The organism is Burkholderia sp. BCC1993 (assembly GCF_905339865.1).
Taxonomy (GTDB): Bacteria; Pseudomonadota; Gammaproteobacteria; order Burkholderiales; family Burkholderiaceae; genus Burkholderia.
Map to the genome: position 1 here is coordinate 565,361 of NZ_CAJPGZ010000001.1, position 41,546 is coordinate 606,906.

Annotated in this window: 39 protein-coding genes; 14 read left to right on the top strand and 25 right to left on the bottom strand. The window is 63.0% G+C overall.

Going from position 1 to position 41,546, the window contains the following annotated elements; translation table 11 throughout:
• Nucleotides 1-373: 373 nt before the first annotated feature.
• A complete protein-coding gene (locus tag U4Y91_RS02610; protein WP_321803080.1) occupies nt 374-2,521 on the top strand; it encodes a TonB-dependent siderophore receptor in 2,148 nt (715 codons plus the stop codon).
• Nucleotides 2,522-2,765: 244 nt separating this feature from the next.
• Here the strand turns inward: U4Y91_RS02610 and U4Y91_RS02615 are convergent, their stop codons facing one another.
• Genes U4Y91_RS02615 through U4Y91_RS02625 form a run of 3 tightly spaced genes read right to left on the bottom strand, consistent with a single transcriptional unit; the run spans nt 2,766 to nt 4,524 of the window.
• A complete protein-coding gene (locus U4Y91_RS02615) occupies nt 2,766-2,942 on the bottom strand; it encodes a DUF1289 domain-containing protein (RefSeq protein ID WP_185500436.1) in 177 nt (58 codons plus the stop codon).
• Between the two features lie 2 nt (nt 2,943-2,944).
• Nucleotides 2,945-4,240, bottom strand: a complete 1,296-nt coding sequence (gene dmeF / locus U4Y91_RS02620; RefSeq protein ID WP_321803081.1) for a CDF family Co(II)/Ni(II) efflux transporter DmeF — start codon at nt 4,238-4,240, stop codon at nt 2,945-2,947.
• 11 nt (nt 4,241-4,251) lie between these two features.
• Complete coding sequence (locus U4Y91_RS02625) at nt 4,252-4,524, bottom strand: metal/formaldehyde-sensitive transcriptional repressor (protein ID WP_124612821.1); 273 nt, start codon at nt 4,522-4,524, stop codon at nt 4,252-4,254.
• Nucleotides 4,525-4,713: 189 nt separating this feature from the next.
• Here U4Y91_RS02625 and U4Y91_RS02630 point away from each other — a divergent pair, with 189 nt between their 5' ends.
• The 5 genes from U4Y91_RS02630 to U4Y91_RS02650 all read left to right on the top strand — a co-directional run bounded on the left by U4Y91_RS02630 (nt 4,714) and on the right by U4Y91_RS02650 (nt 9,791).
• Complete coding sequence (locus U4Y91_RS02630) at nt 4,714-5,691, top strand: chromate resistance protein ChrB domain-containing protein (RefSeq protein ID WP_321803083.1); 978 nt, start codon at nt 4,714-4,716, stop codon at nt 5,689-5,691.
• Entirely contained in the window at nt 5,688-6,866 is a 1,179-nt protein-coding gene (locus tag U4Y91_RS02635) for a chromate transporter (RefSeq protein ID WP_321803085.1), read from the top strand. The genes U4Y91_RS02630 and U4Y91_RS02635 overlap by 4 nt, the downstream gene beginning before the upstream one ends.
• Before the next feature lie 65 nt (nt 6,867-6,931).
• Nucleotides 6,932-7,360, top strand: coding sequence for a chromate resistance protein ChrB domain-containing protein (locus U4Y91_RS02640; RefSeq protein WP_044847518.1), 429 nt, complete (start codon nt 6,932-6,934; stop codon nt 7,358-7,360).
• A complete protein-coding gene (locus U4Y91_RS02645) occupies nt 7,347-8,603 on the top strand; it encodes an MFS transporter (protein ID WP_321803087.1) in 1,257 nt (418 codons plus the stop codon). Before U4Y91_RS02640 ends, U4Y91_RS02645 begins: the two co-directional genes overlap by 14 nt.
• A 99-nt stretch (nt 8,604-8,702) precedes the next feature.
• On the top strand, nt 8,703-9,791 hold the full coding sequence (locus tag U4Y91_RS02650) for a YncE family protein (protein WP_321803089.1): 1,089 nt from the start codon (nt 8,703-8,705) through the stop codon (nt 9,789-9,791).
• Nucleotides 9,792-10,058: 267 nt separating this feature from the next.
• On the opposite strand, the gene U4Y91_RS02660 is transcribed toward U4Y91_RS02650, so the two are convergent.
• Entirely contained in the window at nt 10,059-12,140 is a 2,082-nt protein-coding gene (locus U4Y91_RS02660; RefSeq protein ID WP_321803090.1) for a hypothetical protein, read from the bottom strand.
• Between the two features lie 239 nt (nt 12,141-12,379).
• Here U4Y91_RS02660 and U4Y91_RS02665 point away from each other — a divergent pair, with 239 nt between their 5' ends.
• Nucleotides 12,380-13,498 (top strand): helix-turn-helix transcriptional regulator, encoded by a 1,119-nt coding sequence (locus U4Y91_RS02665; protein WP_321803091.1) that lies wholly within the window; start codon nt 12,380-12,382, stop codon nt 13,496-13,498.
• 572 nt (nt 13,499-14,070) lie between these two features.
• On the opposite strand, the gene U4Y91_RS02670 is transcribed toward U4Y91_RS02665, so the two are convergent.
• The 16 genes from U4Y91_RS02670 to U4Y91_RS02745 form a co-directional block, all read right to left on the bottom strand.
• A complete protein-coding gene (locus U4Y91_RS02670) occupies nt 14,071-14,259 on the bottom strand; it encodes a hypothetical protein (RefSeq protein WP_321803093.1) in 189 nt (62 codons plus the stop codon).
• 61 nt (nt 14,260-14,320) lie between these two features.
• Nucleotides 14,321-15,505, bottom strand: a complete 1,185-nt coding sequence (locus tag U4Y91_RS02675) for an acetyl-CoA C-acyltransferase (protein ID WP_321803095.1) — start codon at nt 15,503-15,505, stop codon at nt 14,321-14,323.
• Between the two features lie 158 nt (nt 15,506-15,663).
• Nucleotides 15,664-15,834: a rubredoxin gene (locus tag U4Y91_RS02680; protein WP_321803167.1), complete on the bottom strand. Its 171-nt coding sequence runs from the start codon at nt 15,832-15,834 to the stop codon at nt 15,664-15,666.
• An 11-nt stretch (nt 15,835-15,845) separates the two neighbouring features.
• On the bottom strand, nt 15,846-16,769 hold the full coding sequence (locus tag U4Y91_RS02685) for an alpha/beta fold hydrolase (protein WP_321803096.1): 924 nt from the start codon (nt 16,767-16,769) through the stop codon (nt 15,846-15,848).
• Nucleotides 16,769-17,866 (bottom strand): fatty acid desaturase, encoded by a 1,098-nt coding sequence (locus tag U4Y91_RS02690; protein ID WP_321803097.1) that lies wholly within the window; start codon nt 17,864-17,866, stop codon nt 16,769-16,771. Before U4Y91_RS02690 ends, U4Y91_RS02685 begins: the two co-directional genes overlap by 1 nt.
• A gap of 13 nt (nt 17,867-17,879) precedes the next feature.
• A complete protein-coding gene (locus U4Y91_RS02695; protein ID WP_124668494.1) occupies nt 17,880-18,200 on the bottom strand; it encodes an acyl carrier protein in 321 nt (106 codons plus the stop codon).
• Nucleotides 18,201-18,252: 52 nt separating this feature from the next.
• Nucleotides 18,253-19,236 (bottom strand): acyl-CoA desaturase, encoded by a 984-nt coding sequence (locus tag U4Y91_RS02700; RefSeq protein ID WP_321803099.1) that lies wholly within the window; start codon nt 19,234-19,236, stop codon nt 18,253-18,255.
• A 25-nt stretch (nt 19,237-19,261) separates the two neighbouring features.
• Entirely contained in the window at nt 19,262-20,203 is a 942-nt protein-coding gene (locus tag U4Y91_RS02705; protein WP_321803100.1) for an acyl-CoA desaturase, read from the bottom strand.
• A 78-nt stretch (nt 20,204-20,281) separates the two neighbouring features.
• Entirely contained in the window at nt 20,282-22,030 is a 1,749-nt protein-coding gene (locus tag U4Y91_RS02710) for a fatty acyl-AMP ligase (RefSeq protein WP_321803101.1), read from the bottom strand.
• A 124-nt stretch (nt 22,031-22,154) separates the two neighbouring features.
• Nucleotides 22,155-22,418, bottom strand: a complete 264-nt coding sequence (locus tag U4Y91_RS02715; protein ID WP_321803102.1) for a hypothetical protein — start codon at nt 22,416-22,418, stop codon at nt 22,155-22,157.
• Between the two features lie 222 nt (nt 22,419-22,640).
• Nucleotides 22,641-23,543 carry a hypothetical protein gene (locus tag U4Y91_RS02720; protein ID WP_321803104.1) on the bottom strand — a complete coding sequence of 301 codons (903 nt, stop codon included), beginning with the start codon at nt 23,541-23,543 and terminating at the stop codon, nt 22,641-22,643.
• Nucleotides 23,540-24,544, bottom strand: a complete 1,005-nt coding sequence (locus tag U4Y91_RS02725) for an aromatic ring-hydroxylating dioxygenase subunit alpha (protein WP_321803105.1) — start codon at nt 24,542-24,544, stop codon at nt 23,540-23,542. The genes U4Y91_RS02720 and U4Y91_RS02725 overlap by 4 nt, the downstream gene beginning before the upstream one ends.
• An 80-nt stretch (nt 24,545-24,624) precedes the next feature.
• On the bottom strand, nt 24,625-25,707 hold the full coding sequence (locus U4Y91_RS02730) for a fatty acid desaturase (RefSeq protein WP_321803107.1): 1,083 nt from the start codon (nt 25,705-25,707) through the stop codon (nt 24,625-24,627).
• A 315-nt stretch (nt 25,708-26,022) separates the two neighbouring features.
• Complete coding sequence (gene fabF / locus U4Y91_RS02735; protein ID WP_321803108.1) at nt 26,023-27,315, bottom strand: beta-ketoacyl-ACP synthase II; 1,293 nt, start codon at nt 27,313-27,315, stop codon at nt 26,023-26,025.
• Nucleotides 27,316-27,492: 177 nt separating this feature from the next.
• The gene (locus U4Y91_RS02740; RefSeq protein ID WP_321803109.1) at nt 27,493-28,134 is read right to left on the bottom strand and encodes an acyl-homoserine-lactone synthase; all 642 of its coding nucleotides are present in this window, start codon (nt 28,132-28,134) and stop codon (nt 27,493-27,495) included.
• A gap of 397 nt (nt 28,135-28,531) precedes the next feature.
• Complete coding sequence (locus U4Y91_RS02745) at nt 28,532-28,915, bottom strand: DUF4902 domain-containing protein (RefSeq protein WP_321803111.1); 384 nt, start codon at nt 28,913-28,915, stop codon at nt 28,532-28,534.
• 481 nt (nt 28,916-29,396) lie between these two features.
• On the opposite strand from U4Y91_RS02745, the gene U4Y91_RS02750 reads away from it, so the two are divergent.
• Complete coding sequence (locus U4Y91_RS02750; RefSeq protein WP_321803113.1) at nt 29,397-30,158, top strand: LuxR family transcriptional regulator; 762 nt, start codon at nt 29,397-29,399, stop codon at nt 30,156-30,158.
• Nucleotides 30,159-30,357: 199 nt separating this feature from the next.
• Nucleotides 30,358-30,585 carry a LysR substrate-binding domain-containing protein gene (locus U4Y91_RS36730; RefSeq protein WP_415750439.1) on the top strand — a complete coding sequence of 76 codons (228 nt, stop codon included), beginning with the start codon at nt 30,358-30,360 and terminating at the stop codon, nt 30,583-30,585.
• 106 nt (nt 30,586-30,691) lie between these two features.
• On the opposite strand, the gene U4Y91_RS02760 is transcribed toward U4Y91_RS36730, so the two are convergent.
• Nucleotides 30,692-31,546 carry a LysR substrate-binding domain-containing protein gene (locus U4Y91_RS02760; RefSeq protein WP_321803115.1) on the bottom strand — a complete coding sequence of 285 codons (855 nt, stop codon included), beginning with the start codon at nt 31,544-31,546 and terminating at the stop codon, nt 30,692-30,694.
• 105 nt (nt 31,547-31,651) lie between these two features.
• Here U4Y91_RS02760 and U4Y91_RS02765 point away from each other — a divergent pair, with 105 nt between their 5' ends.
• Nucleotides 31,652-32,356 (top strand): haloacid dehalogenase type II, encoded by a 705-nt coding sequence (locus tag U4Y91_RS02765; protein ID WP_321803117.1) that lies wholly within the window; start codon nt 31,652-31,654, stop codon nt 32,354-32,356.
• A gap of 98 nt (nt 32,357-32,454) precedes the next feature.
• Here the strand turns inward: U4Y91_RS02765 and U4Y91_RS02770 are convergent, their stop codons facing one another.
• Both U4Y91_RS02770 and U4Y91_RS02775 read right to left on the bottom strand, forming a co-directional pair.
• Complete coding sequence (locus tag U4Y91_RS02770) at nt 32,455-33,591, bottom strand: branched-chain amino acid ABC transporter substrate-binding protein (protein WP_321803119.1); 1,137 nt, start codon at nt 33,589-33,591, stop codon at nt 32,455-32,457.
• A 97-nt stretch (nt 33,592-33,688) separates the two neighbouring features.
• On the bottom strand, nt 33,689-34,462 hold the full coding sequence (locus U4Y91_RS02775; protein WP_321803121.1) for an aldolase: 774 nt from the start codon (nt 34,460-34,462) through the stop codon (nt 33,689-33,691).
• Between the two features lie 161 nt (nt 34,463-34,623).
• Here U4Y91_RS02775 and U4Y91_RS02780 point away from each other — a divergent pair, with 161 nt between their 5' ends.
• The 4 genes from U4Y91_RS02780 to U4Y91_RS02795 all read left to right on the top strand — a co-directional run bounded on the left by U4Y91_RS02780 (nt 34,624) and on the right by U4Y91_RS02795 (nt 40,157).
• Nucleotides 34,624-36,027 carry a PLP-dependent aminotransferase family protein gene (locus tag U4Y91_RS02780; protein WP_321803123.1) on the top strand — a complete coding sequence of 468 codons (1,404 nt, stop codon included), beginning with the start codon at nt 34,624-34,626 and terminating at the stop codon, nt 36,025-36,027.
• Between the two features lie 263 nt (nt 36,028-36,290).
• Nucleotides 36,291-37,700, top strand: a complete 1,410-nt coding sequence (locus tag U4Y91_RS02785) for a glycerate kinase (protein WP_321803124.1) — start codon at nt 36,291-36,293, stop codon at nt 37,698-37,700.
• A 1-nt stretch (nt 37,701) separates the two neighbouring features.
• Nucleotides 37,702-38,976, top strand: a complete 1,275-nt coding sequence (eno, locus tag U4Y91_RS02790; RefSeq protein WP_321803126.1) for a phosphopyruvate hydratase — start codon at nt 37,702-37,704, stop codon at nt 38,974-38,976.
• Nucleotides 38,977-39,038: 62 nt separating this feature from the next.
• Entirely contained in the window at nt 39,039-40,157 is a 1,119-nt protein-coding gene (locus U4Y91_RS02795) for a tyramine oxidase subunit B (protein ID WP_321803127.1), read from the top strand.
• A 102-nt stretch (nt 40,158-40,259) separates the two neighbouring features.
• On the opposite strand, the gene U4Y91_RS02800 is transcribed toward U4Y91_RS02795, so the two are convergent.
• Nucleotides 40,260-41,066: a transglutaminase family protein gene (locus tag U4Y91_RS02800; RefSeq protein WP_321803129.1), complete on the bottom strand. Its 807-nt coding sequence runs from the start codon at nt 41,064-41,066 to the stop codon at nt 40,260-40,262.
• A gap of 8 nt (nt 41,067-41,074) precedes the next feature.
• A partial coding sequence (locus U4Y91_RS02805) for an alpha-E domain-containing protein (protein WP_321803131.1) occupies nt 41,075-41,546 on the bottom strand: 472 nt, incomplete at its 5' end.

A 41,546-nucleotide genomic window follows, 5' to 3' on the forward strand; every position in this document is an offset into this window, starting at 1 on the left:
GAGATGCCACGGCCGCCGGAAGGTCTCAGGATACAGTGCGCCATGCCAGACCGGCACGCGTGCCGCCCCGCCGGTCACCACCTCGTAGCCGGATCGCCAGAGTCGCAATACCGAACGGTTCGATAGCCGTGCCGGATCGATCCTGACGAACCTCCCAGGGCGACGCGCCCGGCTGGCGCTTCACCCGCCCTCATTGCCTGGACGCATGCCGTGCTCGTCCGAATCCGGGACGGACGCATCGTTCGGCAGCAACAAACATCAGACAAAACAAGAATCTCGGTTATCGCGCGACACTTGTTGACCCTCCCTTCCTTTCAAATGATAATGCGTCGCGTTACGCGATTACGAATCATTACACAGGGCAGGTTGGGAAATGAAACACGTGTTGCACCCGGCACGACGGGCCATTCTGGCCGCCATCGCATGCCAGCCGATCATGGTCGGCGCGGCCTTCGCACAGGAAAACGCAAGTGCACCGACCGGCACGGCCACCGACGTGTTGCCGGCGGTATCGGTGAACGCCAGCGCGCTCCGCGATCCGGGGGAAGGCTACAACCCCACGAACGCGGTCAGCGCCACCAGGATCGACGCGTCGCTGCGCGATATCCCGCAGACGGTGAACGTGGTCACGGCCGAAGTGATGCGCGACCAGCATGCGAACTCGCTGCAGGACGTGCTGAAGAACGTCGCGGGCGTCGGGTTCTCGACCGGCGACGGCCAGCGCGACCAGGTGACCATTCGCGGCTTCTCCGCGATTGCCGACCAGTTCGTCGACGGCATTCGCGACGATGCCCTGTATTTCCGCGATCTCTCGAACGTCGACCGGGTGGAAGTGGTCAAGGGCCCGGCGGCCGTTCTTTACGGCCGCGGATCATCAGGTGGACTAATCAATCGCGTGACGAAAAAACCCGGGATCGACGTGACCAACTTCGGGATCAGCTACGGTTCGTGGGCCGATCGCCGAGTGGAGGCCGATGTCGGGCGCGTCCTCGCGAACGGCGCGGCCGCCTTCCGGATCACCGGGGCCCACGAGGAAGCGAAGAGCTATCGCTCGCAACAGTTCCTGAATCGCACGGCGGTCGCGCCGTCGTTCGAGTTTCGCATCGCGCCGAAGACGACCGTCCTGCTGCAGGCGGACTACCTCGAAGATCGTCGCGTGACGGACTTCGGCATTCCGGCCTATCACGGGCGACCGGTCGACGTGCCGGCATCCGCGTATTACGGCGCGGCGAACGCCGGCGACGTGGACTATACGCGATCGCGGGTCTATTCGAGTACCGCGACGATCAAGCACGAGTTCAACGACCAATGGTCGATCCGGAACGCCACCCGCTACTATCACTACTCGCTCGACCGGAACAACACGCTGGTCGGTAGCGTCAACGAGGCGGCCCGGACGTTCACGCTGAATCACGGCAACGTCTATCGCGAGGAACACGGCTGGTTCAACCAGACCGATCTCACGCAGAAGGCCACGCTGTTCGGCATGAAGCACGAATTGCTGTACGGGATGGAATTCGGCCAGCAGAACAAGGATCTCGTCAGCTACTCGGCGCCCGTCACCGGCGCGAACGGCAAGCCGATGAATTTCGACCTGTTCGCGCCCGCCCTTCCGACGCTGCCGCTGCACACGTCGACCACGCCGACGGCCAACAACCTCGGCATCTTCAAGACCCTCGGGTTCTACACGCAGGACCTGATCAGCTTCAACGAGCAGTGGAAGGCGCTGCTCGGCATCCGCTACGATCGCTTCGAGCAGGAGACGCTCGACCGCCGTCCGAAGCAGCCGGGCCTGTCGCGCACCGATACGGCGTGGAGCCCGCGCGTGGGCCTCGTCTGGCAGCCCACCCGAACGCAGTCGTATTACGTGTCGTGGAGCCGCTCGTTCCAGCCTTCCGGCGAAGCGTTTTCGCTGGCGGCCAACAATGCCGAACTCGCTCCGGAAACCACGACCAACACCGAGATCGGCGCGAAATACGACTGGCTCGGCGGCAAGGCCACCGCGACGATCTCGGTGTTCCGGCTGGACCGCAGCAACATCAAGGTCGCCAATGCAAGCAACACGGCGCTGATTCCGATCGGCGAGCAGCGGACCGACGGCGTGGAACTCAGCGGGGCTGCGGAACTCGGCCACGGCTGGCGCGTGCTCGCGGGCTACGCCTACCTGGATGCCACCGTCACCCAGTCGACGGCCGCGTTGCAGGGCAAGCGCGCCACCCTGACCCCGCGCCACTCCGGCAATCTGTGGCTCACCAAGAATCTCGGCAGCGGCTTCGGCATTGGCGGCGGCCTGAACCTCGTCGGCGCGCGCATGGCCGATCCGCAGAACACGGTGACCCTGCCGGGTTACGTGACGGCCGACATGATGGCCTGGTATGCGCACGGGCCGATGTCGCTCCAGTTGAACCTCTACAACCTGTTCAACAAGGGCTATATCGTGTCGGGCCACGGCTCGAACCCGAACCTCAACATGCCGGGGGCGCCGCGCAGCGTCATGGCGACGTTGCGGTACGAGATGTAGAAGCGGCGCAGTCCCGACGAGGCGTGCCGGGCGGATCGACGACCGTCTCCGGCCGCCGCCTCGGCAATACCGGATCACGAGTGTCCTGATCCGCGCGACGGCGCGCGGACGACGCACATTGTCCGGCAAACGCATTCGTCGGGAATGCACCGGCGTGGCGGGACCGGTTGATGCAAGCGACGCGGTCGGCACGCGCAACGACACACACGTACCGCGCACGCGCGACTTCGCGCATACCTCGACGTCAAGCCCGCGTCAGCTTCGCATGCCGCCGCGCGCGGTCGTTCACGATTTGATGGCGCCGGTGATCCGTCATCTTCTTCCAGTCGCGCGCTTCGTCGCGCGTTCGCAGGCATGCCACGCAATAGCCGGTGCGACCGTCGAACGAACACACGTCGACGCAAGGGGACTTGACCGCCATGCTTATCGCCCTCGCGTCGCGGGCACGACTTCGACGGTCACGTGCGACAGGTTCCTGAACCGCTGCAGCACGCCGTGATAGAAGCGCGCATCGCGCCTCGGATCGTCCGTCACCACCGACACGACCGCACTCATGTGTCCCGGCCCGAGCCGCCACACATGCAGGTCGCCAACCCGGTCGCCGGTGCCTTCGATCGCACCGCGCACGTTGTCCGTCAGGCGGCGATCCGAATTCATGTCGAGCAGGATCCCGCCCGTATCGCGCATCAGGCCGTACGACCAGTTCGCGATCACCAGCGCGCCGATGATGCCGGCCAGCGGATCCATCCAGACCCAGCCGAACGCGCGCGCGAGCAGCAGCCCGACGATCGTCAGGACGGAGACGGCCGCGTCGGCAATCACGTGGATGTATGCGGAGCGGATGTTGTGATCGCGCGCCGCCGCCGCGGACGTGCGATGGTCGTGCTCCTCGAACGCCAGTTCGTGCCCGCGGCCGTTCAGCCGGACGATCGCGTTGAATTCATGCGGTTCGGGAATGGCTTCGGTCGACTCCAGATAGCCGCCGCGACTTTGCATCGCGAACACCTGACGGCTGCCGTCCGGGCGGATCGTCGTCACCGACACGGCGCTCGCATCGACGAGCTTCGTCTCGTGCGTCGCAGGCGCGACGCGGAACACCGGCGGGACGCCCTCCTCGAACACCGACACGACGAATACGCCCTGCTGATCGAAGATCTGGTGCGCTTCCTCTTCGTGCTCTTCGTGATCGTGATCGTCATGACCATGCCCGTGATGATGACCGTGATGATGGCCATGACCGTGCCCATGACCATGATGGTCGCCGCTCAGCAGCCAGACGCTCGCGATGTTGACGAGCAAGCCGGCAACCGCGATAGGAATCGCCTCGCCGAAATGAATCGGGACCGGGGCGAGCAGGCGTGCGACCGCCTCGTACCCGATCAGCAGCGCGATCATCGCGAGCACGATCGCGCTCGTGAAACCCGCGAGATCGCCGAGCTTGCCCGTGCCGAACACGAAGCGCGGGTCGCGCGCATGCTTGCGCGCGTAGGTATAAGCGAGCGCGGCGATCAGCATCGCGCCCGCGTGCGTCGACATGTGCAGGCCGTCCGCGATCAGTGCCAGCGAACCGAACAGTGACCCGCCGACGATCTCCACCACCATCATCGCCGCGCACAGCGCGATGACCATCCAGGTCCGGCGTTCGTTCTGCTCGTGCGCGGCGCCGAGAAAGATGTGGTCGTGCCCTGCGCCGAAGGCGTCGTTGCTGAAGCTGTTCATTCCGCCTCCGGTTACTTGAAGTAGCTGTGCACGACTTCGATCAGCTGTTCGGTCGCGCTGCCTTCGTCGTCGTGACCTTCGGCGTCGACCAGATGGCTGCGGATGTGATCCTCGAGCACGACCGCGAGCAAGCCGTTCATTGCACCGCGACCGCTCGTGATGAGGCGGAGGATTTCGTTGCAGCCGCGCTCGTCCTCCAGCGCGCGTTCGATCGCTTCGACCTGCCCTTTGATCCGGCGGACACGGTTCAGCAGCTTCTGCTTTTCCTTGATGGTGTGGCTCATGGTGGTCCCTTCATATACCGGGGGGGACTATATATCAAATCGCGTTTCCATATAGGGGGGAGGGGTATATGCAGGAAAAACCTGACGAATGAGGCTCGCCTCGCAGGCCGCCCGGCCGACCTCCACGTCATCGCAGCCGTCGCCAAAGTTTACTTGTAGAACTCATAACGCATGAGTAGCATTCACCACATGGATTCACTCACGACATGGTCGCTCCTGGTGCTGACCCTTCCCACGCAGAACGCGACGGCTCGCATGCGGTTCTGGCGCGCGCTCAAGGCGAAAGGCTGCGCGGTGCTGCGCGACGGCGTCTACCTGCTGCCCCACTCGGAAGCGCATGAACGGATACTGCGCGAACTCGCGGACGCGATTGCCGACAGCGGCGGCAGCGCTCATCTGTTGCGCGCGCCGAGTCTCGATGCGTCGCAGGAGCGGGAATTCCGCGCGCTCTTCGATCGCGGGGAGGATGACGCCGCCTTTATCCAGGCCCTTGCGGACGCCCGCAAGACCCTCGCCGGACAGTCGGCCACGGAACTGACGCGCTTGCTGCGCCGCGTGCGCAAGGATTTCGACGCCATCCGTGCGATCGACTATTTCCCGGGCGACTCGGCCACCCGCGCCGAAGTCGCGCTGCAGGATTTCGTCGCCCTGGTCGACACCGTGCTGTCGCCGGGTGAACCGCACGCCGCGGACCGCGCGATCCGCCCGCTGGCGATCGGCGAATTTCAGGGCCGTACCTGGGCGACGCGGCAGCGGATGTGGGTCGATCGCGTCGCCAGTGCCTGGCTGATCCGCCGCTTCATCGACGCACGCGCCCGCTTCATCTGGCTCGCATCGCCGGCGGATTGCCCGGCTGGCGCGCTGGGCTTCGATTTCGACGGCGCGACGTTTACGCATGTCGGCGAGCGCGTGACGTTCGAGGTGCTGCTGGCGAGTTTCGGGCTCGACAACGACCCTGCGCTCATGCGGCTCGGCGAAATCGTGCACGCGCTCGACGTGGGCGGCCCCGCGGCGCCCGAAGCGATCGGCTTCGAAGCCGTGATGGCCGGCACGCGCCAGCGTACGGAGAACGACGACCGGTTGCTCGAGCAGATGGGCGCCGTGCTCGACGCCCTGTACGCGCATTTCTCGTCGACCGCGAAGAACGACACCGGAGCCAGGTCATGACCACCGCCATCGCCACGACCGAACCGACCTACTCGCTCCGCGAGCTGGTCGCCTACATGCTGCGTCTCGGCACGTTCGGCTTCGGCGGGCCGGTCGCGCTCGCAGGCTACATGCGTCGCGACCTGGTCGAACGTCGCGGCTGGATCACGGAAGCCGACTACAAGGAAGGGCTCACGCTGGCCCAGCTCGCACCGGGGCCGATGGCGGCCCAGCTCGCGATCTATCTGGGCTTCGTGCACTACCGCCTGCTCGGTGCGACGCTCGTCGGCTTCGCGTTCGTGCTGCCGTCGTTCCTGATGGTGGTTGCGCTCGGCTTCGCGTACTCACATTTCGGCGGGCTGTCCTGGATGCAGGCCGTCTTCTACGGCGTCGGCGCCGCGGTGGTCGGCATCATCGCGATGAGCGCCTACAAGCTCACGACGAAAACCGTCGGCCACGACAAGCTGCTCTGGGCGATCTTCGTGACGCTTGCCGCCGTGACCTTCATCACGGAATCGGAAATCGCGTGGCTGTTCGTGGTCGCGGGCCTGGTCGGCTGGCTGTGGCGTGCCCCGCCCAAGTGGCTGCACCGGGGCGGTCTGAACGCGGTTGCCGCCGCCAACCTGCCGGCAGCCAGCGGGATATTGAGCGGCATCGACCTGCCGCAGCTCGTTCAGATCGGCGCGTTCTTCATGAAGGCCGGCGCATTCGTGTTCGGCTCTGGGCTGGCGATCGTGCCGTTCCTCTACGGCGGCGTCGTCACCGAACATCACTGGCTGAACGACAAGCAGTTCGTGGATGCCGTGGCGGTCGCGATGATCACGCCCGGCCCCGTCGTGATCACGGTCGGCTTCATCGGGTATCTCGTGGCCGGCTTTCCCGGCGCGTGCGTCGCGGCGCTCGGCACGTTCCTGCCTTGCTACCTGTTCACCGTCATTCCCGCGCCGTACGTGAAGAAGTACGGGCACCGTCCGGGCGTCAAGGCGTTCGTGGACGGCATCACCGCCGCAGCCGTCGGGGCGATCACCGGCTCCGTCCTCGTCATCGCGAAACGCTCGATCGTCGACCTGCCGACCGCGCTGCTCGCGGTCGCGACCGTGCTGCTGCTGTGGCGTTTCAAGAAGTTGCAGGAGCCGGTCGTCGTCACGGCTGCCGCGCTCATCGGGCTCGTGGCCTACCCGCTGCTCCATCATTGAGCCGCACTGCGGGCGACGGCCGTGACGCATCGGACGACATTCGTCCGCCATACAGGAGGCGTGCCGTGAAATGGATTACGCGCGAACGGCCGAAGGTCGACCGCATCGCATGCCCGTGGCTGATTGCGCGGTTCATCGACGATGCGCCGGAGTTTCTCTACGTTCCGGGTCCGGACGTCCTGCGACTGGCGGACGAAACGGGCGCGGTGCCCTACGACGTGCCGGGCGTCGAGCTTGGCCACCACGGTGAACGCTGCAGCTTCGATGCGTTTCTCGACCGCTACCGGCTCGACGCCCCGGCGCTGCTCAAGCTCGCCGCGATCGTGCGCGGTGCCGATACCGGACGGCTCGATCTCGCGCCGGAATCGGCCGGGCTGTACGCGATCTCGATCGGCCTTTCCGGACACTTCGCCGACGATCACGAGCAACTGCGGCACGGCATGGTGATGTACGACGCGCTCTACGCGTGGTGCCGGCGTGATGCACGTCCCTAGCAGCCGCTGCGCGTCGACGCTCGCCAGCCGGATGCTGCCGACGGGCGCGGACAAGGCCGCATGGCTCATCCTCGCCAGCCGCGGCATGCGCGGTTTCTGCGATGGATTCATTGCCGTGCTGCTGCCCGCGTATCTGCTGTCGCTCGGGCTGTCGCAACTGGATGTCGGCCTGATCGGCACCACGACGTTGACGGGTTCCGCCATCGCGACGATCGCGGTCGGCATGCTCGCGAGCCGCTTCACGCAGCGCCGCATGCTGACGCTCGCCGCGGCACTGATGGCAGCGACGGGCATCGGCTTCGCGAGCGTCTCCACGTTGTGGCCGCTGTTCGTCATCGCCTTTGCCGGCACGCTCAATCCGAGCTCCGGCGACGTCAGCCTGTTTCTGCCGCTCGAACAGTCGCGCCTGGCGCAAGCCGCCGACGGCGACGCTCGCACGGCGCTGTTCGCCCGCTACAGCCTCGTCGGGGCCGTATCGGCAGCGGTCGGATCCCTCGCGGCAGGCCTGCCGATCTCGGTTGCGTCACATACCGGAATCTCAACGCTGGGCGCGATGCGCGGCATGTTTCTGGTCTATGCGGCCACAGGTGTCGTCGTCTGCATGCTGTATCGGCGGCTGCCGCGCCAGGCAGTTCGCGCGGCACAGGCAGCGCCCCCGCTCGGCCCGTCACGCCCGATCGTCGTGCGGCTGGCGATGCTGTTCAGCGTCGACGCGTTCGCGGGCGGTCTCGTCGTCAACTCGCTGCTGTCGCTGTGGTTGATGCAGCGCTTCGGACTCTCGATCGCCGCCGCCGGCCAGTTCTTCTTCTGGGCGGGCCTGCTCTCGGCCGGCTCGCAGCTCGCGGCCGCGCCGCTGTCGCGCAGGATCGGCCTGCTGAACACGATGGTGTTCACGCATATTCCGTCGAGCGTCTGCCTGATCGGCGCCGCGCTCGCGCCGTCGTTGCCGCTGACGTTGACGCTGTTGCTGATGCGAAGCGCGCTGTCGCAAATGGATGTCCCGACCCGAACCGCCTACGTGATGGCGGTCGTCACGCCGGCGGAGCGACCGGCAGCGGCCAGCTTTACATCCGTCCCGCGCAGCCTCGCGGCCGCTGTCGCGCCGACCTTGGCCGGCGGCCTGTTCGGCCTCGGCTGGCTCGGTGCGCCGCTGGTCGCATGCGGCGCGCTGAAGATCGCGTACGACCTTTCGCTGCTCGCAGCGTTTCGCCACGTCGAACCGGACGACGGCCGGGCACGGTAATCGCGGCCACGGTCGAACAGCAAACGAGCGGGGAACCATGCAAAGCGATGCCGCCGCCGCGCCGTACACATCGGGCGGCAGCCGTCGCGGGAGGCAATCATGAAGAATTCCGGACGCTGGCGCTACGGCCTGCCCCTGCTCGTCGCGCTATGCGGCGTGCTCGGTACGTCGGGCCTGTCGACTCACCAGGTTTTCGCTGCGGGCGAAGAAGGCACCTCGACCGGCACCCTGCCGCTGAAGCATGTCGCGGACATCGCGTTGCCGGGCCGCGCGACACGACTCGACTACGCGAGCCTGGACCCGAGCCGCAACCTGCTGTTTATCGCTCACCTCGGCGACGGGGAAGTGATCGCTTTCGATACGCATGCATCGCGCGTGACCGCCCGGATCGCGGACGTATCGTCGGTACACGGCGTGCTTGCCGTGCCGGCGCTGTCGCGCATCTACGCGTCGGCTACCGGGTCCGACGAGATCGTCGCGATCGACGCCGCGACGCTGAAAATCGTCGCGCGCGTGCCGGGCGGGCATTATCCCGACGGCATGGCCTATGCGGCCGACGTGCACAAGCTGTACGTATCCGACGAATACGGAAAAACGGAGACGGTCATCGATGTCCGGAGCAACCGGCGTGTCGCGACGATCCCGCTCGATGGCGAAGCCGGCAACACGCAGTACGACCCGGTTTCCCGACACATCTTCGTGAACGTTCAGACGCGGCGCCAGCTCGTCGAAATCGATCCGGCGACGGACCGTGTCGTCGACCGTTTCGACTTGCCGGGTGCGAAAGGCAATCACGGATTGCTGATCGAGCCGCGCGCCGGCCTCGCCTTCATCGCGTGCGAGGACAACGACGCGCTCCTCGTCTTCGATATGCGCGCACGGCACGTCGTCCGCGCGTTCGACATCGGCGGCGGCCCGGATGTGCTGGCGTTCGATTCGGCGTCGGACGTGCTCTATGTTGCGGGTGAAGCCGGCATCGTTTCGATGTTCAGCGTCCGGGGCCGGAACGTCGCCAAGATCGGTGAAGGCCGGCTCGGGCCGAATGCGCACGTCGTCGCTGTCGATCCGGGCACGCATCGCTCGTATTTTCCGCTGAAGGACGTCGGCGGCCGGCCGGTGCTGCGCGTGATGGAAGCCGCGAGCGTGGCAAAGCCGGCCGGCACGGTGCCGCCGGGTGCAGGAACGTAACGGGCGAGCATGATCGGCGGCATCCGTCGTCGCGCAGTATCTCGTCCCGTTCGATTTGACATGATCCCGCGGCCTGTCGGTTGTCGGCGCCGCCGCCGCGCGTCACGCCGAACCGATTCTCGCCAGCACGCCGCCCACGATCCGGTCGCAGCGTTCCCCGTCGAACGACAACACGTCGCGCTCGGCCAGGTCGATTGTTGCCCGCCGACGGGACGACGCATCGCCCCGCCGGCCGACGCTCGCCGGACGCATTCGCCCGGCTGCCTGTTACCGGTCGTACTCGAAGGACTCGGTGAAGAGCGTGTCGACCGGGTCGGACCAGCTCAAGTTCACGAACGAGAAGTCCGTGCTGCCCGTCCAGCCGGCCACCGACGGGAACGCGACGCCCTGGTCGCCCGGCACGTCGAGCGTGACCGCGGCGCCCGGCTGGACCGGCGACGCCGATGCCGAACCGCTGACGAACGTCGCCGCTGGCTGCCCGGCCGCGGTTGCGCGAATCTGCACGTTGCCGCGTTTGACGAACGGCAGCCCCGTTTTCGACGTCCAGCCCAGCGGGAAGGTCGCGCCGCCCGCGAACGTGCCGGCAGAGCCCGGCGTCAGCTTGTCGCGCGTGGACTGCGCCAGATCGTGCCACGCGTACTGGCGCAGTGCGTCGGGCGACGGCGACGGCGTGCGCAGCCGGACCGTGTAGTGCCGGGCCGGCGTCGACGTGTTGCCGTTCTGGTAGACGTCGATCGTATAGGCGCTGAACGGCTTGATGTCGGCCAGCTCGGCGCTGCTCAGTTGCGGCTTCGCCCATGCGCTATTGTTGCGCGGCGCGTCGCCGGGCCACGTGAACAGGCCCTGGTTGGCCGCGTCCTGCGCGACGCCGGCCAGACGGAAGTTGTTGCGGCACTGCGGATTCTTCGCCAGTGCGGCGAGCTGCGCCGGCGTCTGCCCGCTTGCGATCTGCGCGCGGATGTTCAGCGTGTCGCAGGTCCCGCTCGACGGCTGGAGAAACACGCCGTTGCGCAAGCCGGGGCCGTTGACGATCGCGAAGTCCACCGCGGTGCCGGCCGCGTCGACGGCACCCACCTGCAGGTTGAGCGAATCGACGAACGCGTTGGTCCCCGTCGACGGATTGGCCGGATTCAGCCAGTCCCACTTCTGTGCGTTCGCATTGACCTTGCTCAGTACCGCGCGCTGATTGCCGACCACGCGCCAGCCGGTGTCGCCGTTCGCGAGACTGCCCGCCTGCACCGCAAGCTGTACATGCTGCTGCATGCCGTCGCGAATCCCGTCGCTGCGCGTCCACGCGAGCTTGACCCACATCGTGTCGCTGGCAACGACGCGGATGACTTCCGGCAAGCTGAAACTCGCGTTGTTCATCGCATCGTCGGCCACGATGCCCGGCGTACCGCCGGCCGGCGCGCCGAACTCCTGGTCGACCGACATCCCGTTGTTGAGGTACGCGGCGGGCACGCCTGCATTCAGCGCGCCGGACGCGACGTCGTCGACGAAGATCCGGCCGCATGCCGATACGCTGCCGCCCGTGCGCGCAGCGCCGGTCGAACCGGCGAAGCATTGGTTGAGCGCGCCCTGCAATGCCGCCAGATCGCTGGCGCTCGGCAGGTTCGACACCACCGCGCCATTGATGGTCGCGGCGGCCGGCAGGCTGGCCTTGTCGCTCGCCTGCGGCGCGATGCCGGGCGCGAGCTGAAGCTGCACCGGCGTATCGCTGGACGCGCCCGCCACCGAGCTGATCTGGACGCCGCCGTCCGGCAGGACGTTGATCTTGATCTGGTCGAGCAGCCGGTCGAGACCCGGCGCGCCCGCCGTCAACGGGCCGGAAATCAGGTCGACGCCCGCATTGCCGGTGGCGGCCAGCAGGTCGGCCAGCGCCGACGAATAGGCCTGCACCGTGCTGGCGACGGCCTGGGCCGTGACCTTGCTTTGCAGCAAACCGGTGTCGGCCAGCAGCTTGGTCGGGTTGTCGCCGACGATCGTGGCGGCGATCGCGTTCGTGATCGGCGTGATGTTGATCGTCTGCGTGCCGGCCGTGGCGCTGAGCGCGATCAGCGTGGCCTGCGAATCGGCGACGTTGCCGTATGCGGACAACGCGAAAGGCGCGCTCAGGCCGGTCACCGTGCAATGAAACGCGCCGGTCGACGCATCGGCCGGGCAGTCGACCGCTTTGCCGGTCGCATCGACCAGTTTCACGGTGGCGGCCTGCATCGCGGCGCCGGCGGCCGCGACCCCGCTGACCGTCTGCGCGGCGGGCGGTGCGGGTGGCGAGGAGGAATCGCTGCCACCACCACAAGCCGACAGGACAAGCACTGCAATACCGGATACGACAGGTGTGAGTTTCATTGCGTTTCCCCCGAGCCCCTTCTGGTTGATGCGTGTCACATACATTGCTCGTGCACGCTGAATGGCGAGGATTCTCGCAAAGACGATTTTCGCGATCATCATTCAGGTGGATGAAAATCGGGAAATAACAGGGCACGAAATGCAAATAACCTGTGTTAGCCTGAAAAAAATTCGGTATTCGAAGCAATATCGTCAGACAAAATCAGAATACGAAGATCGCGAAGCGACGGGGTGAGCACATGCAACGAGACCAACTCATCGGGGACCTCTATGAGGCCGCGCTGCATCCGGACGGTTTTCTCGAAGTTTTTCACCGGGTATCCGAATCGCTCGGCGCAGACGTATTTCACATGTTCAGTTGGGACGCCGCGCGCAATGCCCCGAAATTCTCGATCTATTCGCCGCGCGCGGAATTCGACGAGATCATCGCCCTCTACGATCAGTATTACGGCGCGCTCGATCCGCGCCGCGGCTTCGTCGAGAACGCACCGCTCGGCGAATTCGTTTGTTGTCAGGATCACCTGACCGAGCGCGACGTCGAACGCAGCGAGTTCTTCCAGGACTATCAGATTCCATCGGGATTTCGCTACCTGATGGGGATTCGCTTCGCGCGCCCCGGCAGCGACAACATTCTGCTCGGGTTACTGCGCGCGCACGGCCGCACCCCCTATTCTTCAGAAGAACGCGCGACCCTGACCGGTATGGCCGGGCATCTGCAGCGCTCGATCAACCTGTGGCAAGACGCGAGAGTGCTGCATCGCGACGCCACGCTCGGCGCCGAACTGATGGAGGAGCTGGGCCTCTCCGTCTTTGCGCTGGACCGGCACGCGCGCGTCCTGTTCGTCAACCAGGCGGCCGAGTCGATGCTGCGCGCCACCACCTGCCTCAAGCTCGAGAACGGGCACCTGAGCGCGACGAGCGCGCCCCAGAACGAGGCGCTCAAGGCGGCGTTGGCGCGCGTCGCGAAGACCCGCAAGAGCGAGAGCCTTGCCCTTTCCGGCACGTTGGCCGCGGCGCACGAGATTTTTCTCGGCATCGCGGCATTGTCCGGACAGGCGCTCCATGCCACTTTCGGCGATGCGACGATACTGATCACGGTCAGGCGACGCAGCGCCGCCCCGCTCGTCGTCGCACAACAGCTGCGGCAATCGTTCGGCTTGTCGAGCGCCGAAGCCGCGGTCGCCGAAGCGTTGATCAGCGGCAAGACGCCTGACGAATGTGCAGCGAGCGCCGGCGTGTCGCTTGCGACGGTTCGCACCCAGTTGCGTGCGATCTATGAAAAGACACATTCGCGGAATCAGGCTGAAGCGGTTGGACGGATGCTATGGGTCCTCCCGCAACACCAGCGCATGAATTGATATTTCGAAAACGGCGAGCGGGGCAGCGGTCAAAACGCTTCGGCATTTTTTTAAGACGGGTGCGCTTTGCCGGTCTCGAAAAAAGCGTTCGTTACGAAAATTCCCGGAAAGGCCGTCTTTGGAAGATTCCGATCTCCGCCAGTGCGTCTCGTGCAGAAAGCGGCGAGAGACGGCGCATCAGCTGTGGCGCTTGTCGGTGGAGAACATGCGCGTTCCTTGAACAGGATCTTGGCTGAACCCGATGAGAATTCGTCGGAACTCGGTGGTGCTGCTCGATCATTGGCGGCTATACGATGGACGCGATACTTCCTCGTCCCATGCAGTTTGCATGGTTCGTTAGCCCCGGCAAGTTTCACGGCCATTGTCGGGGCCTTTTTTGATTTCAGTTCCTGTCCCATGCGATCGCCGATGCGGCCATGCCGCCCTCCGATCGGCTGTCGCGGAGCGCGCCGGCGAGACGGCTGGCGCACGACTGGATCGGCCCGCATCCAGCGTACGCTCTGCCGCGCCTCCGCCCTTGCTCCGGCCCGCCACACCAATCGACACGCAATGGAGGCACGAAAAATGGCGAGCTATTCAATCGGAGGGGATATTCCCTTCCCAACATAGCAGGCAATCGCCTCCAGCATGCCGAGGTCGAGGTCTTGCACGCGGTCGACACCGAAATAGGTCAGCCACTTGTGCGAAAGCTCCGTCTGCGTTGTCGTGTGCCCGGTGGCGGCAAGGGCATACAGGTTTTCCAGTGCTGAACGCTGATCCATGTCTTCTCCGTGTATGCCGATGGTCGGAACGTTGCCGGCAGCTATCGGTATCAGGACGCCGTCAGACGGCTTCCAGGGCGAGGGCGATGCCCTGACCGCCGCCAATGCACAAAGTCACGATGCCGCGTTTCACGCCATCACGGCGCATTGAATGCGCAAGACGGGCCGTCAAGACAGCACCGGTCGCACCGATGGCATGACCGTGCGCGATCGCTCCGCCTTCGACATTCACCCTCTCCTCGTCGATGCCGAGCTCCCGAATGACAGCAATCGGCACGGCGGCAAAAGCCTCGTTGATCTCGAAACGCTCCACGTCGTTCAACGACCATCCGGCGCGCGCGAGCGCCATCTTTACTGCCGGCACGGGCCCGAGTCCGAACATGCCTGGCTCGACCGCACCCACGCCGTAGGAAACGAGCGTTGCGATCGGCTCGATTCCACGTGCCTCGGCATACTGTCGCTCCGCCACGACCATCGCCGCCGCACCGCTGTTCAATCCCGGCGCATTGCCGGCAGTGATGGTGCCGTCGGACCGGAACGCGGGTTTCAATTTGGCAAGCGACTCGATCGTCGTGTCCGGTCGCACCTGCTCGTCACGCTCGAATCTGACGGGTTGTTTCCGCCCTTCGATATCGACCGCGACAAGCTCGGCGTCGAACGCTCCGCGCCCTTGAGCCTGCGCGAAGCGCTTCTGCGAACGTTCTGCCCAACGGTCCTGCTGCTCGCGCGTCATTCCCATCCTCGCAACGAGATCTTCCGTATGCCATCCGGAATGCCGGTTGGAAAACGCGTCGACGAGGCCGTCCGCGAGCATGCTGTCGACGATCTCGGCATTCCCCATGCGATGACCCCATCGACCGCTTTCCAGCAGATACGGGGCACGGTCCATGTTTTCCATGCCACCCGCCACCGCGACCTCACCGAATCCAAGCCAGATTTCCTGGGCCGCACTCACGATGGCCTGAGCACCCGAGCCGCACACGCGATTCACCGTCAGCGCAGGCACGTCCACCGGAATGCCGCCCCCGACGGCTGCCTGACGCGCGGGATTCATCTTGTTGCCGGCCTGAATGACGTTGCCCATCACGACCGAAGCCAACGCTGCCGGATCGACCTTGCTGCGGCGTACCGCTTCGCGCACTGCGATTGCGCCCAGAGCCGTCGCGGCAACGTCCTTCAACGCACCGCCAAACGCCCCGATGGGCGTTCTTACAGGACTGCAGATCACTACCTGTCGAGCAACCATTTTCAACACTCCATTCAAAGTTCAGTTCCGCGTGAACGGACGCCACCGCACCGGCGCGACCTGCCTGCCGAAGAGGATGCGACTACGCATGACGTGCCGGCAACCACCTCGCGACCTACGCGCCGCCTGCGTGCGGGGCGACCACCGCAGGGATCGCGTCAGATCGACACCATTTCGAAATCTTCCTTGCCGACGCCGCACTCCGGACACTTCCATTTCGCCGGAATGTCTTCCCAGCGCGTACCCGGCGCAATGCCGTCGTCCGGCGCACCGTTTTCTTCCGAGTAAATCCAGCCGCACACCAGACACATCAATGTGCGCATCTCCATTGCTGTCGTGCTCATCTTGCCAACTCTCCAAAATTCGACATCTGTCGCGTCACAAATTCGCGCACCTGCTCGCGTACCCTCGCATCCGACAGGATCCGCCCATGCCCCGTGCCCGGCGCCGGCCATAGGGTCGCGTCGGGCAGCCCTGCCACGACCCGCTGTGCCTCGCAGTACGGCACCACGGGATCGGCCGGGTCGTGCACGACCAGCACCGGGACATCGAGCGACGCGCCGCGCGCGAGAATGTCCCAGTGGCTGACCGGCACGCCGTTGCGGAGCTGCAGCTCCGCATAGATGCGCTCGACCACCGGACGCGGGAACGCCATGTCGCGGCTCGCCCAGCGCTCCAGCACCTCGGTCAGCGCGCCCGTCGGCGCGATCAGCACGATGCAGCGCAACGACGCCCGGCGCGAGCGCTCCGCCAGCGCCGAGATCGCCGCGATCGACCCGAGCGAATGCGCGATCACCACTTGCGCGCCTTCGATCGCATCCAGCACCGCGCCCGTCGCCCGGGTGAACTGCGTCATCGTCGTGTGCTTGCCCGGCGAGCGGCCGTGCGCCGGTGCGTCGAATGTCGCCACCGAGAAGCCCAGCGCCTGCATCGGCTTCACGAAGCCCAGCATGCTGCTGCTGTCGGTGCCCCAGCCGTGCACGAGCAGCGCCCGCGACGCGCCGCCCTCCCAGTAATACGCGCGGTCGAGGTCCGCATTGCCCTCGATCGGCGTCACCTTCGCGCCGAGCGGTACACGATCGCTGACGGGCAGCCCGTAGCCGCGCGTGAAGCCGAACGCGTCTGCCGCGCGCCGCCCCGCGGCGCGCGGCGCGAAGGTGTTCAGCAACCGGAACGCGCGACGGCCGAGCCGCACGCTCAACGATGGCGCCTTCGCCGTCCGCCGTGTGATCGGCGAGACTTCGGTGTCCTTCACGGTCGCCATCACCGGCCCTCCGTCGCCGCGCGTGCGCCGACGGGCACTGCCTCCCGGGACAGGCTGCGGTAGTAGCCTGACTCGGTGTCGTAGAAGTGGCAGTGACGGATCACGTGCCACAGATCGCCGAACGTGAAGTCCTTTTCGCGGATCATCCCCGGAAACGCTTCCTTGAGCGCCGCCTGCGCCTTCGGCAGGTTGTAGAACGGCACGATCGGCGCGACGTGGTGCGCCGTGTGCACCGAAATGTTGTGAGTCATGAAGTGCAGCCACTTCGGATACCGGTAGTCGGTCGTCACCAGCAGGCGACTCGCGTTCGGCGTCCAGTGCTGCGAGGGCAGGAACGGGATGTCGTCCGACGTGTGGTGCATCAGCGTCGTGGCGCTGAACCACGCATGAATCATGAGCCACGGCGCGACGAAGTACAGGAACAGCCCCGTGATGCCGGTGAAGTAGATCAGCGCCGGGAAATAGAGCGCCGACACGATCAGCACGAAGCCGATCGAGCGCTTCACGTCGCGCCGCATCTCGCGCTTCGGATAGAAGCCGGGACGGAAGCCCGATTCCTTCCAGTAGCTCACCGTGCCCACCCAGAACAGCCACTTGCGGGTACCGGCGTACTCGAGGCGCTTGAACAGCGACATGCGATCGTAAAGCGGCGCGGGAATCGGCCGCCAGTCGGTGTCGAGCTCGAGGTTGTTGGTGTTCGCGTGGTGCAGGTTGTGCGTGTGACGCCAGGCGTGGAACGGATACAGCAGCGGCAGAAGCGACAGGTGCCCGATCACCAGGTTGAACCGCCGGGAGCGGGAGAACGAGTTGTGCCCGCAATCATGCGCGATGCAATGCAAACCCCAGCCGCCCAGACCTGCGACCAGCCACAACGGAATGTAGAGCAGCCAGTGCGGCGCATACGCGATGCCGACGATCGCCCCGATGTACGCCGCATAGCTCACCACGAAGCCGAGAACGCCGCGCCACGCACGCGGCTCGTACAGCGACTTCGGGATCGCGTCGGTCAGGCGCACGCCCTCGAGCGCCTTGGACTTCTGCAGGAATTCGTCGAAACGCGCGGGCGGCGCGCTCGGAACGGTGTAAGTTTTCGCCATGTCGATCTCCCGCTTATGCAGCCTGCAGACCGAGTTCGGTCGAGAGGTGGTGCGCCAACTCGTTGATGCTGTTGTATTCGAACAGCAGCGCCGGGGACAGCCGCTGCTCGACGACCTTCTCCAGATCGCCCGACACCTGCACCGCGACGATCGAATCGAGGCCGTACTCGTCGAAGCGCTTGGCGGGATCGATGGCCGCCCGGTCTACCTTCAACTGCTTGGCGAGCCGGTCGACCAGCCAGCTGCGGATCGACGCTTCCGTCAGCGGGCCGACGTCGGCGGCCACCGCTTTCTTGCGGCCAAACAGGCCGCCCAGGAATCCAGCTTCAGACATGATGAATGATCCTTCTATACAAGGGTGTTGAACGAAATCACGACGGCAACTTTCAATACGGTTTCTTGGCGAGCTTGCGGATCGCCTCCGGCCCCGGCAAGCGCAGGTCCCAGACGACGCCCACCTTGCCGAGCGTCCAGAGCACCCACGCGCTGAGATCCGGCTCGTACCACTTCACCGAGTGGCGATACGACGCGGGGAACGCGTGGTGGTTGTTCTGCAGGCCTTCGCCGAACGTGAGCACGGCGACCGTCCAGTTGTTCGCGCTGTTGTCGTCGGTCTTGAACGGCCGTCCGCCGAACATGTGGCAAATCGAACCCACGCACCAGGCGGCCTGATTGGCCAGGAATATTCGCGCGAAGCCGCCGAACAGCAGGCCGTTCCACGCGCCGTGCCAGGAGCCGCTGACGGCGCCACCGATCGCGGCAGGCAGCACGAGGCCGAGCACGATCCACCAGGCGTAGGTGCGGTGATAGAAAAACAGGCGGCGATCGCGCAACACGTCCGGGGCAAAGAACGTCCAGCCCGATACGTCCGGGGCCAGCATCCACGGCATGTGCGCGTACCAGAGGCCGCGCAACTTCGCGAACAGGCCCGCGCCGGCCTGGTTCGGCGAATGCGGATCGCCTTTCTGGTCGCTGTACAGGTGATGACGGCGATGCGTCGTCACCCAGAACATGATCGGTCCTTGCGCAGCCATCGAACCGCAGATCAGCAGCAGCCCCTCGAACCACTTCGATGTCCGGAACGTCTTGTGCGCAAGATACCGATGGAAACCCATCGTGATCCCGCCCATGTGCAGAAAATAGAACACCACGAACAGCACGAGATCGGTGATGGCGAAGTCACCCAGTGCGAGTTGACGCACCGCCAGCGCGAACCCGGCAAGCGGCACCAGCATCACGGCCAGGGCGGTGTAGCGTTTGACGCGCGCACCACTGCCCTTTAGCGGCGAAACGCCGGGGATCTGCCCGTCGGCGGCCGACAGCCCGCCCGCGGCAGTCACGCCGGGTGCAACCTGAATCGATGAATTCATAGGATTCTCCAAACGCTAATAAGGATTACGGCGAGATTGAGGGAGCCGCCGCGCCGCGCTTCGGGGCATAGCGCACCTCCGTGACGAGACCCAGCGCGTCGAGCAGGCGGATGATCCAGGCGGAGGGATCGAGCTGCCAGAACGCGTGATCGTTGTTGGCGAAGGCCGGCTGCGCGTGATGGTTGTTGTGCCATGCGCCGCCCACCGAAACGATTGCAAGCAGGCCCAGATTGCGGCTGTGGTCGCGCGTCGCGTGCGGGCGGGTGCCGATGGTGTGGCACAGCGAATTGACGGCCCAGGTCGACTGATCGAGCAGGAAGATCCGCGCGAGTCCGCCCCACAGGAAGCCGCCGGCGGCCCCGAGCCAGGCCTGCCCGGCGGGTGCGAGCAACGCGCCCGCGAGCGCGGGAATCGCGAGGCCGAGCAGCACCCACCACCCGTAGCGCAGATTGAGATTGACGATCAGGCGGTCGCGCAGCAGGTCTGCGGCATACGCGCTCCAGTTCTCGCGGCGCACCGTGAACAGCCAGCCCACGTGGCCGTGCCAAAGTCCCGCGAACCGGCTCAGCTTGCCGTGCCGGTTCGCGCGCGGGCGCGGCGAATGCGGATCGCCGTCCTGATCGGTGAACGCGTGATGCATCCGATGGGTGGCCGCCCAGAACAGGATCGGCCCCTGGGCGGCCATGCTGCCGAGTACGCCGAGCATCACGGTGACGGCCGGTCGCCCCTTGAACGAGCGGTGCGAGAAATACCGGTGCATGCCGGTTTCGACGCCGATCGCGGTCGAGAAATACATGACCGCCAGCAGCACGAAGTCGGTTGCGCGTACCCCGTATATCCACGTGTAGGCAATCGCCAGTGCGAAACCGAGCGCGGGTATGCCCACGGTCAGATAAGCGAGCCGGCGTGCGCGCACGTCGGTGTCGGCTTCCGCCGCAGAAGCGGCCGCCGGTGTTCGCGAAGACAAAGAATCCGCTTCAGCCATGACTGACTCCGAAGAAAGACAGCGACAATGAAAATCGAGGATGCAGTTCGTGCGAACCGCTTACGCGCGCGCCTCGAGCATGCTCAAGCTGCCTTGCTGGAACGCTTGCTTGCACGCTTGCCGGCGCACCTTGCCGCTCGTGGTGAGCGGAATTGCGCCGGTCGGCCCAAGGTGCACCACCGTCGGCGCAACCCCGTGGTCGCGCGTGACCGCCAGCGTGATCGCCGCTCGCACCTCGCGCATTTGCTCCGGATTCAGACGGCGCGAGCGCTTGAGTTCCGCAACGATGATGAGCGACTCCCTGGCGCCGCCGTCGATCGAAAACGCCACCACGCCGTTCGTGCGAATCGCCTCGTGCGCCGATTGCACCGATTCCTCGATGTCGGTCGGATAGAGATTGCGTCCGGCGACGATCACGACGTCCTTGATCCGGCCCGTCACGAACAGCTCGCCGCGCTCCAGAAAGCCGAGGTCCCCGGTGCGCAGGTAACGGGCCGAATCGTCCTCGCCGTCTCCGTCGCCGATCGTCGCCGCGAAGATGTCGTCGCTGTCCGCGCGGTTCAGATAGCCGGCTGCGACGTTCGGGCCACTGAACCAGATTTCGCCGATGGCCCGCTCCGGCAGCACGCGCTTCGTCTCGGGATCGACGATCAGCAGTCGATGGCCGACCGCCACCGGCCCGCAGCCGACCAGCGTCGTGCGTCCGCGTACGTCGGATTCCGGGTTGTGCGGCATGCACCGGCCGCGAGCAAGCGCATCCTTGTCGACATCGATCAGCGTGACCGGAGAACGGCCCACTTTGCCGGATACGTAGAGCGTCGCCTCCGCCATTCCGTAGCAGGGCACCACGGCACGGCGCTCGAAGCCATGCCGGCCGAAGCGCGCGAAGAAGCGTTCGAGCGTCGCGTGGTTCACCGGCTCGGCGCCGCAGAATACGTGCTGCAGCGAGCTGAGATCGAGCGCGGCCGCTTCTTCTTCGCTGATGTTGTCGACGCACAGGTCGAACGCGAAATTCGGTGCGACGCTCGTGGTCACGCGGTAGTCGGTGATCGCCTTGAGCCAGCGATACGGACGCTGGACGAAATGCTGCGGCGACAGAATCACGAGCGGAAAGCCGCTAAACACTGCGAGCAGCAGCGCGCCCATCAACCCCATGTCGTGATACGGCGGCAGCCACGTGCAGCCGACGCGGTCCTGATCGATGCCGAGCCGTTCGGCGATCACCGCGCAGTTGCTGACGAGATTCTCATGCGTGACGACCACGCCCTTGGGCTCGCCCGTCGATCCCGACGTGTACTGGAGCAGCGCTGGCCGATCCAGGCCGACACCCTGCTCCGGCAGGTTCCGAACGTCATCTGCCGATGCTTCGATATCGTCGAAGGAGCTTTCGTCGATCGTCAGCAAGGCAGGCGCGGCGCGCTGGCCACCGTAGAGCTCGTCGAGCTGTGGCTGCAGCGAGCGGTGAAGCTTGCCGGCAATGACCACGTCAGGATCGGCGTCGCGACAGATCGATGCGAAGCGTGCAACTGCGCGAGAGCCGACAGGCGGAAACGAAGGCACCGCGGTGGCGCCCGCCAGCAGGATCCCGAACAGCGCAGCGACATAGCTCAGACCGGGTTCGAGCAGCAGCAAAACGCGCCGTTCGTGCAGCGCGTGCTGCAGCACCCTGTTGCGCATCTGGATGGCAGCGGCAGCGAGCTGGCCATATGACCAGCTCACGACATCGTCCTCGCCGTCGCGAAGAAAATGGAATGCGATCCGCTCCGGCGTTTGCTCGGCACGCTCTCGCAGAATATCGAGCAGGGACAAGGTCCTGTGCTCCGCCGGCAGGGCGGAGGGGGAAAGGCTACCGGCCATCATGAGACCCTCGGATTGTCAGTTTTGTTTTGATGAAAATTTCATGCGCGAACAGGCGCCGAACGCCACGCGGCCATCAGTGCGCCGCCGCGGGGGCAAGCGCTCTCGGTCGCGTATCCAACGGCGCACACGAGATTGCGGTGGCCAGGCCGAGCGCAATCCGCAGGTAACAAACGGTATGGAATTCGGCGAGGCGCACTATCGCGTTACCTGTTATCGCGACCGTCAGCGCCACGCCGAACACCGATCCCGTCTGGCGTATCGCCTGGTTCACGGCAGAGCCCATGCCGAATCGCGCCGGCCGCAGATGCACAACGGCGGCCGCCGACAGCGAAGGCATGACCATGCCCACAACCAGCCCGGTGAGCAGTGCCCCCGGAAGCCACGCGTGCACATAGTCAGGATCGACCCCGGGCACCCGCGCGAACCAGATGCCCGCCGCCGTGGATATCAGGCTCCGGTCACCAGCAGACGAGGAACACCGCCCCACTTGCGATACGGAAAACCGGCCACGGCGAGATCGAACTCGACTGCTCCTGCCAAGCGGGTGGGCGGCGTCCGTTCATGTACTTTCGCCAAACTGGAGCGGCGTCACGCCGTCGCCCGATTCGGATTCGAAATACGACGCATCGAGAAACGAGAGCGTTCGCGCCCGCATCCGCGCTTGAAACAGCGCAACGACCGGCCAAGGGCGCATCGCCATTGCCATGACCTTGACATTCCGGGCATCTTCCCAGTGGATGACGTTCGCCACTTCCAATGGCAACCCGCCGACCTCCCCTGTCCAGAGGCTCAGCGTCGTGGCACCGGCCGACAGACGCGGCCCGCTCGCACGGCCCCCGTAGACCGCGATCGAGTGGCCGCAAACGCGTTCGACGTTGGCGCGGCCGCGAATCGGCTTGCAGGCCACCGGACTGGTCATAAACATCTCGTCGGCGAGGCCGAACGGCAACTTGGCGTCCAGCACTTCGTCGTCGGGTATCGGCGGCAACGCGGTATCGATCTCCGGCGGCAGCGTCCACGCGTCGACGTCGACGAGATCCCGACTCGCGTCGTACAGCGCCCGGCGAACCGGCGCGGGAAACGAGCCGAGGAAGATGTCGACCTGTACGCGCTTGCCCGACCGGCGCGCCACCGTCACGCCGCGAATCTGGCGGTCCTTGAAGCGGCCGTGCCATTCGCGCCCGCCGATATCGGCGCCGCTCCACACGTGTTTCGGCTCGACCTCGGAGAAGATGCTCTCGGCCGCAGCCGCGAGGCGCTCGACTCGGCCGCGACCGACGATTTCTCCGAACGTCATCGGATGCCGCAAACCGACCTCGTCCTGCTCCGACGTCTCGAGCTCGCGCAGCAACTCGCCGACATAGAGACCGGCGTGTCCTTGGTGATTCATCGTCGTTTCCTTCTCTGTCATCGTCGTTTCTGCCTCTGCACGCGGCAGGCTTGCCGTCTCGACGTGCGTCATACGGCCGCTCGAATGGATGCGTTCGCGCCCATTCGCTCCAATATCCGCCGCGCGGCAAACGCCGGTCGATCGAGCTGGATGTCGATCATCGGCGCCGTCGGGCTCCAGTTCGCCTGAAGGCTCTCCGCGACGTCCTTGTCCTCCATGACCGTCGCGAACACTTCCTTCGCGGTGAATTCGGTAAACCGATGGTTGTCGACGTCGAAATCGCGGTGCATGCCCACGAAGACATGAGTCGTGGCGTCCGTGGCCGGCGTGAAGATCGTCGTCGTGTAGACGTGGAAGACCTGGCCGCTGGCATCGTCACAGGCGTGGGCCCTCGTTTCGACCCGCGTGTTGCCGATGGGCCAGTAAACGACCTCCTGGAAGCGGTCGATGTAGTCGAGCTTCAGGATATGGGTGTAGAGCGGCGGCGTCTTCTCGCGGCGCAGGTAGCGGCGCACGCGCACTTCGTCGTCGTTGATCACGATTTCGGGCGGCGTCTCGACGATGTCGAGCGAACCCAGCGTCTTCGCGTGCACGAAGGCGGCGTGCGAGATGTCGAGAATGTTGTCGATGCCGAACAGGTAGCTACAAGCGATGGTGCAGTAGCTCATCGTCCCCGCAAGCTCGGGCGCCGAACAGACCCAATGGTTCGGGATCGTCGCCTCGTCGGCCTGGTTCGGCTCGCCGGCCCACAGCCAGATGAAGCCGTATTTCTCGACGGCAGGGAACGTCCGCACGCGTGCGCCCTTCGGGATCGTGTTCTGGCTCGGAATACTGACGCACTCGCCCGAGCAGTTGTACCTGAGCCCGTGGTACCAGCACTGGATCTCGTCGCCGACAACGCGTCCCCGGGACAACGGAACCTGTCGATGCGGGCATCGATCCTCAAGCGCGACGATCTGGTTCGCCGACGTACGGTACATGACGATCTTCTGGTTCAGGATCGTCCGGGCGAAGGGCTCCCTCTGGACTTCCGCGGAAAGTGCTGCTGCGTACCACGCATTCTCGATAAACATTGTTCCTCACTTTGCTACATGGGCGGCGTTGTGGCACACCCGACGCGAGCTCGAGCGGGCGTGTGCCTTCTGGATCGTTTCTACTTGCGCACGACAGCGACCAACGCGTCTTCGTCCCGGGCCTCCGCCGCGGACGCTTCGCGATCGAGACGACCCTCTGCCATCTGCTCGAGGAAGTCGTCGGTCGCGGACTGCAGATTGACGCAGGGATACTGGAAGCGCCCCGTCGTATAACGCAGTGCGCCAAGGAAGGACGGCTCGACCGGCGCGCCTGCCGCCTCGAGCAGCCCATGCGACGCCAGGTACGCGTGGAGCGCGGGCAACCGGTAACACGGCACCGCCGGATACTGGTGGTGTTCAAGGTGGAAGTTGCTGCCGAAGAACAGCGCGGTATAGATCGGCGACGTGTAGCTGCGACTATCGCGATATCGCCCCGGCACGGTATCCGTGTGCTCGATGTACGCGCGGATGGTGCTGAACACGTACACCCCGATATACGGAATCAGCATGACCGTGAAACCGAGCCACAACGAGCGATGCCAGATGAACCCGTAGGCCGTCACCGCGCACAGGCTCAGCACGATGTTGATCCGGGAGATCCAGCGCATTTCGCGCTGGCTGAAGGGCAAACGCGTGTTCTCCGGCCAGGGCAGACCCGCCGCCATCCGCACGGCGTTCTTCGTGTAAATCCGCACGCCCTTGGAGCGCGCGAGAAAGAAGCGCGACCAGAAGGTGCGGTACTGCGAATAGATCTGGACATCCGGGTCGATGTCTTGACCGGTGAAGCGATGGTGCTTCCAGTGGGTCATGCTGAATCCCACGATCAGGAAGCCGGGCACCAGTGACGAGCAGATGAGCGCCAGCGCGGCGCTCACGTACTTGTTACGATGCAGGTTCGTGTGCATCCCCTCATGCCCGACGAAGGTCAGCAGGTGCATGCCGTGCCCGCCGATCACGCCCAGGACGATCGTCATTGCGATACGAGTTGGCGTCGACGCCGGTATATCGACGACGGCGAACGCCACCGCGGCCGGGATCAGGAAGAATGCGAGCGCATGCGCCAGATAGAGGATCGTGGCGACGGAGCTGATCCGATGAAAGTGTCGTGGCAGCTTGAGCCGCGAGAATGCGACGTCGCTGTCCAACGGGGCTTCGATGGTCATAGCCTCTCTCCTCGGTTTACGCGGCGCAGGGCCGGTGATTGGCGGACGCGATCCGCCACGGCTTGAAAGCCAGAACGCGCGTACCTGCGCGCGCCAGATGAATCGCGAGCGCGGCGCTCGCGCAGCTGGCACCTGCGATGAGGGTGTCTAACACGGAAAGATTCCCTTTGGATAACGACTGGAACTCGGATTGCACATGACGCGACTCACCATCGAACCGATGGAGCGCCGGCGGCGCCATGGCATGGCGCCGAACGCCTACGATTCGTGCTACTTATGAAATCAGCAGCGTGTGCGAACCCTGTTGATGTGCAGTCAATGCGACCCTGCTGATCTATCCGGCGGGTAGCGTTTAAACAGCACCGATGCATTGACGCCGCCAAACCCGAACCCGTTGGACAGTGCAATCTCGACGGGAACGCGCCGTGCGGAAGGCCCGATCAGATCAAGGCCGGCAGCGGCTTCGTCGGGGTGCTCGAGATTCAGCGTTCCGGGCAGCACGCCATCCCGGAGCGCGAGAATGGAAAACGCCGCTTCGATGGCGCCCGCCGCCCCGAGCAAATGCCCGGTTGCCGACTTGGTCGAGGAAATCGCCGGGCCGGCGCCCACGCCGAAGACAGTCTTCAGCGCCTCGATTTCGCCGGCGTCGCCGACCGGCGTCGATGTCGCATGCGCATTGACGTAGTCGACCTGCTCCGGGGCGATTTCGCCCATCGCCAAGGCCAGCTTCATCGCACGCATGGCGCCGGATCCGTCGTCGGGACCGGCGGTCATGTGATAGGCGTCCGCCGTGGTTCCGTACCCGATGATTTCCGCGATCGGGCGGGCGCCACGTGCGCGGGCATGGTCCAGAGACTCGACCACCAGCATTGCCGCTCCCTCGCCCATGACAAATCCGTCACGATCGCGGTCGAACGGACGCGAAGCGCGAATCGGCTGATCGCCGAAGCCGGTCGACAACGCTCGCGCCGCCGCGAATCCGCCCAAGCTGACCTTGTCGAATGCCGCTTCGGCGCCGCCCGCCAGCACGACATCAGCCTCACCGGTCCGGATCATGCGCATCGCATCGCCGATCGCCTGCACGCTAGCCGCGCAGGCCGTCACCGGACAGCCGAGGGGCCCACGGAACTGATGCTTGATCGAAATCTGGCCGGCCGCCAGATTCGAGAGAAAGAACGGAATGGTGAACGGCGACAACCGCCGCACGCCGCGCGTCTCGCCGATCCTGACCGCCTCCGCCAGCCCGGGAAACCCACCGATGCCCGACGCTACGACCGTCGCTGTCCGCTCGCGCTGATGCTCGGCTTGCGGAGCCCATCCGGCTTCCGCGAGCGCCTCGTCTGCAGCGACCATCGCCATCTGGATGAAGCGGTCCATCTTCCTCAGCTCCTTGTTCGGCACCGAGAGTTCCGGATCGAAACCACCGTCGGGATCGTCGGTCTTCCCCTGGACGGTCCCGCCGACCTTGGCGGGCAGTTCACCGACGATATCGTCGCCGAGCCGGCGAAGCCCGGAGCCTCCGCCGATCAGGCGCTGCCACACCAATTCCTTACCGCAACCCAGCGGGGACACAATGCCAATACCGGTTACTACCACTCGAAGCGTCATTTCACCTTCCCCTCACGGACCAGGACTTGCTGAGCCACATCGTTAAAGCCGTTCATCTTCAGGCACACCTTTAGTAATGCTGCATTGCGCCGAGCCACTTCAGGAGAGAGCCGGGGCCGCCAGACTCGCGGCGGACCCTGGACCTTCCCGATGCGCGTCTCGAATTCACAGCGCTCGTCAGAATGCGTGCGACACATGCACACTGCGCGACATGCCAAGCGGCACGCCGTACTCCAACGCGTCGATGTTCAGCGCTGCGCGCGTTTGTTGATCTATCTCGATCCAGAACGGCAAGGTCGGCTTGCCTTCGATCATTTGCGGCGGCGCAGCGCGATGCACGTTGACACCCATGCGCTTCAGAAGCCGTTCGTTGCCGAGCACGGAGAATGCAATGAGACGGTCGGCGCCATGTGCGTGCGCGACACGGACGATTTCGGACATCAGGGAGCGCGTGTTTTGCCACGATTCTTCCGCCGTCAACGACTCGCCGCTCGGCATGCTCATCGCGAAGCGGGACAGTTCCCACACATTGCGCGTATTGGGAAGCGAGGCACCGCCCATCAAATCCGGAAAAACCTCACCAAGCAGATAAGGCTCGTCGGTCGGCAACAACCGGCCGCAACCGACGATTTCGCCGTTGCGGTCGAAAGCGACGACATAAAGGGTGTCCGCGTGATCGAAGTCGTCAAATTCGATGCCATCGTCGGTGGGCAACGACCAGCCGAGTTCCTGTATGAAGACCTTATGCCGAAACTTCGCAAGTCGACACATCGTCTCGCGACTCAAATCAGCGCTTTTTCCCGACAATAAAGTCAGCATCGCGAATGCCCTCTCTCTTATCTTCAGAATTGTTAGGCGCGATTGGACCCGAAATTGAAAAGACAAAAAAGCTGCCCGAATGGGCAGGGGGCAGGCGTCTGGACGAGACTCGTCGCGCCGAGTGCGACGGGACACTGCGACGGACAAACGGGGTTCGGAATTCAACCGGCGATCGCTACGCGAGTCGGTCGGAGCGACCGTCCGGAGCGCGCTTGATCAGCGGCGGCTCGAAGCAACCATCCCGAGCCGCGGCGTCACGGTATAAATGATCGTAGCGGTCATCGCGCCATTGCCAGGCCGATCAGGAAGATCAACGGAAATTGGCGGCAGCGCGGCACACGGAATTTGTCACGACGCGCAGGCTTTTTTAATCTAGTTATATTCACTGAACACGAAATCAGTGACCGGCGAAGATGGCCGATTCAAGTTCGCGTTGACGCGTTCCCGAGCACAGCCAGTTCTGGATCAGCTCTTGGCTGTATTGCGCGCCGTAATCGTCACCGTTCATGTTGAGGAGCATGACATTGCTGCTGACGTCGCCCTTCCCGACCTTCACCTCAGACTGGCCCACGGCCACATGCCATGCGCAGCCGACGCTCACGGCCGGCCGCGTTTCGGTGCAGACCAGCTCGTAGTAGCCGGCATTGACGGCGCTAATGCCCTCGCCCCATAAATCATGCAACAAGTTCAGGGCTTGCTGGCACATATGCTGATGGAAGCGCAGCGCGTAGAACGCTGGCAAAGTCAATCGTACGTATCCGTCGTTCAGTTTTTTAGGCATGTCCGTTCTCTCGATGTGGCACCTGTTAAAATTGATACCGCATAGTTTGGCAAGATTCGCGGCGACCGGGTAGGCGCGCGCCCTTCCAACGCTCACGGCGTGCCTGCTTGTGATTTGTGATAGCCGGTAGATCACGCGCCTATTTTTTACGAATATCACAGATCCCCTGGAGAACACCATCGCATTATCAAGATAACGTACGACCCCATAGCGGTGATTTCCTGACGGTGCCCGATCATTGCGCAATTCCAGGATTTTCGAACTCGTCGCAATTTTCGGCATCGAAACTTGGCTGATGTACCAATACGCATGCCTACATGCAAATTCCCCAACTCAATCGATCAATGGCGAGCGCGGACGCCACCTCGAAACCCGCCGCCAGATAACAAATCAGTACCCGACACCATGCTTGCCGCTCGATATCTCAAATATTGACGACGATCCTTGAATAATTTATAAAAAATCGATCAGCGCACCAACCATGCAATACAGCCCCTTTAGGGACAAGATTGACCAAAAAGGTAATGATATGCAAGCCTGGAGAGAGAAGTATCTGAATGGATACGCTGAGGCAAAATCCATGGCTGACGTGTTTCTGGAGTTCACGGCAGACGTGCGAGCACTTGGATTCGAGTACTGTTCGTTCGGTCTGCGCGTTCCGTTGCCGGTTAGTCATCCGCGGTTCATGCTGCAGTCCAACTATCCGGAGACGTGGGTCGAGCGCTATGTGAGCCAGAACTATTTTGCCGTCGATCCGACGGTCCGGCATGGGCTTAGTCAGATGAGACCCCTGATCTGGCGCGCCGATAGCCAGACACAAAACGTCGAATTCTGGGACGAAGCGGAGCACTTCGGCTTGCGCCACGGCTGGTGCATGCCGTCCATCAGCCGCACCGGGGCGATCGGACTCGTGACCATGGTGCGATCAGGCGAGCCGATCGAGGAGCGTGAACTTGCGGAAAAGGGATACCAGATGTCATGGCTCGCGAACACGGCCAACTGCGCGATGAGCATGCATCTGCTTGCGCAGCTTGCGCCCGAATATGCCGTCGAGTTGACTGCACGCGAGCGCGAGACGCTGCAATGGTCCGCCGCGGGGAAAACCTACGCCGAGATTGGCAAGATCATGTCTGTCGACGAGCGGACCGTGAAATTTCACCTCGTCAATGCGATGCGCAAATTGAATTCGGCCAACAAGACCGAAGCCGCGGTCAAGGCGGCAATGCTGGGGCTCTTGTTCTGACGCCATGTCCTTCGTCGCTCACTCGTCGAGGCCCTGCTCGCTGGGGCAGGTCACGTTACAAGCGGTAGCCGACGCCATTACGCACCTGGCGACTCGGCTGGGTGCGCAGTTGCTGCATCGTTCGACTCGACGGTTGAGCTGACTGAGCAAGGCACGCTCTATCTGGAACAATCGCGCGCAGCGTTCTTGTTGATCGACGATGTCGAGCGTGCCATTCAGGGGCAAAGACGGCGCACTGACAGGTCATGTCCGGCTCAGCGTACCGGCGACGTACGGACACTATCGTCTGCCGCCGCTGCTTCGGCAGTTCACGCAGCAACATCCGCAGGTTCGCGTGGAGCTGAAGATCGCCAATCGAAACGGGGATCTGATGGCCGAAGGTTTCGAGTTCGGAAAATTCGTACGGCTCACTGATTGCCACGGTTGAACGAGGCTAACGAATGCAAGTGCAGCAGCGGCTTCATGCAACGCTTCGAAGCACATCGAAATCAGCCTGAAGCCGCCATGTCCCAACGCCCCCTGTATTCGTCCGATTACGCGCGTTTGATTTGCTTGACCAGAAAGTCGACCATATCTCGCTGTGCGTCGCCGAGAATATCGCCGGTGCCGACTAGCGCCAGCTCTGACGGCGGCAATGGAGGCAAACCGGTGCAGACTCGATGCTCCGGCAAGATCGCAGACTTCGGTAGCACCGAGATAGCCAGACCTGCGGCGACCGCTGCCTGAATCGCAGTAAGGCTTTGGCTGCCAAACGCTATGCGCCACGCATGCTGCGCCTTGTCGAGACTGCGGATCGCCCGCTGACGGTAAATACATCCGTGGGGAAAAAGCGCAAGCGCGATCGGCTCATCCGAATCCGGCTTCGGGGGATCAGCATCCCGCCCCCGCACCCAGGCAAGCGACTCTGGCCACGCCGCGAAGCAGTCGCCTCTGCCAGGTTCCCGCTTGACGAGTGCGAGGTCTATTTCCCTCGCGGCAAGCTTGCCTTGCAAATCCGCGCTCATACCCGCCGACGTTTCGAGCCTCACATCCGGTCGGACTTTCAGAAAGCCCGAGAGTATTGCCGACATGCGCCGCGCATCGAAGTCCTCCGGAACCCCGATTCGAACCGGCGAAAGCTTGACGTCGCGCTGGAGCACCTCGCGGGCTTCCTGCGACAACGCCAGCAGCCTCCGCGCGTACTGTGCGAGCAAGACACCGTGTTCGGTGGCAACGACATGATTGCCCGAACGGTCCCTGAGCAGCAGCGGGCGACCTACCGACTCTTCCAACTTTCGCACCTGTTGGCTAACAGTCGACTGCGTGCGATGAACACGTTCGCCCGCACGAGTGAAGCTGCCTTCATCAACGACGCAAATCAGCGTCTTCAGTAGCTCGAGATCAAACATGGTCGGTCATTTGAAATTTAAATAAGCCTGATTTTATTATCTAATTTCTAAATATGAGACCTTCTGCCTATGATGCGAACATCTTCTAGCCAAACAGGAACAATGATGTCACTGAAAGATACGAGCCGGCCGCAATGGCTGACATTCGACTGCTACGGCACGCTCATTCAATGGGACGAAGGTTTGCTGGCAGCGGTACGCGAGATTCTTGGAAACCGGCAGGCAACGGAGGTCGACGCATCCAGGTTCATCGAGGTTTACGATCGGTATGAACATGGGCTTGAGCAGCAATCGCCCCACCGCACCTTCCGTCAAGTTTCCGGTCAGGGCCTTCGACTTGCGCTGGAGGAATTCGGGCTTGCCGGGAGCGAAAGCGACGCCTCAGTGCTGACTTCGAGGATTGCGGCGATGCCTCCGTTTCCCGAGGTCGTCGGCACGCTAAGGAAGTTGAAAGCAATGGGATACCGTCTGTGTATCGTCTCGAATACGGACGACGACATCATTGCAGGCAACGTCGCACAACTCGGCGGCTATATCGACAGGGTCATCACTGCACAACAGGCCGAGGCCTACAAACCAGCGCGGCGGCTGTTCGATTACGCGCACGAACAGCTTGATGTATCGAAGGACGACGTTGTTCACATTTGCGCCAGCCCGCATCTGGACCATGCAGCGGCGCGAGACATCGGATTTCGTTGCGTGTGGATTGATCGAGGCACCGGTCGAAAATTGCTGCCGGACTACACTCCAGACGCGACGTTACAAACGCTGGACGAAGTACCGGAACTCTTTGCTACGCTCGACTGGTAGTCCATTGTCCCGTTACCCCGATCACGGCCTGCCGAAGCGCATGTCATTTTGGAGCGGCAGGCGAGAACGCCGATTCCTCGCCGTTCTCGCTCGAAGTATCACTGCGTCGGACTGAGGTTATCGCCCGACACCTTGTACACGGTCACCGGCGCATCAATCCATTCACCGTTCTTGTCGAACCCGACCTTTCCGACCAGCGTCGAGAACTGGATTTGCTTGAGCATCGGAACAAATTTTTCGGGGTCCGTCGAATTCGCCGCCTTCATCGCCTGCGCGACCACCATCGTGGCCGAATAGAATGCCGGCGAGTAAACATCGTTCTTCACACCGAATTGCTTTTCATACCGCGCCGCGAATTCCGGACCACCCGGCAACGTCGCGAGCGGCGCGCCGCCTTCGGCGCAATACCCCCGCCCATTCAGCGTTCCGGCAGCCAGCTTGGGCATATCGACCGAGCAAATCCCGTCCCCGCCGAGCACAGGAACCGCAAGGCCCAACTGCTTGGACTGTCGCCCGATGGCGGCTGCCTGCGCGTAGTAACCCCCGTAGAAAATGGCGTCCGGGCGTTGAGCCTTGATGTGCGTCAGAATCGCGTTGAAGTCCGTTGCCTTGTCGTTGGAGTATTCCCTGGCGACGACGTCGATACCGTTCTTCTTCGCCGTCGCGGCAAACACGTCAGCTACGCCTGAGCCGTATGCCGTGCGATCGTCGATCACCGCCACGCGTTTTGCATGCAATACCTTTGCCGCATATTCGGCCATGCGTGCGCCCATCACGTTGTCATTGGCCGCGAGCCGGAAGACATACGGAAAGCTCTGCTGCGTGATCGCCGGATTTGAAGCGGCGCCGGTAATCATCGGAACACGCGCATTGTTGTAGATGCGGGACGCGGGAATGGTCACGCCGGAGTTGTAGTGGCCGATGACCGCCTTCACGCCCGAATCGACGAGCTTCTGAGCGACAGCGACGCCCGTTTTGGGATCCGCGGCGTCGTCCTCGGACAGCATTTCGAACTTGATGGATTGACCGTCGACGACGATCGGCTTGCGATTCAGCTCTTCAATCGCCAGCCGCACGCCTCGCTCATCATCCTTGCCGAAATTCGATTGGCCGCCCGTCAACGGGCCCGCGACACCGATCCTGACAGTCTGATCCGCATGCGCGGCAGAAATCAATGCGGGGCTGATTCCCCCGAGCAACAGGGTGGCGATAGTGAGTGTGTGACAGTACTTCATGTGAAACCTCCGTGGCGTGGGCAAATTGGATAATCGACATGGATGCAGCGTCAGAAGCGCGGGCACGAGATGGCCGATTGCGCTTGACGTGGGATAGTCAGTCCCGCCAGTGCGGTTCTGCAGATTCCAGAAGCCGCTTGAGCGAGCGAAAATGAAGTCGTGCATATTCATCTCGATCACGCGCGAATTCACGAGAAGTCCGGCGAGCCAGTTCGTCGCTCACGCGCTTCAGCGGACGCCCGCTCGACATCGCGAGAATTTGGACCTGGGCCGCTCGTTCGAGGTAGTAGAGATCGTCGAGTGCCGCGGCAATCGAAGGGCCCGTGACTATCACACCGTGGTGCTCGAGCATCAGGACACGCCTGGAAGACAACGCGGCGGCAATCCGGTCTCCTTCCTGTTCGCCGAGTGCAAGGCCTCCGTATTCCGAATGATCACGGTCGTACGCAATGCGATCGAAAAAGCGAAGGCTGTTCTGATGGCACATTTCGAGGCGAAATCCGTCGAGAGCCGTCAGTGCCGTGGCATAAGGCATGTGCGTATGAAGTACGCATGCCGCATCAGGCGATGCCCGATGAACTCGGGAATGGATGTTGAGCGCAGTTTTCTCGACTCGTCCGACTCCGTCGATTACCGAGCCGGCGGAATCGACGAGCAGCAAATCAACCGGTCGAATCTCTTCGAAGCTGAGCCCGAACGGATTAATCAGATACGTTTCGCGACTGCCCGGGAGCAAGAGACTGAAATGGTTGCATGTGCCCTCGTGGAAGCCGAGGCGCGCGGCGATGCGAAATGCCGCCGCCAGATCGTCGCGAGCATTCGCGAGCTCATCGGTCTTCGATCCAGGGGAAAGGTCGGTGGCGTGTGCCATGGAGTCGTCCAGTGCAAGTGTGCGTATGCGATTCCCCCTCAATGTAGTGAATCAAACCTGCACGGATACATGTACACTTTAAAACTAGGGTGACTAACTGTATTGGATGCGTCGCCTGCACGGTTATATGGGCCGGTAATTTTGATGTGATAGGTGCGGCGATGAAACCGATACTGACGCTCGATCCCCAGGGGGAGTCGTCCCTGGTTCAACAGATCGTGGCTGGGCTAACGGCAACGGTGAACGAAAAAACCTGGCGATCCGGGGCCAAGGTTCCGAGCATCCGCGTATTCGCCGAGGCACATGGCGTATCGACATTTACGGTCGTCGAAGCATACGATCGCCTGGTGGCGCAAGGCGTCTTGATGGCACGGCGTGGATCCGGCTTTTATGTCGCGGATCGAAGCCGTAGCGAGATACCTCCGACCATCGAGAAACTCAACGAGGAATTCACGAACGGATGGTCGCTGCGTAACGTTCTGGAGGGAACGGAAGGCACGATTCACGCGGGCTCGGGATGGATTCCGGAGGCATGGTTCGACGCGGACGGCCTTGGGCGGGCGCTAAGACAGGTAGCGGCACAGCCGCGATCGCTATTGGGGTACGGGCACGCAAAGGGGTATGAACCGTTGCGTGAGCAAATCGTGCGGCAACTTGCGGAACACGAGATCGAGGCAAGTTCCACGGGCATCGTCACGACGCTGGGCGCAAACCAGGCGCTGGATCTCGCCATCCGTCACCTTACGCGCGAGGGCGATACCGTGCTGGTGGACGAGCCCTGCTACAGCGATCTGCTCGTTGCATTGCGATTGCGCAGGATCAAGGCAGTCGGGATTCCGATGACACCCACTGGTCCGGACGTCGTTTCGATGGAGCAGGCGTTCGAGACTCATCGACCCAAAGTGTTCTTCACCAATACGCGGTTGCATAATCCGACCGGCGCAAGCTACAGCTCGGCATCGGCATTCAAGGTCCTGAAGCTTGCCGAGCGCTACGACTGCATCATCGTCGAGGACGATGTCTCTGCCGGTCTGGTGTCCGGAAATTCAGTCGCGCTCGCGTCCATGGATCAATTGAAACGAGTGGTCTATGTCGGCAGCTTTTCAAAGACCATCGGTGCCGGCCTGCGCGTGGGATTCGTGGCCGCGGAGCCCGCGCTTCTCGAGGGCCTGCTTTACCAGAAGCTGGTGTCCGGAATGTCGACGCCGACGATCACGGAGCAGTTGGCATACGCAGTGCTGTCCGAAGGACACTTCAGAAAGCAGGCCGAGCAATTGCGCGATCGTCTCGCTACTGCGCAGGAACGGACCTGTCGCCGGCTTGAATCGATCGGCTTCGAAGTGTTCTGCGAACCTCGATCCGGAATGTTCGTATGGGCACGGCCTGCGGGCGTCGATTGCGATTCGGCCGAACTCGCTGTACGTGCTGTCGACCACAAGATTCTTCTGGCACCAGGCAATCTTTTCTACGCCACCAATCCAACCAGCGGTTGGCTGCGATTCAATGTTGCGCACTGCAACTTCGACCGTCTTTATGCGTTTCTGACGCATGCCGTTGCACACTGACCCGGTCTCGTCACGAAGCCACCTGGGAATCGGCGTCACGCAACGAACCGGTGATCTCTCGCACCCGCTCGAGTCGGCCTGCTGAAACTTCACGGCTAGCGTCCACGCCGTGCGCGGATCCAACTGTGCAGGCAACAAGGCCTCTACAGTTATCTAACGATCCACCGCAGTGTGCATGTATCTGTTTGGCTCGATTGCATAAATTGACGGACAACACGTCGCCCATGACTTCGATGCGGCGGTAACTCCGATCAATTTTCAGCATGAAAAAGATACGAAATTACGAAGCACTCCTCTCGAATGGCGTCGTTTCGTCACGGCAGATCGTACTCGAGATCGCGGACCGGACACTCGACAGGCTCGACAGCTACCAGCGAATTCGAAGCATCATGCGCATGGAAGGTAGCGTACTGCATATCGGAACGCGCTCGTGGGACCTTTCGCGCAAGCGAAACGTCTATCTGGTCGGCGCCGGCAAGGCTTGCAACCACATGGCAATGGCAGTCGACCATGTGTTGGGTGATCGCCTGACGCACGGTATCGCCATCGTGAAAATCCGGGAAGAATCGGACCGTTTCAACAAGACCGAGGTGTTCGTCGGCGGGCATCCCCTCCCGAACGAAGAAGGCCATCGGGCATCGAAGCAAATCATCGAACTCGTCGATCAGGCCGGACCAGACGACCTGTTCATCGCGGTGATCAGCGGCGGAAGTTCGGCGCTCATGTCCTGTCCGATCGAAGGCATCAGCCTGCAGGACGAGATCGATACCACGGATGTGCTGCTGAAATCCGGTGCAGGCATTTACGAGATCAATGCCGTGCGCCGCCACATTTCGGCCTTGAACGGCGGGATGTTGGCGCAGCGCATCCAGGACACGGGTGCCGAACTGATCGGTTTCGGCATCAGCGACGCGGTCGGATCGCCTGCCACGGGTGACATTTCGGTGCCCTACGCCGCCTACAAAAGCACGCCGATCGGTCCCGACATGACGACCCTGGACGACGCTCGCGCCACGATCATCAATCGCAACGTGGCCGATCGCCTGCCCAAAAGCGTTGTCGACTATCTGATGAACGCAGGCCCCGACGCGGAGACACCGAAGGCCTTTCCGGACAATACCTACTTCTTGCTCAACACGCTGCCCGACTCCTGCATTTACGCCAAGACAGTCTGCGAGGAGATGGGTATCCCCGCAATGATCGTGTCGTCGTTCCTTGAAGGAGAAAGTCGCGACGCCGGCACCTTCTTCGCGTCGATGGCGCGCGAAATCCAGACGTACGGCAACCCGATCAAGCCGCCTTGCGTGCTTCTCAGCTCCGGTGAGGTGACGACGCTTATCGACGATAACAGCGTGATCAAGGGGCACGGCGGGCCTGGCCAGGAAATGGCCGCAAGTTTCGCTATCGCGGCGGCCAAAACCACGGGCGCCTGCCTGCTGTCGATCGATAGCGAAGGCACGGACGGCACGGCGACGGTGGCGGGAGGCATGACGGACTCGACCAGCTTCACCGAGGCTGCCGCAAAGGGAGTCAACCTCTATCAGGCACTGCGCGAGCACAGCTGCTTCGAAGCACTCGAGTCGATCGACTCCGCCATATTCACCGGCAACACCGGTACCAACCTGTGTGACTTGAACATCGTTTATGTTCCTGAACCGAACGGGAGCAAGTGACATGGAAGACAAGATCACTTCCGTCCGGGCACTTCAGATCATCGATTGCAAGTGCCGGCCCGCAGTCGAAGTCGAGGTGCGCACCGAAAGCGGTGCGGTTGGTCGAGGCGCGGCACCCACCGGCACTTCCGTCGGGATGCACGAATCGTTCGTCCTGCGGGACGGCGATCCAGCGACCTACGACGGGCTCAGTGTTCATAACGCCGTCGACAACGCGGTCAATGCAATTGGTCCGGCGCTGATCGGCATGAACGTGTTTGATCAGCGAGCGATCGACGAAAAAATGATCGCGCTCGATGGCACACCTAATAAGTCCCGCCTCGGCGGAAACACGATTTACTCGGTATCCATCGCGGCATTCCGTACGGCGGCGAATGCCCGATCGATTCCGCTGTACGCTCACATCGCCGGCCGCGACATCAGGACCGTGCCGGTCCCATGCTTCAACGTGATCAACGGCGGACGATACGATGGGCTCACCCAGCCGTTCAACGAGTTCCTGATCGTGCCGTACGGCACTGACAGTGTCGACTTCGCCATCGAAATGGCGGTGGCCGTGTTTCAGAAGCTTGGCCATGTACTGACCGAATATCTGGGCCACAAACCTCAAGTCGCCAGTTCCTATGGCTACGCCGCCCCTTCCGATGACCCGGAAGTCGTGTTGATGCTGATGCAAAAGGCCATCGATGCCTGTGGCTATACAGGCCGGATCGCGTTTGCGCTCGATTGCGCGTCAAGCGAGATGTACGACAAGGAAACCCGCACGTACCTGCTGAAAGGCAAACGGGTGTCCACCTCCGAACTCATTGCCTATGCCCGCTTCCTGACCGAGAAATTCAATTTGGTCTTCATCGAGGATTTGCTCGATGAAAACGACTGGGAAGGTTACAGCACGGCGGTTCGAGAAATTCGACGATCGATCATTCTGGGCGACGATCTCACGGTCACCAGCCTCCCGTTGCTTGAGCGGGCTTTCGAGACTCGTGCCGTGGACGGGTTCGTGTTGAAGCCGAACCAGGTCGGGACGATCACGGAGGCGATGGACGCCTATCGATTTGCGCTGCAACACGGAATGATCGCGGTGCCCTCGGGCCGCTCCGGTGGTGTCGTGGATGACGTCGTGATGGATTTTTCGGTCGGCCTCGAAGTTCCGCTCCAAAAGAATGGCGCCCCCCGTTCCGGCGAGCGGATCGAAAAGCTCAACTTTCTGTTGCGGGCAAATGCGCGAAGCCCGGGTTGTCGCCTCTACGACATTTCGCCACTTCTCCGATTCTGACCACTGAGTCCGGATCGACGCTTGACACCCAACATCTTCCTTTTTTCGACGAGGTCTGCACCATGTATCCCAAGATCGACTTTCTGTACCTTTCCGAGCCGGACATGATCGCAGCCGGCGTGCTGGATGCCGCGCGCTGCGTGTCCGTATGCGAGGAGACATTCGGACTCCTCGGCAGAGGCGACTATCTGATGGGTGGCGCCAATCACAATAGCCACGGCATGAACATCGTCTTCCCGAAAGAGACGAAGTTCCCGAACATGCCGGTAGCCGGTCCGGACCGCCGCTTTGCTGCAATGCCCGGTTATCTGGGCGGTCGCTTCGACGTGTGCGGCAACAAATGGTACGGATCGAATCACGCCAATGCCGAGAAAGGCCTGCCGCGCTCGATCTTGACCATGATGCTCAATGACAAGGATACCGGCGCGCCGCTGGCGCTGATGTCGGCGAACTTGTTGAGCGCGGCCCGAACCGGAGCCGTGCCGGGAGTGGCGGCAAAGTATCTGGCCAACCAGGATGCGAGAAGCATGTCGGTTATCGGTTGCGGCCCGATCAACAAGGCGTGCTTCACCGCGATCATGACCCAGCTCGGTTCGATCCAGCACGTCGTCTGTTTCGACGTCTTCCTCGACAAGGCGAACGAGTTCGCCGGTTGGGTTCAGCAAACGTACGGGATTACCGCCGTCGGTACCGATGAGGCAGAGAAAGGCTTCCGCGATGCAGATGTCATCACCGTGGCAGCGTCGCGTCTGAAGCCGCTTTATTTCAAGGACGAATGGATCAAGGAGGGCGCGACCATTCTCGTCTCAGGCCCGTTCAATACCGACGAGTCGTTCCTGACCGGCGCCAGGATCGTATACGACCATACCCCGCTGCAGGAAGCCTATGTCGAGGACGCAATCGCATCGGGCAACAAGGAAGGCTACTACAGCAGCGTCATCGGCGGCCCGTTCTTCCGTCTGATCGATGCAGGCAAGCTGCCCGCTCTGCCTGACTCGACCAGCCTCGGTCACGTCGTGAACGGCGACAAGCCAGGCCGGGAGAGCACGAAGGAGCGCGTCATCTTCATCGCATGCGGGATGGCGGTTTTCGACATCAGCTGGGGGGCAGAACTCTATAACAATGCGCGGGAAAGGAAGATCGGCACGCCCCTCAATTTGTGGGAAAAGCCGGCTCTCTGATCGGGTCGACCGTGAATCGCGCCCCCGGCAAGCCGCAGCCCGACAGCAGGCTGCGGGTCGTTTGCGTCATCGGTGCGATTGCTGAAATTTCCGTCGATCGACTCACCAGGCCGACAGTGTGACCGCAATCTCCGCGGTCATCGTTTCGGCGCCCGAGTTTGACCGGATGCAGGTGACAGGCGCGGCGCCGCGAGCGTCGATGCCAGTCGCCAGTTTCACATAGTGTTGGTCGGGACAGAGATTATTCGCCGGATCGAAGCCGATCCAACCGAGATGGTCGACGTAGACTTCAGCCCACGCATGATCAACTGCCTGGATTCCGTCGTCGTCGACTATCAGATAACCGGAAGTGAAGCGCGCGGGAATGCCGAGCCGACGCGCCACGGCGATGAATACATGAGCATGGTCGCGACAGGTCCCGTTGGAACTGATCCACGCAGCTTCTGCATCGGTGGCGTCGTCGCAATTCTCCGACCGGGGTGCGAGGCGATCGTGCACGATGTCCATCAACTCGTGTAGTTGCAGAAGACGGTTTTGCGTGCTCTTCAGGGCGGAGGCAAGTTCCATCAGCGAGTCTCCGGGACGCGTGAGAGGCGACTCGCGCAGGAACAGCCACGGATTCGTGCGATCGTCTGCAGAGCCGAGCACACCATCCTTGTTGTGCGTCGTCACTTCGCCGCGTGCAACGATGACGATCTCCTTGTGGTCGTTTGAGTGACACACAAGGTCGACATGGTTGCCGAATCCGTCGATGTACGACAATGCCGGCTGCATGTCGTTTGCAAGCAATTCCCAGTACCCAACCGTCTGACCGGGATTCGACAACGGTCGCAGTCGAAGGCGCTGCAATGCCTGCTGCAACGGCTCGTCGAGGGTATAACGCAGAGTATGGGTGATCCCGATATGCATTGCGGTACTCAATCGAAGTTGTAGGCCTGGGCGATTTCGAGCCCCAGTCGCTGGTTGCGCCGAATGAAGCCGGTCAGGAACTCGTGCAGGCCGTTCTTGAAGACTCGTTCGATCGTACTGTCGGAAAGCATCGTGAGCGTCTGTGCGGCGGTGCCGTGGCACGCGTGAGCGATGCCATGCTCTTTCACGAGCAAGTTGAGACTCGACATGACGCGCCCGTAGCAATGGCGCAGCGAGCGCGGCATGCGGCCGTTCAGGACCAGGTAGTCGGCGATGTTCAGCGGCTTGTACTGCACACCGTACACCCATCGATACGAGTTGTTTGCCTCGACCGACCGCAGGATCGATTCCCAGTGGTTGGTATCGAGGATCGTGCCGACGTGCGACACCGACGGCAGCAGCAGGTGGTATTTCACGTCGAGGATCCGCGCGGTGTTGTCGGCCCGCTCGACGAACGCGCCGATCTGCGCGAAATCGAAA

What these genes read in the sequence shown, in the direction of transcription:
- U4Y91_RS02660 (WP_321803090.1), bottom strand. Translation starts at nt 12,140, where the DNA reads ATGAAACTCACACCTGTCGTATCCGGTATTGCAGTGCTTGTCCTGTCG.
- U4Y91_RS02650 (WP_321803089.1), top strand. Translation starts at nt 8,703, where the DNA reads ATGAAGAATTCCGGACGCTGGCGCTACGGCCTGCCCCTGCTCGTCGCG.
- U4Y91_RS02770 (WP_321803119.1), bottom strand. Translation starts at nt 33,591, where the DNA reads ATGAAGTACTGTCACACACTCACTATCGCCACCCTGTTGCTCGGGGGA.
- U4Y91_RS02780 (WP_321803123.1), top strand. Translation starts at nt 34,624, where the DNA reads ATGAAACCGATACTGACGCTCGATCCCCAGGGGGAGTCGTCCCTGGTT.
- U4Y91_RS02785 (WP_321803124.1), top strand. Translation starts at nt 36,291, where the DNA reads ATGAAAAAGATACGAAATTACGAAGCACTCCTCTCGAATGGCGTCGTT.
- U4Y91_RS02730 (WP_321803107.1), bottom strand. Translation starts at nt 25,707, where the DNA reads ATGACCATCGAAGCCCCGTTGGACAGCGACGTCGCATTCTCGCGGCTC.
- U4Y91_RS02715 (WP_321803102.1), bottom strand. Translation starts at nt 22,418, where the DNA reads ATGCCTTCGCTGTCGGCGGCCGCCGTTGTGCATCTGCGGCCGGCGCGA.
- dmeF (WP_321803081.1), bottom strand. Translation starts at nt 4,240, where the DNA reads ATGAACAGCTTCAGCAACGACGCCTTCGGCGCAGGGCACGACCACATC.
- fabF (WP_321803108.1), bottom strand. Translation starts at nt 27,315, where the DNA reads ATGACGCTTCGAGTGGTAGTAACCGGTATTGGCATTGTGTCCCCGCTG.
- U4Y91_RS02675 (WP_321803095.1), bottom strand. Translation starts at nt 15,505, where the DNA reads ATGGTTGCTCGACAGGTAGTGATCTGCAGTCCTGTAAGAACGCCCATC.
- U4Y91_RS02800 (WP_321803129.1), bottom strand. Translation starts at nt 41,066, where the DNA reads ATGCATATCGGGATCACCCATACTCTGCGTTATACCCTCGACGAGCCG.
- U4Y91_RS02760 (WP_321803115.1), bottom strand. Translation starts at nt 31,546, where the DNA reads ATGTTTGATCTCGAGCTACTGAAGACGCTGATTTGCGTCGTTGATGAA.
- U4Y91_RS02690 (WP_321803097.1), bottom strand. Translation starts at nt 17,866, where the DNA reads ATGGCGAAAACTTACACCGTTCCGAGCGCGCCGCCCGCGCGTTTCGAC.
- eno (WP_321803126.1), top strand. Translation starts at nt 37,702, where the DNA reads ATGGAAGACAAGATCACTTCCGTCCGGGCACTTCAGATCATCGATTGC.
- U4Y91_RS02700 (WP_321803099.1), bottom strand. Translation starts at nt 19,236, where the DNA reads ATGAATTCATCGATTCAGGTTGCACCCGGCGTGACTGCCGCGGGCGGG.
- U4Y91_RS02725 (WP_321803105.1), bottom strand. Translation starts at nt 24,544, where the DNA reads ATGTTTATCGAGAATGCGTGGTACGCAGCAGCACTTTCCGCGGAAGTC.
- U4Y91_RS02625 (WP_124612821.1), bottom strand. Translation starts at nt 4,524, where the DNA reads ATGAGCCACACCATCAAGGAAAAGCAGAAGCTGCTGAACCGTGTCCGC.
- U4Y91_RS02630 (WP_321803083.1), top strand. Translation starts at nt 4,714, where the DNA reads ATGGATTCACTCACGACATGGTCGCTCCTGGTGCTGACCCTTCCCACG.
- U4Y91_RS02750 (WP_321803113.1), top strand. Translation starts at nt 29,397, where the DNA reads ATGCAATACAGCCCCTTTAGGGACAAGATTGACCAAAAAGGTAATGAT.
- U4Y91_RS02665 (WP_321803091.1), top strand. Translation starts at nt 12,380, where the DNA reads ATGCAACGAGACCAACTCATCGGGGACCTCTATGAGGCCGCGCTGCAT.
- U4Y91_RS02775 (WP_321803121.1), bottom strand. Translation starts at nt 34,462, where the DNA reads ATGGCACACGCCACCGACCTTTCCCCTGGATCGAAGACCGATGAGCTC.
- U4Y91_RS02635 (WP_321803085.1), top strand. Translation starts at nt 5,688, where the DNA reads ATGACCACCGCCATCGCCACGACCGAACCGACCTACTCGCTCCGCGAG.
- U4Y91_RS02615 (WP_185500436.1), bottom strand. Translation starts at nt 2,942, where the DNA reads ATGGCGGTCAAGTCCCCTTGCGTCGACGTGTGTTCGTTCGACGGTCGC.
- U4Y91_RS02745 (WP_321803111.1), bottom strand. Translation starts at nt 28,915, where the DNA reads ATGCCTAAAAAACTGAACGACGGATACGTACGATTGACTTTGCCAGCG.
- U4Y91_RS02670 (WP_321803093.1), bottom strand. Translation starts at nt 14,259, where the DNA reads ATGGATCAGCGTTCAGCACTGGAAAACCTGTATGCCCTTGCCGCCACC.
- U4Y91_RS02610 (WP_321803080.1), top strand. Translation starts at nt 374, where the DNA reads ATGAAACACGTGTTGCACCCGGCACGACGGGCCATTCTGGCCGCCATC.
- U4Y91_RS02680 (WP_321803167.1), bottom strand. Translation starts at nt 15,834, where the DNA reads ATGGAGATGCGCACATTGATGTGTCTGGTGTGCGGCTGGATTTACTCG.
- U4Y91_RS02765 (WP_321803117.1), top strand. Translation starts at nt 31,652, where the DNA reads ATGTCACTGAAAGATACGAGCCGGCCGCAATGGCTGACATTCGACTGC.
- U4Y91_RS36730 (WP_415750439.1), top strand. Translation starts at nt 30,358, where the DNA reads ATGTCGAGCGTGCCATTCAGGGGCAAAGACGGCGCACTGACAGGTCAT.
- U4Y91_RS02720 (WP_321803104.1), bottom strand. Translation starts at nt 23,543, where the DNA reads ATGACGCACGTCGAGACGGCAAGCCTGCCGCGTGCAGAGGCAGAAACG.
- U4Y91_RS02645 (WP_321803087.1), top strand. Translation starts at nt 7,347, where the DNA reads ATGCACGTCCCTAGCAGCCGCTGCGCGTCGACGCTCGCCAGCCGGATG.
- U4Y91_RS02695 (WP_124668494.1), bottom strand. Translation starts at nt 18,200, where the DNA reads ATGTCTGAAGCTGGATTCCTGGGCGGCCTGTTTGGCCGCAAGAAAGCG.
- U4Y91_RS02795 (WP_321803127.1), top strand. Translation starts at nt 39,039, where the DNA reads ATGTATCCCAAGATCGACTTTCTGTACCTTTCCGAGCCGGACATGATC.
- U4Y91_RS02685 (WP_321803096.1), bottom strand. Translation starts at nt 16,769, where the DNA reads ATGGCGACCGTGAAGGACACCGAAGTCTCGCCGATCACACGGCGGACG.
- U4Y91_RS02740 (WP_321803109.1), bottom strand. Translation starts at nt 28,134, where the DNA reads ATGCTGACTTTATTGTCGGGAAAAAGCGCTGATTTGAGTCGCGAGACG.